The sequence below is a fragment of the Aneurinibacillus uraniidurans genome (genome assembly GCF_028471905.1).
GTDB classification, from domain to species: domain Bacteria; phylum Bacillota; class Bacilli; order Aneurinibacillales; family Aneurinibacillaceae; genus Aneurinibacillus; species Aneurinibacillus uraniidurans.
On sequence record NZ_CP116902.1, the window covers coordinates 3,418,015 to 3,462,500 of the forward strand.

Here is a 44,486-nt window from a genome sequence, read left to right on the forward strand (position 1 = left end):
TTCTGCTGCTACCTTGCCACCGTTTTTGGCGTATGACTCTTTAAACGCTTTTGCTAAACCCTTCGAATAATCGCTTGATGTTTCAGTAAAGACAGCCGCATTTTTCGATTTTAATTCGTTGGATGCAAAGTTTGCTGCTACCGTACCTTGGAACGGGTCAATGAAGCATGTACGGAATACGAAATCATTCACTTTACCAGCTTTGGACGTAATATCCGGGTTTGTTCCAGTTGGTGTTATGAGCGGAATTTTATTTTTCTCTGCGATTTGCACTTGAGATAGTGTACTTGTACTTGTAGCTGCTCCAACAAGTGTTACAACTTTGTTCTGGCTAACCAGCTTGAGTGCGCCAGCTGTTGCTTCTGCCGGGTCAGACTTGTTGTCCACTTTTACAACTTCAATTTTCTTGCCGTTAACGCCTTCTTTATTGATTTCTTCAAGTGCAAGATCAAGCCCTTCGCTCAGTGATTGCCCATATGACGCTACCCCACCAGAAAGTTCAAGGTTTGCCCCAATCTTAATCGTATCGCCACTGCCGCCTGCCGCTTTTTTGTCTCCGCCAGCCGTCTCCTTTGCTCCGCCGCCGCAACCTGCTACTACGCCTGCTGAAAGCATAAGTGACATGGCAATTCCGAGTGCTTTTCGTTTGTCCATCATTATTACCCCCCTAAAAATTTGTAAAAATTATTTTGTGATGAAATAGTTTGTTTTGCTGCTAAAGTATTGTTCTATACATGATTTTATTACCAGCAAAACAATTAGGAACACATATATTATTCTGAAAACATTTTATATTATTATTCTGAATTCGTCTAGAGTACTGCGCTACAGTAGTAAATTATTAATGTAATAATTCAGACGACATGTAATATTTCCCTCTATGTATCAAGCATATTCCGGTTCATTTGCTGCATCATAAAAACGAAGGAGGGAGTCTACATGAAGAAAAATATAGGTACCTTTGATGCACTCGTTCGGATCACAATCGGGATGGCTGGACTCGCATACAGCACTTCTAAAATGATTCGTCATCCACACCGCACAGCTCCCCTGCTTCTGGCAGCCGTATTCGGAATGAAGGTTGCAGAAGGGATTACCCGTTATTGTCCTCTCATGGATATGATGGACAAGAGTACATGCACGGATGAAACAGACTCGTACAATACGCGAAAACATATGCGACGGATGCGCTAAGGAGCGAATTTCATGGATCGATTAACATGGGAAGTATTTAGTGACAATGCATATGTAATCATAACCGTTGTCGCCTCAATTGCGGTTGTTGCCTATGCCTGGGCAAAATTCAACAGCAAAGCAAGAAGCCGCTACAAGTCGTAGCGGCTTCTTTTTGTATCACACGATTATGAACGGCTCTCTGCACGGCGCAGTGCTTTCGCTGCAATATCGGTACGATAATGCGCACCTGCAAATGAGATGCCTTTAATGGTTTCATAGGCTTTACGTTTCGCTTCATGCAAGTCAGATCCGAGCGCAGTGATGCCCAGCACACGGCCACCATTCGTCACGATCTGGCCGTCTTTTTCCGCTGTTCCTGCATGGAATACAATCACGTCTTGTGTCGGTTCCGACAGTCCCGTAATTACACATCCTTTTGGATACGAACCAGGGTAACCTTCTGATGCCATGATGACACATACGGCTGCATCATCTTTCCATTTTACCTCTTCCATCTCTGCGAGACGTCCTTCTGCGACAGCGAGGAAAATCTCCGCCAGATCACTTGCAAGACGAGGCAGAACAACCTGGGTTTCCGGGTCTCCAAAGCGTGCATTGTACTCAATAACCTTCGGACCTTGCTCGGTCATCATCAAGCCAGTGTACAAAATACCACGGAATGAAATACCTTCCTGCACCATTGCTTTAGCGGTTGGAAGAACAATCGTGTCAATCGCCTGCTGCACGATTGCAGCGTCCATATGCGGCACAGGAGAATATGTACCCATTCCGCCTGTGTTCGGCCCTTTATCATCGTCAAACACTGGTTTATGATCTTGTGACGGCACCATCGGAATCACCGTCTCGCCATCTACAAACGACAGAATCGTCATCTCTTCGCCAGTCAAATATTCTTCAACTACAACACGCGCACCCGCACCAGCAAATGTATCTTCAACCATCATCGAGTGAAGTGCCTCTTCTGCTTCTTCCAGTGTCATCGCTACGACAACACCTTTACCTGCTGCAAGTCCGTCCGCTTTAATGACGATCGGCGCTCCCTGCTCCCGTACGTAAGCACGTGCCTGTTCATAGTCCGTAAATGACTGGTAGCCACCTGTCGGAATCCCGTATTTCAACATTAAGTCTTTGGCGAATTTTTTACTGCCTTCCATCATCGCCGCCAGACGGTTCGGACCAAATACTTTTAATCCAGCTTCTTCGAACGCATCCACGATGCCCGCAAGCAGCGGATCTTCTGGACCGATCACAGTCAGCTCAATGTTTTCTTGTTTCGCAAACGCAATCAGTGCCGCAAAATCATTTACATCAATTGGCACACACTCTGCCATCTGTGCAATACCTGCGTTCCCCGGCGCACAGTACACTTTCTCTACGCTCGGGCTTTGTTGAAGCTTCCAGACAAGCGCATGCTCCCGGCCGCCGCTTCCTACAACGAGTACCTTCATATACAGGCTTCCTCCCTGGAATTAGTGTTTAAAATGACGTACTTTCGTGAATACCATTGCAATGCCGTGTTCATTCGCTGCTTTGATTGAGTCTTCATCGCGAATCGAGCCACCTGGCTGGATAATCGCTGTGATGCCAGCTTTTGCTGCTTCTTCGAGTGTATCCGGCATTGGGAAGAATGCATCAGACGCCAGGATACTGCCTTTCGCCTTCTCGCCTGCTTGCTCAATCGCAATACGTGCAGAACCAACACGATTCATCTGGCCTGCGCCAACTCCAACGGTCGAGCTATCTTTTACGAGCACGATTGCATTTGATTTAACATGCTTCACAACATTCCAACCAAACAGCATTTGTTCAACTTCTGCGTCAGTTGGTTTGCGGTCTGTTACAACTTCAAGGTCCGCTGCTGTGATGCGTTTTGTATCTTCAGTTTGAATGAGAACGCCACCTTCGACACTTGCCAGCTTCCAGTCGCCTTTCTCTTTGCGAACCACTTCACCAAGCTCAAGGAGACGTAAGTTTTTCTTTTCTTTCAATATTTCAAGCGCTTCATCCGTAAACGATGGAGCCATAATAATTTCTAAGAAGATTTCTTTCAGTTCCAGAGCTGTTTGTTTATCGATCGGACGATTAGCCGCAATGATACCACCAAAGATCGAAACTGGATCGGATTCATACGCTTTGCGGAATGCAGCATAGATCGTTTCACCGATACCTACGCCGCATGGATTTGTATGTTTCACGGCTACAACCGCTGGCTGATCGAATTCTTTTACGATATTCAGTGCCGCATTGCCGTCGTTGATGTTGTTGTAAGAAAGCTCTTTACCATGCAATTGTTTTGCTGTTGCGATATTGCCTGTACCTGCAAGCGGCTCACGGTAGAATGCAGCTGCTTGATGCGGATTTTCACCGTAGCGGAGATCTTGTACTTTTTCAAATGTAACTGTGTATGTTTCCGCCAGCTCTTCGCCCACTTGAGCTGTAAGATATTGAGAGATCAGTGCATCGTATGCAGCTGTATGACGGAAGACTTTAGCTGCAAGCTTGCGTTTTGTCTCAGCAGACAGCTCGCCGCCTTCTTTCAGCTCAGCTACAACTTTGCCATAATCCGCTGCATCAACAACTACGCCGACAAACTTGTGGTTTTTCGCTGCGGAACGAAGCATTGTTGGGCCACCGATGTCGATGTTTTCGATTGCTTCTGCAAATTCTACATCCGGCTTGCTGATTGTTTCTTTGAACGGATACAGATTTACAACAACGAGATCGATCGGTGTAATGTTGTGCTCACCAATTTGCTGCATGTGCTTTTCATCGTCACGCACTGCAAGCAGACCGCCGTGGATATGCGGATCGAGTGTTTTCAGACGACCATCGAGAATTTCCGGGAATCCTGTTACTTCAGAAATACCGATTACGTCTACGCCTTCTTTTTGCAGCATGGTTGCTGTGCCGCCTGTAGAGATGATTTCTACACCAAGCTTGGACAATTCTTTTGCGAATTCTACAATTCCTGTTTTATCGGATACGCTGATTAATGCGCGTTTTACGCTCACTCTCGTTCACTCCTCATTATCATTAAAAGTTAGGCGATAATTTCAACCCGACGTCCATCTAATTTCACGCGATTGTTGACAAGCAGCTGTACCACTTCTGGTAAAAGTAAATGCTCCTCTGCGTGAATACGTACCGCTAGTGTTTCTTCTGTATCCCCTTGTTGTACCTCTACCGTCCGCTGGGCAATAATCGGTCCTGTGTCCATTCCTTCATCAACGAAATGAACTGTAATTCCGGTCACTTTAACCCCATAACGAAATGCCTGTCCAATTGCATCTTTACCTGAAAAAGACGGCAGAAGGGACGGATGCAGATTAATCATCCGTCCGCCGTATGCCCGAAGCAACGTCTCACCAATCAAGCGCATGTAGCCAGCAAGAATGATATGCTCTACACCTGCTTCTTCAAGACGACGCAAAATTTCTGTTTCAAATGCAACCTTATCGGGATATTCCTTCGCCTGAAAGACGAAGGTTGGAATGCCATACTGTGCTGCACGCTCGAGCACATACGCCCCTGGTTTATCGCAAACAAGCAGGACAATGTCCGCACCTGTGATTGTTCCATTCTCAATCGCTTCCATAATGGCTCCAAAGTTAGAGCCACTACCGGATGCAAATACTGCAAGCTTCATTACCAGTTCACCCCGCCAAATTGAACGTCCTGATTGCCAGAGATAATACGGCCAATTTGGAAAGCTTGCTCACCTGCTTCTGCCAACACACGCATCGCTTCCGCAGCGTCTTCCTCTTTCACAACGGCAATCATACCGATGCCCATGTTAAACGTACGGAACATATCCGGCTTCGATACGCTACCTTTTTGCTCGATCAAATCAAAGATAGGCAGAATCGGCCATGAACCGTAAGCAATCTCTGCAGATGTTCCTTCTGGAAGCACGCGCGGAATGTTGTCATAAAAACCGCCGCCTGTAATGTGGACAAATCCTTTTACGTCTACACGATCCATCAAAGACAAGCAAGACTTCACATACAGTCGTGTCGGAGTCAGCAATGTATCCCCCAGCTTACCGCCGAGTTCTGCGACTTCATCCTGCAAAGAAAGACCTGCTTTTTCAAGCAGTACATTGCGCACAAGTGAGAACCCATTGCTATGCACACCGCTTGATGCCATACCAATGATTACATCACCTGGTGCAATGCGTTTGCCGTCAATAATCCGATCTGCATCGACGACACCTACACTAAAGCCAGCAATGTCATACTCGGATTCTTCATACATGCCTGGCATCTCAGCCGTTTCGCCACCAATGAGCGCACAGCCGGATTGCTCACAACCATCGGCGATGCCTTTTACAATTGCTTCGATTCGCTCTGGCACAACTTTGCCACATGCGAGGTAATCAAGGAAAAACAGCGGCTCCGCTCCTTGTACCACAATGTCATTAACACACATTGCCACTGCATCGATACCGATTGTATCGTGGCGATCCATACCGAACGCAATTTTTAATTTCGTGCCCACACCGTCTGTTCCAGAGACGAGAACCGGCTTCTTATATTTGGCCGTATCGAGGCCAAACAAGGCACCGAATCCGCCCAAGTCTGTTAGAACTTCCGGGCGGAATGTGCGCTTCACGTGTTTTTTCATCCGTTCAACCGCTTCGTTGCCAGCGTCAATATCTACACCAGCCTGTTTGTATGCCTCACTCATGTTCTCTCTCCCTCACTTGTGCACGCAGTTTTTCGTATCTTCATAAATCTCAGTCGGGTACTGACCGGTAAAGCAAGCTAGGCAATGGCCGCGATTCGGTGCGCTATCTTCTTGTCCAATCGCATCAATCATGCCTTCTGGTGACAGGAAGTAAAGAGAATCGGCTCCGATCATCTCGCGGATTTCCTCGAGGGATTTTGTCGCCGCAATTAACTCTTCCCGACTGGATGTATCAATTCCATAGAAGCATGGATTTTTTACCGGCGGAGAACTAATGCGCACATGTACTTCTTTCGCGCCAGCTTCCCTGAGCATAGAGACAATTCGTCCACTTGTCGTCCCGCGTACGATGGAGTCATCAATCATCACTACACGCTTGCCTTCGACAACTTTACGAACCGCACTTAGCTTCATACGCACGCCACGTGCCCGCATTTCTTGCGTTGGCTGAATAAACGTACGACCTACATAACGATTTTTGATCAGACCAAGCTCATACGGCAGACCCGCTGCTTCCGCATAACCAATCGCCGCCGATGTGCTTGAATCCGGTACACCTGTTACGATGTCCGCTTCCACAACCGGGGCTTCGCGGAACAACTGGCGACCCAGTTCTTTTCGTGCCAGATGGACGTTAATTCCGCCAATGTCGCTATCTGGACGAGCAAAATAAATGTATTCAAACGAACAAGTCGCACGCTGTGCCTGTCCAGCAAATCGCTCAGAACGCAGACCGTTCTCATCAATAATAATCATCTCACCCGGCTCTACATCGCGGATGACTTCCGCGCCTACCGTGTCAAATGCGCACGTTTCAGATGAAACAACATAGCCACCATCTCCCATGCGACCCAGTACAAGTGGACGCAAACCATTCGGGTCAAGTGCCACGATCAGTTTCTTCTCCGTCATGACAAGCAGCGCATACGCCCCTTTAATCATGCCGAGAGCATGGCGTACTGCCTCTTCAATTTCATAGCCAGAACGGGCGATCAGATGGGCAATAACCTCTGTATCGCTCGTTGTTTGGAAAATAGAACCCTGACGTTCCAATTGATGACGTACTTGATCCGCATTAACGAGATTCCCGTTATGAGCAAGTGCAAGATTGCCATCTGTATATTTAAATACGAGCGGTTGAGCATTCTCGATTTTGCTTTCGCCTGCCGTTGTATAACGAACATGACCGATTGCCATTTTTCCGTGAATCTCTTCTAACTGACCGCCGTTAAACGCTTCCGTTACAAGCCCCATCCCACGGTGATACGAGAACACCTCGCCATTCGATGCACAGATGCCCGCGCTTTCCTGACCACGGTGCTGCAGGGCATGAATGCCGTAGTACGTAATTTGTGGAGCATCAGGGTGGTTGTACACCCCGAAAACTCCGCACTCTTCGTTTAATTTATCCCACAGGTCGTCGTGTTCGAACTTCATGCCATCAGACATCCGATCGCATCCTTCCAGGCCGCTTTCAATTCAGCGAGCGGCGTATTGATCACTTCTCGACCGTTTACTTTTATATTCACTGCATCAGTTCCAACGGTTCCGATGACGGCAAACGGTGTGCCATTAGCTTCTGCGACTGCTTTCACTGCATCTACATTTTCTTTCTTCACACTAAGCAAAACACGGGATTGCGATTCGCTGAACAGCGCTACGTCTGCACGCAGATCGCTTGTCCAGTCTACCTGTACACCAAGTCCTGGAGCAGCCGATTCCACAAGCGCTACTGCCAGACCGCCTTCAGCAAGGTCATGCGCAGATGATACGAGTCCGTTACGAATTGCATCAAGCACTGTATCTTGCAGCTTTTTCTCAACAGCCAGATCAATCACTGGCGGACGGCCACTAATGTTGCCATTCATTTGTTTCTGGTATTCCGAACCGCCCAGTTCTGCTTTCGTTTCACCCAACAGAACGATTACATCGCCTTCGTTCTTGAATGCTTGAGTTGTAATATGATCAACATCACGGATCAGACCAACCAGACCGACTACCGGAGTCGGATAGACAGCTTCTCCGTTTGTTTCGTTGTACAGACTTACGTTCCCGCCGATAACTGGCGAATTCAGCACGCGGCATGCTTCTGCCATGCCATCCACTGCTTTTTCGAACTGCCAGAAAATATCCGGCTTCTCTGGATTCCCGAAGTTAAGGCAATCCGTTACCCCAAGTGGTTCAGCACCGGAGCATACAACGTTGCGTGCTGCTTCTGCTACCGCAATCGCACCGCCCACTTCTGGGTCGAGGTATACGTAACGTCCGTTACAGTCGATGCTCATTGCCAATGCTTTGCGTGTGCCGCGAATCGCTACGACTGCCGCATCAGAGCCCGGTACGACTGCTGTATTCGTCCGTACCATGTAATCGTACTGATTGTATACCCATTCCTTGCTTGCAACAGTTGGCGCACCAAGCACTTGTTTGAGTGCCGCTGTATAATCAGCTGGTTCAGCCAATGCTGTTGTATCTACATCTGCATTTGCCGCATAGTATGCCGGCTCTGCAGATGGTTTATGATAAACCGGTGCGTCTTCTGCCAGACTATCTACCGGTACTTCTGCTGCTACTTCCCCTTTGTGGAGGAGACGAAGTTTGCCATCATCCGTTACACGACCGATCACAACGGAATGCAGACCCCATTTTTCAAAAATCTTTTCAACTTCTGCTTCGCGTCCTTCATGCACAACGACAAGCATACGTTCTTGCGATTCAGACAGCATCATCTCGTATGGTGTCATGTCTTTCTCGCGCTGTGGTACAAGGTCAAGATTCAGCTCAATGCCGTTGCCTGCTTTACTTGCCATCTCCGCACTTGAAGAAGTAAGACCAGCCGCACCCATATCCTGAATACCTGCTACCGCGCCTGTCTGAATCAGTTCCAGACATGCTTCAAGCAATAGTTTTTCCATGAACGGGTCGCCAACTTGTACTGCCGGACGTTTTGCTTCGGAATCTTCGCTTAACTCCTCGGATGCGAACGTTGCACCGTGAATTCCATCACGTCCAGTTGCAGCTCCCACGTACATAACCGGGTTGCCTACACCTTTCGCGACACCTTTTTGAATCTGGTCGTGGTCGATTAAACCGACACACATTGCATTTACGAGCGGATTGCCATCATAGCACGGATCAAAGACAACTTCCCCGCCCACTGTCGGAATCCCCATACAGTTACCGTAGCCTGCAATACCAGCTACTACGTTTTCAAACAAGTATTTCATGCGCGGTGTTTCCAGTTCACCAAAACGCAGTGAGTTGAGCATCGCGATTGGACGCGCACCCATTGAGAAAACATCACGGATAATACCGCCTACACCTGTTGCCGCACCTTGATATGGCTCAATCGCAGATGGGTGGTTGTGGCTTTCTACTTTAAATACAACCGCCTGATTATCGCCAATGTCGATAATACCTGCACCCTCGCCCGGACCTTGTAGAACGTGCGGGCCAGATGTTGGGAAGCGGCGAAGAACTGGCTTCGAGTTCTTATAGCTGCAGTGCTCCGACCACATAACACTGAACAGACCCGTTTCGGTATAATTCGGCTGTCTTCCAATTATTTTGACAACTTGAGCAAATTCCTCATCTGTCAAACCCATTTCACGGTAGATTTTTTCATCAGCAATCTGTTGCGGATTAGGCTCTTTGTGTGACACCGTTTTTGTCCCTCCAGCTCTGTAAGATCGAAGTAAACATGCGTTTTCCGTCTGCGGAACCGAGCCATTCATGAACAGCACGTTCCGGGTGCGGCATCATGCCAAGCACGTTGCCTTCTTTGTTGATAATACCTGCAATATTGTCGATCGATCCGTTCGGGTTTGTACCCGCATAACGGAATACGATTTGATTGTTTTTCTCCATGTCTGCAAGTGTTGCCTCGTCACAGTAGTAATTACCGTCACCGTGCGCGATTGGAATCTGAATGATCTCGCCTGCTGCATACTCAGATGTAAACACCGTATCATTGTTTTCTACGCGAAGGTCAACCATCTCACAACGGAATTTCAGACTCTGATTGCGGCGCAGTGCACCTGGTAGAAGACCTGCTTCTGTTAACACCTGGAATCCATTGCATACGCCCATAACAAGCTTGCCTTTAGCTGCTGCTTCTTTCACGCTGGTCATCACACGCGCCATACTTGCCATCGCACCTGGACGCAAGTAGTCGCCATACGAGAATCCACCCGGCAGAAGAATGCAGTCAAACTCATCAAGGTTGCTCTCTGCATGCCATACGTATTCGACCGGCTCACCGAGGCAATCTTCTACTGCTTTGTACATATCAATGTCACAGTTCGAACCCGGAAATACAAGGACTGCACATTTCATCGTTTATGCCTCCACCATCTCGAAGCGATAGTCTTCGATCACTGTATTCGCCAAAAGTTTCTCACACATCTCAGTGAGACGCTCTTCTGCTGCCTGACGGCTATCAACGTTTAATTCCACTTCCATGTATTTACCGATGCGAACATCGCGTACTTCATCGAAGCCAAGGGAATGAAGTGAACCTTTTACCGCGCTGCCTTGCGGATCGAGAACTGATTCTTTGAGCGTGACATATACAGTAGCTTTAAACATGCGTTTCTCCCCCAATACGTTTTAAAATTTCCTTGTAAGCATCTTCTACATTGCCGAGGTCACGGCGGAAACGGTCTTTATCAAGCTTCTCGTTTGTATCAGCATCCCAGAAGCGGCATGTGTCTGGGGAAATCTCATCCGCCAGCAGCAATGTTCCATCTTCGAGACGTCCGAATTCCAGCTTGAAATCAACGAGTGTAACTTTGCGTTCTTTCATATAAGAAACGAGCACTTCGTTCACGGCAAGTGCCATCTCACGAAGACGAGCACGTTCTTCTTTGCTTGCAATGCCAAGTACGTCAATGTGTGAATCATTCACAAGTGGATCGCCGAGTGCATCATCTTTGTAATAAAATTCAACAACTGGTTGTGGAAGAACGGTTCCTTCTTCCATACCGAGGCGCTTAGCAAGTGAGCCAGCTGCTACATTGCGTGTTACAACTTCAAGCGGTACGATTTCTACTTTCTTCACTAATTGCTCTGTCGGTGACAGTTCCTTAATGAAGTGATTTTCAATGCCTTTTTCTTTTAGCATGCGGAAAAAAATCGACGTAATTCGGTTATTCAGCTCGCCTTTGCCCATAATGGTCGCACGCTTTTCTCCGTTAAACGCAGTTGCGTCATCTTTGTACGCCACCCAGAACACACCAGGCTCATCTGTAGCATAAATGCGCTTTGCTTTTCCTTCATACAGCATTTCGAGCTTTTCCATCGTATCTCGCTTCCTTTCGAGTAGTAAAACCGAAATAAAGAAGGGAGAGGGAGAAATATCTTTCTTCTCTCCTCTGCTCTCTTACAAACCTAGACGTTCAAAAATCGTATCGACATTTTTCAAATGCCAGTTATAGTCGAAGCAATCTGCAATATCTTCTGCAGTAAGCAGACCCTTTACTTTTTCATCCGATTCGATGATCTCACGGAAGGAACGTTGTTCTTCCCACGATTGCATCGCACGACGCTGTACAGTATCGTATGCTTCTTCACGGCTTAAGCCTTTATCGATCAGTTTAAGCAGTACACGTTGTGAGTAAATCAAACCAAATGTGCGCTCCATGTTGCGTTTCATGTTTTCTGGGAACACAGTCAGGTTTTTCACGATGTTACCGAAACGGTTCAGCATATAGTTAATGAGTTGTGTTGCATCTGGCAGAATGATTCGTTCTGCAGATGAGTGTGAAATATCACGTTCATGCCAGAGCGGCACATTCTCATAGGACGTCAGCATGTGTCCGCGAATGACGCGAGCTAAGCCAGCCATGTTCTCGCTGCCGATCGGATTGCGTTTATGCGGCATAGCGGATGAACCTTTTTGACCTTTAGCGAATGCTTCTTCCACTTCACGTGTTTCACTTTTTTGCAGACCGCGAATCTCAACAGCGAACTTCTCAATTGATGTTGCGATAAGTGCGAGTGTGCCCATGTATTCAGCATGACGATCACGCTGCAATGTTTGTGTGGAGATTGGAGCAGCTTGCAGGCCTAGCTTTTCGCACACATATTTTTCAACGAATGGATCAATATTTGCATACGTACCAACTGCGCCGGAGATTTTACCGAAAGCAATTGTTTGTTTCGCCTTGCGGAAGCGCTCCAGGTTACGTTTCATCTCTTCATACCAGAGCGCCATTTTTAAGCCGAATGTTGTTGGCTCAGCATGTACACCGTGTGTACGGCCCATCATAACGGTATATTTATGTTCTTGCGCTTTTTCTTTCAGGATGTCTACAAATCGAACAAGGTCCTGCTCGATGATTTCATTCGCTTGACGCAGCAAGTATGAAAGTGCAGTATCAACTACGTCTGTTGATGTCAATCCGTAGTGCACCCATTTTTTCTCATCGCCTTCGATTGTCTCAGAGACAGCACGCGTGAATGCAACAACATCGTGGCGTGTCTCCTGCTCGATTTCGTAAATGCGCTCAACATTGAAGCTGGCGTTTTTCCACAGTTTTTCGACATCTTCCTTTGGAATTACACCAAGCTCTGACCATGCTTCACAAGCGAGGATTTCTACCTCAAGCCAGGCTTTAAATTTGTTTTCTTCTGTCCAGATAGCCGCCATTTCCGGGCGGGTATAGCGTTCGATCATGTATACTCCTCCTTTTTTTACTCCCAGATTTTCATATCCTCAATTATGGTAAGTGCTTCCGCTACTGAACCAGCCAGCACATTTATATGTCCCATCTTCCGTTTCGGCTTACTTTCCTGTTTGCCATATAAATGAAGTTTCGCTGTAGCTGGAAACGTATCTATTTTATCAAGAATAGGCGCTAGATGCTCGCCTAGAATGTTCACCATGACAACCGGTGTGAGCAGTTTTGTTTCACCGAGTGGCAGATCGCAAATCGCACGAATGTGCTGCTCGAACTGAGATGTTACACATGCATCCATTGTATAGTGACCGGAGTTGTGTGGACGTGGGGCTAATTCATTGACGATAATGCCCCCGTCTGCTGTTACGAACATCTCAACCGCGATCAACCCTCGCACATCTAGTTTCTCCGCAATCGTGCGAGCTACCCTTTCTGCTTTCTGTGCTGTCTCATCGCTTATACGAGCTGGTACAATGGAGAGGTGAAGAATGTTCTCTCGATGGATATTCTCACTCACCGGAAACGTTGCTACTTCTCCCGATACACTGCGTGCTGCAATAACAGACACTTCTTTCACAAACGGAACGAACTGTTCAATGATAATGTCAGCTCCGCTCTTCTGAAGTTCGTTATAGGCTTGCGCCGCCTCGCCTGCTTTTCGAATGACTGCCTGTCCTTTGCCATCATAACCACCTGTGGCCGTTTTCATCACAGCCGGCAATCCGAGTTGTTCAATCGCACGCTCTGCTTCGTCTGCGCTGGCGATGATGCGGAACGGCGCTACCGGAATATCGAATGATTCGAGTGTCAGCTTCTCATCGATCCGATTCTGCGTAATGCGCAAAAGCTGACTGCCCTGCGGCACATACGACTGTTCTTCTAGAATAGCCGCTACTTGTGCATCAACATTTTCGAATTCGTACGTAATCACGTCACTCGCCTGTGCCAGATCCATCGCACCATCTACATTGTCATATCCGGTAAGAATTTGCCTGTCACACACCTGACCACATGGTGAATCTTCTGTTGGATCAAGCGTGATAAATCGATAACCAGCGGCGCGTCCTGCAAGCGCCAGCATCCGGCCAAGCTGCCCACCGCCCAGCACGCCAATCGTAGCGCCCGGTCGGATTACATTCCGCTCCGCACTCACAGGTCACTCGCCTCCAGTACGGTTTGCTTCACACGTTCCCGACGCTCCATGAATGCCTCGCGAATCGCCGGATATTTATTTCCAAGCATTTGTGCGGCTAACAGTCCCGCATTGATCGCACCAGCTTTGCCGATTGCGACTGTCGCAACTGGAACGCCACCCGGCATCTGTACAATCGACAGAAGCGAGTCCAAACCATTCAACATTGAAGATTTAACCGGAACGCCGATAACCGGCAGTGCAGTTTTCGATGCAACCATCCCTGGCAGATGAGCTGCGCCGCCTGCGCCGGCAATGATGACTTCCAGACCACGTTCTACAGCCTGTTCTGCATACGAAAACATAAGGTCAGGTGTACGATGTGCAGATACAACTTTTTTTTCAAATGGAACGCCAAGTTCCTCTAAAATGTCGCACGCTTCCTTCATCGTCTCCCAATCGGATGTGCTTCCCATAATGACACCCACAAGCGGTTGAGCCATAGCGCTGTTTCCCTCCAAAAAATATAAAATAAAAAAGCCCAGACGGTAGATTTCCCCTATGGTGGCGAGAAACCTACCGCCTGGGCTTTTATCCCTACGGTGTAGCGCACGCCGCGTGCGCCTGAATCGCTCGGACCGTACAGCTTACCGCCACGGAACCCTAGATTCACTTTCTACTGGTCGCTTTTAGTTTAACAAGGCCGCCTGTGGAAGTCAACCTTATTTCCGAACATTATGAGGTTATTATTTTCTAACATTCGATTATAGAGCTCTTTCTTTTATTTTGCTTGATCGTTAAGATAATTATACAGGAAAAAACCAGAGAACCAGCTAATAAGCTGGTTCTCTGGTTTGTGGGGGTACCGTTTACTTAATCGCAAGCGCATGCAATGATTACAAGCAGGATGAAAAGTACGAGAATTACACCCAGTGTATCGTTATTATTGAAGAAGCTCATGCAGTCCCCTCCTTTCTGTGTGAAGCACATAGACTGATGCCAAATCAGTCACATGCGCATGCAATGATTACGAGAAGGATGAACAGCACAAGAATTACGCCGATCTCGCCATTTCCACCAAAAAAGCTCATGGATGTCACTCCTTTCTCCCGGGGGAGTATAAAGTGTTGACACACGCCAGCACTCGTCTATTACGTTATGCAGAGTATATTAGATTGGTTTGGGCTATTTGCGCCTAACACTCGCAAGCGCATGCAATGATTACAAGTAGAATGAACAGCACCAGAATCATACCAATTTCTCCGCTAAAACATCCTCCAGATCCACAACTCATTTGCTTCACCCTTTCTTTGTATTCAGAGCACATTTGCGTACTCTGCAGGGATGTTGTTTCCCTTGACATGGTACATTCTATGTATTGGACGGGCAGGTGGTTTGGACTTTTGCCTATTTTTTAGGAAGAAAAAAAGAGCTGCTTTTAGTGAGTGGTTTGACGGTGGCAGGAGAGGGGAGGAGCAACTTTTCAGCCGCTCGTTCAAACAATACCAACACAGCTTTTTACTATTGAATGCAAAAAGGGACTGATCCGACATGCGGACCAGTCCTTTTGTTTTGATATACGCTTCCTTGAGAAGCTAGAATTTATCTTGTATCAGGATAATAAAAGGTATGTTTGGGAGCGGGGAAGGAAGCGACGTGCTTCTTCCTTCCCCGCTCCCACCACCACACCCTTTATTCAGTCTTGATACCTCTGCTGAATACACAAAATTTCCGAGATATTAGCAAAAAACAACCGGACAATCTCCGGATCAAAATGCTTGCCACTGCCCTCCCGAATGATCTGGTACGCCTTTTCATTCGGAAACGCTTCTTTATAAGGACGGCGGCTTGTAAGTGCGTCAAACACATCAATCACTGCCACAATTCGTCCACTTAATGGAATACGATCACCAGACAAACCGTTTGGATATCCGGTACCGTCATACTTCTCGTGGTGAGAGATTGCAATCTCACTAGCCAGCTTGAGAAGTGGTGATTCCGAGCCATGCAGAATTTTATGACCGATGACGGTATGCTGCTTCATCTTCTCGAATTCTTCATCCGTCAGTTTGCCTGGCTTGAGCAGAATGTGGTCAGGCACACCGATCTTTCCGATATCATGCATCGGGCTTGCCTGTACCATCATCTCCACTTCCTCAGGGCTCATCCCAAGCGCACGCGCCAATACACCACAGTAATGACTAATGCGCTGAATATGTGCAGCCGTTTCTGGATCTTTGAATTCAGCTGCCGCAGACAAATGCTCTACAATCTGACGGTTACTATGCTCAAGCTTAACGAGCGTCTCTTCCAGCTCTTTTGTACGGTAAGCCACTTCTTCTTCCAACCGCTGATTGGCATGCGCAATCTGACGATAATAATGACGAGTTCGTAGTAATGTACGCACTCGTGCATATAACTCATATCGGTCAATCGGCTTATTCAAAAAATCGTCGCTTCCCTCTTCTAACGCCCGAAGTTTGTCTTCCTTCCGATCCAGGGCGGTTACCATAATAACCGGAAGATAACGACCAGCTACACTTTTAATCACTTTCAAAACATCGTATCCATCCATACCAGGCATCATCACATCAAGCAATACAAGGTCAATCTCTTCCTGCTCAATTCTCCTAAGCGCTTCCTGCCCTGAGTTCGCGCATAGAACCCGGTACCCTTTTATCATCAACATTTGCTCCAGCACATCAAGGTTGTACTCTTCATCATCCACAATCAAAATTGTAGATTTTGTCATATCCACCTTTTCATAGTCCAATTCAGAAGCTACCGAACGCATGCTCATATCGCCGCATCCCCCCCTCTTTTTTCATCGGCAATCAAACCTTCATGTTTACTTGGAAGCTGCACCGTAAAACACGTTCCCTCTCCCTGCTTGCTTTCTACCTGTATACTCCCTTCAAGCAGACGGACCAACCGTTCTACAATAGACAATCCAAGTCCGGTTCCTTTGTATTTACGGCCAAGCGATCCGTCAATCTGTTTAAAAGGCTGAAAAATCAAACCTACATTCTCGGGGGCAATACCAATCCCTGTATCCTCTACCATCAACACAATATGGTTGTCTTCTTTCATTATACGAAGGATAACAGAACCTTGCTCCGTAAATTTAACAGCATTGGATAAAAGATTCATCACAATTTGCTTCAACTTCTGCTCGTCTGTATGCAACCATACATCTTTATCACCTTCAATTGAAAAAGCAATTGACTTTTGTCCACGCAACACAGAAGCATTCTGCATACAAAATTGAACGAGCGCGCGTACATTAACAAGTTGAACACTCACGTTCATCTCACCTGCTTCCATCTTGGACAAATCAAGAATATCCGTAATAAGTCCAAGCAGATGAATTCCACTGTCTTTAATACGCTGAATATTTGTCAATTGGCGCTCTGGAATCGTTCCATTGCATACATCTAGCAAAACATCTGAATACCCAATAATTGCATTCAGCGGCGTACGAAGTTCATGACTCATCGTAGATAAAATCTGAGTTTTTAATGCAGCTGCCTCTTCCGCGACTTTCCGCTCTTTTTTTAATTCCTCAATATATTGTACATTTTGCAGTGCCACACTGAGTGAACGAGTGAAATTTCGCAAAACATCCAGATCATCTTCTGTAAATTGAAGGGCTTCCCTTTTGTCCCGTACATAAAACCAGCCTATACTTACGGAACCTGCTGTAATCGGAATGGAAAGTAGATGGTCATCCTCATGACTCTCATTGTTATTCAACCAATCTGCCAAGCGATCTGAGCCAGCGGCAACAATGCGTAGTTTTGCTTTGCTGTTATAAGAATACACGCAGAGTACCGCTTCTTTCGCACCGACTATATCCCGAACGTTTGTAACAATGTCTTGCAAGACATCACTATTGACGTGAAGAGAACTGTGCAATTGTTCCGTCAGTCTGTACATGGCCTGAATTTGTCGCTGCCGATGGTTCAACTGTTGCAAATATACCCGCCGAATCATCCACATCAGCATAATAAGCGGAAGACCGATCACAACAATTACCACACCTGCCCTTTCCAGAACATCATATAGCGTAATAACAGAGCCGATCGTTTTAGCAATCAAATACACAAACATCGTTGTAGTCACGAATATACCGGCTAATGCCAGCACAATCGAGATAGCCGCACTCACTCCCCAAAAACGTGTTTCCATCTGCACCGTAAGCCCATGACGATATAAGTATTGATGAACCTGAACTAAAAGCAAAAAATAAAACGGAGAGTATGTGGTCATCATAACACCAGCAAAAATAATACTAAGAAACCACACCTTGTTTGTCGTATCAAATAACGCATTGGAAAGAAAAAATGCACTCATTAGAAATGCGATCATGCTGAATAAAACGTATTCACGCATCATGGAATCAAGCGAGAGACGAATAAGCTGAGGGATTTGTTTGCTATCTATGTCACTACGGGGCTGGTTATACGCAGTAATGTTCGTCATCCATGTAAAAAATCTACGCAAAAAAAGCAGGCAGAGTAAAAAAATCCCTCCTGCCACAATCAAAATCAACAGTGAACCTTGCCACAACCGTTCCACTTCTGAACGATGCAGCAGGTTAGCTGAAACAGCAAAAATAATACTAAGAAGTGCTGGGACCAGAAAACTGGACAAGCACAGCAATAAAATTCTTTTTTTCATACAGCCTCCTGCTCAATTGAGTGATACAGATCGCTCATGCGGTCTCGACTATACGACTGATTTTACGATTTTTTCAATAAAAAAAGAAGCAATTCTTGTAAAATTGCTTCTTTTTTATATATCCAACTTATTTATACATTAAGCTCCGTAAAGATAAACCGTACGAGAATAAGCAAGGATAACAGCCACATCATCCAATGAATTTTGTGTTTGCCTCCTACCATCCGGTTTGCTGACGCTAATACGACATAGAACAAAATCCCAAATGAAATCCCGTTCGCAATCGAATACGTTAGCGGCATCATAATAATCGTGAAGAATGCTGGTATTGCCAGCACCATATCATCCCAATCAATGCTGCGAACTGCACCCATCATGAGTACACCCACAATGATCAGTGCCGGAGCGGTTGCCTGTCCTGGCACAAGCAATGCCAGCGGAGCGAGGAACAATGCCAGCAAGAACATAATCCCTGTTGTAACAGAAGTCAGACCTGTACGGCCACCTTGTCCAACACCTGCCGCACTTTCCACAAAAGCTGTAATTGTACTCGTACCAAGAAGTGCACCCAGACTTACACCACCTGCATCCACAAGCATAGCACGGCCAATTTTCTGTTTCGAATCCGGTTTGTCAAGCAGACCTGCTTTCGAAGCAGTACCTGTCAGTGTTCCAAATGTATCGAAAAGTTCTACAAATGTAAACGTAAAGATGATCGTTAACAGCCCTGCATTCATCGCACCCGCAAAATCAAGTTGACCGAATGCTACGTGGCTAAAATCTGGAATCCAGTGCGCACCATGAAGCGAGGAAAGATTTGTAACCCCGAGCGGAATCCCGATAATCGTTGTCACAATAATTCCAATCAGAATCGCTGCCTGCACACGCATAACCATAAGAATACTTGTGATGAGAAGACCGATTACAGTAAGCAGCACTGCTTTGTCTTCCATGAAGTTCCCAAGCTGCATCAACCAATCATTCGCACCAAGATGGCTAAATGGCTTTGCGCCATCTTTTCCAATGTAGAATGCCGTTAACAAACCACTTGTTTTAAATCCAATAATCGTAATAAATAACCCGATCCCAACGGTAATCGCCGAACGAAGCGCATCGGGTACCGCCTCCAGAAGGAGCTGGCGAACTTTGGTAACCGTGAGAATAATAAAGATAATACCTGAGATAAAAACAGATGCTAAGCCAATCTGCCACGTAATATGTCCACCTGAGCTCATAATAACAGCGGCAAAGTATGCATTTAATCCCATACCCGGTGCAAGCGCAATCGGATAGTTAACAAACAGGCCCATCAAAATCGTAACCAGACCAGCCCCCAATGCGGTCGCAATAAAGACCGCATTGAAGTCCATGCCTGTAGCACCGCCAGCTGTTAACGTCAGCGGATTTACGATCAGAATATAAGCCATGGTGATGAATGTTGTCAGACCAGCAATGATCTCAGTCCGTACATTCGTATTGTTCTCACGTAATTTAAAGAACTTATCCATGTTTTATTCCGTCCTTTTCCTTATCTTATTCCTGCTTATTCCCACTCGATTGTTGCCGGTGGCTTAGAAGTAATATCATACACAACACGGTTAATGTGTTTCACTTCGTTTACGATGCGAACTGAGATTTTCTCTAGTACATCGAACGGAATGCGCGCCCAGTCTGCTGTCATGCCGTCAATGGATGTAACCGCACGAATTCCAATCGTATAATCATACGTACGACCGTCTCCCATAACGCCTACACTGCGCACGTCTGGAAGTACAGTGAAGTACTGCCATATGTCACGATCAAGACCTGCTTTTTTGATTTCATCGCGCAGGACAAAGTCAGACTCACGAACGATTTCGAGTTTCTCTTCCGTTACTTCACCAAGCACACGAATACCAAGACCTGGGCCTGGGAATGGCTGACGCCATACGATTTCATGCGGCATACCAAGCTCTTCGCCCACTTTGCGCACTTCATCTTTGAACAACTTGTTCAGCGGCTCAATCAATTCGAACTTCATATCTTCTGGCAGACCGCCCACGTTATGGTGTGACTTGATTGTTTGTGCTGTCGCCGTACCACTTTCTACAATATCTGTATACAGTGTACCTTGTGCAAGGAAGTCCATGTCAGTCAGCTTACTTGCTTCTTCTTCAAATACATAAATGAATTCGTTACCGATAATTTTGCGCTTTTGTTCAGGATCAGATACCCCTTTTAGTTTACCCAAGAAGCGATCACGCGCATCAATTTTGATCAAGTTCATATGGAACTTCTCACCGAATGTTTCCATAACACTTTCTGCTTCACCTTTGCGCAGCAAACCATGGTCTACGAACATGCAAGTCAGTTGATCCCCAATCGCCTTATGGATAAGAACAGCTACAACAGAAGAATCAACGCCACCGCTCAGTGCACATAGCACTTTTTTGTCTCCAACTTGCTGGCGAATTTCTTCCACCATCATGTCGATGTAATTTTCCATCGTCCAGCTGCCTTCGCACTTACAGATCTCGAACAGGAAGTTCTTAATCATGTCGTTACCGCGTACGGAATGACGCACTTCTGGGTGGAACTGCACTCCATAGAAGTTACGTTCTGGATGACTGATTGCAGCTACCGGACACGCCTCGTTACTTGCATCAATCCGGAATCCTTCCGGTACTTCGATTACTTTATCAGTATGGCTCATCCATACCGTTTCGGTTTTATTAAGATCTTTGAAAAACGGTGTGTCATTATGAATCGCAATGTCAGAACGACCATATTCGCGAACGTTCGCAGATTCTACTTTACCCTTAAGCTGATGCGACATAAGCTGCATACCGTAGCAAATGCCAAGTACCGGCACACCAAGGTCATAAATAGCTGGATCGCTTTGCGGCGCTCCTTCTGCATATACACTAGCCGGGCCACCTGAGAAGATGATTCCTTTCGGGTTAAGCTTTTTCAGCTCTTCTGCCGGCATATTATATGGTACGAGTTCGCTGAAAACACCAAGATCGCGCACTCGACGTGCAATCAACTGGTTGTACTGTCCTCCGAAGTCAAGTACGACTACTAACTCTTTCGGCTTGTCCATTGTGTAAACATCCCCTTCTGTATTTGCGTTGAAAATATGGGAGAAAGACATTGTGTATGAAAATATGGGATTCACAAACTTTGCCTCTCTAGTTTCCCCCGTATAAAACAAAAAAAACCAGGAACCCTCTATACAAGTAAACCGTCTGGATAGAGTGGCAGAAACCTGGCATGGTGTCTGCCTCATAGTCGAACGAGTTTTACGGTCATTCGGTAGAAACTTTCAGGCCATATCCCTGAGATTATATGAGGTCGTGCTATTGATATTTGTTTTAACGAGATAAGTTTACCAGAGGGAGAAGAAAAGTCAATAGATTATATCCGTACGTAATTCATTTTTTCATGGTTAATGTACGGGTTTTACGGTTTGATCCATAAAAAAGAACCCCTGGATGTATTCCAGAGGTTCCGAACATTCGCATTTGCGAATGATCTTACATCATTCCCATGCCGCCCATGCCACCCATGCCGCCCATATCAGGCATGCCTGGTGCATTTTTCTCCGGCTTGTCAGCAACGATTGCTTCTGTAGTCAGGAACATCGCAGCAACAGATGCTGCGTTTTGCAGCGCAGAGCGAGTTACTTTTGCAGGGTCAACGATCCCCGCTTCAATCATGTTCACCCACTGCTCAGTTGCAGCATTGAAGCCTGTGCCTACAGCTTCTTTTTTCAGACGATCTACGATTACAGAACCTTCAAGGCCTGCATTCGCTGCGATCTGACGCACTGGCTCTTCAAGAGCACGCAGTACGATGCGTACGCCTGTTGCTTCATCTGCATCAGCCTGTACTTGTTCTACACTGTTGTAGATAGAAACAAGTGCTGTACCACCACCTGCTACGATACCTTCTTCAACCGCTGCACGAGTTGCGTTGAGAGCATCTTCAATACGGAGTTTCTTTTCTTTCAGTTCCGTTTCAGTTGCTGCACCGACTTTGATAACCGCTACGCCGCCTGCGAGTTTCGCCAGACGCTCTTGCAGTTTCTCTTTGTCGAATTCAGATGTAGTTGTTTCGATTGCAGAACGGATTTGGTTCACGCGAGCATCGATTGCTGCTTTGTCGCCAGCGCCTTCTACGATCGTTGTGTTTTCTTTTGTTACCACAACTTTGCCTGCACGGCCGAGTTGCTCAAGACCAGCAGATTTCAGGTCAAGACCGAGGTCTTCTGTGATAACCTGACCGCCAGTAAGTGCTGCGATATCTTCGAGCATCGCTTTGCGGCGATCGCCGAAGCCTGGAGCTTTAACTGCTACAGCATTGAATGTACCACGCAGTTTGTTTACAACGAGAGTTGCCAATGCTTCGCCTTCTACATCTTCAGCGATGAGGAGAAGCGGCTTGCCTTGTTGTACAACTTTCTCGAGTACTGGCAGCATTTCTTGAATGCTTGTGATTTTCTTATCTGTGATCAGGATGAACGGGTTGTCAAGAACCGCTTCCATCTTGTCAGTGTCTGTAATCATGTATGGAGATGCGTATCCACGGTCGAATTGCATACCTTCTACAACGTCAAGTTCAGTTGTGAAGCCTTTAGATTCTTCCACAGTGATAACGCCGTCTTTGCCGACTTTCTCCATCGCTTCTGCGATCAGTTGACCGATTTCTTGGTCGCCAGCAGAGATCGCTGCAACTTGTGCGATAGACTCTTTGCCTTCGATTGGCTTAGAGATTGCATGCAGTTCTTCAACCGCTTTGCGAACCGCTTTGTCGATACCTTTGCGGATATCCATTGGGTTAGCACCCGCTGTAACGTTTTTCAGACCTTCACGGATCATCGCTTGTGCGAGAACTGTTGCAGTTGTTGTACCGTCACCGGCTACATCGTTTGTTTTTGTCGCTACTTCTTTAACGAGCTGTGCGCCCATGTTCTCGAATGCATCTTCGAGTTCGATTTCTTTCGCGATGCTCACACCGTCATTTGTGATGAGCGGAGAGCCAAATTTTTTCTCGAGTACAACGTTACGGCCTTTCGGTCCGAGTGTTACTTTTACTGCGTCTGCCAGTGCATCAACACCACGGAGCATTGCGCGGCGTGCTTCTTCGCTAAAACGAATATCTTTAGCCATTCTGACTTCGCCTCCTGAATATGTAGATTTATCGTATTTGAACGGTAGAATTTCGTACCTGTGTGTACTTACTTAAAATGACGTTCTCAGTGATTAGTCAACAATTGCGAGAATGTCGCTTTCACGCATGATCAGAAGTTCTTTACCATCGAATTTCACTTCTGTGCCTGCGTATTTCGAGTAGATGACCTTTTGGCCTTCTTGTACTTCGAGAGCTACGCGCTCGCCATTTTCCATTACGCGACCACTGCCTACAGCAACGATTTTACCTTCCTGCGGTTTCTCTTTCGCTGTTTCCGGAAGTACGATTCCGCTAGCAGTCGTTTCTTCTTTTGCGATAGCTTCGATAATCACACGATCACCTAATGGCTTTAACACTGAAAACAACCTCCCTGTAACTTTTGATTGTTAGCACTCATTACTATCGAGTGCTAACACAATTATTATAATAGCCATTTCTCCCCTATTTGGCAAGAGTTCCAGGGGAAAAATTTTTCCTTTCCCATTCTATCCGTGACCGGAAAAGTTTATACCTTACTAGACTTGGCTAAACAACAGACCCCCTTTAATGCCCAGAAGGCTTAAGGGGGTCTGTTATTCTTATAGAATTAGACTTCTAGCTGCCCTTGTTTCGGAGCTGCGTATACGTCTGTATCCAGTTCTTTTGTTAGCTTACTTGTCAGAATACCTGCTGTCATACTGCCGCTTACATTGAGTGCAGTACGCCCCATATCAATCAATGGTTCAACTGAAATGAGAAGCCCCGCAAGACCAACCGGAAGATTCATAGCGGAGAGCACAAGCAGAGCCGCAAATGTCGCACCGCCACCTACACCAGCTACCCCAAATGAACTGATCGCTACTACAGCAATCAACGTAAAAATAAAGGATGGGGAAAGCGGATTAACACCTACTGTCGGCGCAATCATAATCGCCAGCATCGCCGGATAAATACCGGCGCAGCCGTTCTGACCAATCGAAAGACCGAATGAACCTGCAAAGTTTGCGATTCCTTCTGGCACACCAAGCTCTTTTGTCTGTGTCTTCACATTCAAAGGCAGGGTACCTGCACTTGTACGGGACGTAAACGCGAATGTCAAAACCGGAATCACTTTCTTCACATATGTGACCGGATTCAGACCTGCAAATGTCAGCAAGAGTAGATGAATAATGAACATTACAATGAGTGCAGCATACGATGCCACAACGAATTTGCCCAGCTTCCAGATCGAATCATAATCACTTGTCGCGGTCACCTTTGTCATCATCGCTAAGATACCGTATGGCGTCAAACGAAGAATGAGCGTCACAACACGCATGATGACCGCATACACCGCTTCTACTATCTTCACAAAAAACTCAGCCTGTTCTGGCTGCTTTTGCTTCACGCCAAGATACGCAAAGCCGAGAAACGCGGCAAAGATAACAACCGCAATAGTAGATGTAGGACGATCCCCTGTCAGATCCAGAAACGGATTTGCTGGAAGCAGCTCCACGATCTTTTCTGGAAGCGTCATATCTTCTACCTTACCAAGCTTCTCTTCCAATGCGGCAGCGCGTTTCATTTCCGCGTCACCCTGATGGATTTGCACCGCTTCTAGTTTGAAGCCGAGTGCTGAAGCAATCCCGATTGATGCAGCAACTGCCGTTGTTCCAACGAGAATCGCAATAATTAGCGTGCTAATTTTCCCGATATTGTTCGTCAGCTGAACCTTTGTAAAAGCTGAAAGAATCGAGATGAATACAAGCGGCATCACAATCATCTGTAGGAAGGTGACGTACCCATCCCCGACAATGTTAAACCAGTCAATGGATGTTTTAAGAGTTTCGGACTCCTGTCCGTACACCCATTGTAAAACAAGACCAAACACAATCCCTAGTCCAAGCGCTGCAAATACGCGCTTTGAGAAGGAGACATGCTTTCGTTGCATCGTATATAAACCAAAAATAATAGCAAGCAATATCGCTATGTTCACAAGTACCCATAGCACGTTCATGATGTTCCCCTCCTGATCATTTATCAATCAAATTAATTTATATTACAATAATCCCGATTGGTCAAGTTAGTTTTAAGAGTTTCTACACTTTACTATAAAAAAAAGAGCCGACAATTCGACTCTCTACTGTTTCGTTATGTTTTTCTATCGTAAAAACTTTCTCTTCTCTAATCGTCAGCCGTTGTTACTTTGCAATATTTTCACTTTTACCTTGAATGATCGCAAGTGCTGACGAGATCTGATCCGCAATGGCAAGGAAACACCATTCCATAGCTGGCAGGCTTCCTGGCAGATTAATAATGAGTGCATTGCCACGTGTTCCAACCGTTGCACGCGTCAACAAGACTTTACGCGAATGCTCCAACGCACCCCGACGCATTTCTTCTGCCAATCCCGGTACGTGGCGGTCAATGACAAGCTCGGTTGCTTCCGGGGTTACATCTTCCGGGCTTAAGCCTGTCCCACCGATTGTTAACAACAGGTCCACCCGTTCGCGGTCTACCAGTTCAATCATACTCTCTTTCAGCATCTCGATATTGTCCGGTGACAGTCGATGCTCCGCTACTGCCGCATCCAGATTTTTCTTCAACAATCCTTCTAACTTTGGAAAACAATCATTTTCTCTTTCTCCACGATAGACCGAGTTGCTAGATGTAATGACCCCAATTTTCCACATTCAGGCAAACCCCCGTTACATTAAAAAAGTTCAATAGAAGCCGTAGTTTATTATACCGTAAAACCATCCGGTTCAGGTGCATTCAATTCCTGTATACATTGTCAAAATCGTGAACAAATTGTAATACCCTGCTCGGTTATAATTCGATCGACCCGACAATCATGCGGCTCGAACGGTAAAGAATCTACCATCTGCCCTTCAAAACATACGGCAGCCAGCAATGGCTTTTGCGGTAACATGGCTAAAAAGCGATCATAATAGCCTCCGCCATATCCCATACGTAAGCCATTCCGGGTAAATGCAACACCGGGTACAATAATAGCATGAAGTTCTGCTCTCTGCCAACACCACGCTTCCGAGTGTGTCACATCTGGTTCTCGAATGCCGTACGGTCCATGCACCAGGCTATCCCAACCTTGAAACCGATACAATGTCATCTGTTTACTTATGGGATCTGTTTTCGGAATATATACTTGTTTACCGGCTTCTACACATTCATCCACAAATGTGTCAAGATTTACCTCATCCCCAAAAGATAAAAACGTAAAAATACGCTCAGCCTCTTGAATCTCCGGCATCGCAAGCAAGTATCGCACGATTGCGTCAGACTTAACCCGTCTCTCCTCTGATCCTATTGCGGCTCTCCTAGCTAACATATCACGACGTAGCAACTGTTTCTCCTGCTTTTTATCTGTCTCCACTTACGTTCCCCCCCCCTGTTTCTTCTCTCTTAATTTTACGCTAAAATGAATGGTGGATAGAAGGACTGAGGTGGATATTTATGATTTTGTTGCAAACCCAGAACATCGCCAAATCATTCAGCGCGAATCCCGTGCTTTCTACTATTAATATGGTTCTGCAAAGCGGCGAACGTATTGGGCTTGTTGGCGTGAACGGCGCTGGCAAATCGACGTTATTGAAGATCATCACTGGACAAATGCTTCAGGATGAAGGCGACATTATTAAAGCAAAAGATACAACTATCGGCTATCTTGCCCAGGACAGTGGCCTTGATACAGACCGAACCATCTGGGATGAGATGATGCTTGTGTTCTCTCATTTCAAAGAAAAAGAGGCAGAACTGCGACGGCTTGAGAAGCAAATCGCCGATCCGGATAGTATCGCCGATCCAGTTCTACATGAACGTCTTCTGAATACGTACTCTCATCTTGTCGATGATTTTAAAGCGCAAGGCGGTTATCAATATGAAGCGACAACTCGCTCGATCCTGCACGGCATGCGTTTTTTCCCGGAGCAATACACCGTGCCGATTCGACAGTTAAGCGGCGGTCAGAAAACGCGGCTTGCACTGGCTCGCCTGCTTCTCTTGCAGCCGGACGTACTCATTCTCGACGAGCCGACTAACTATCTCGACATCGAAACCTTAGGCTGGCTTGAGAAGTATTTACTTGGCTATCCAGGTGCCCTGCTCGTCGTATCACATGACCGTTTCTTTCTCGACTCGCTTGTTAACATCATTTATGAACTGGAACGGACACATGTCACGCGCTACACCGGTAACTACAGCAGCTATCTCATTCAGAAAGGTGAGCGCTTAGAGCAACAGCTCCGCCAGTTCGAGAAACAGCAGGCCGAGATTTCACGCATCGAGCAGTTCATTCAGCGTAATATTGCGCGCGCTTCCACAACCAAACGAGCACAAAGCCGCCGCAAGCAGCTTGATCGTATGGATGTAATGGACCGACCGGCTGGTGAATTAAAACGGGCACAGTTTAGTTTTGATATCGAAAAGGTAAGCGGAAATCAAGTATTGATGGCACGCGACGTAGCAGTCGGCTATCAAGATAAAGTGCTTGCTCGCCATCTGACATTTGATGTGGCACGCGGCGAACGCATCGCGCTGCTCGGTCCAAACGGCCTCGGCAAATCGACACTGCTGAAAACCATTGTCGGGCGTCTGCAGTCACTTGCAGGTGAGATCTCATACGGCAGCAATGTCATGATCGGCTTCTATGATCAAGAACAGAAAACCCTGAATCCGACCAAACAAGTACTCCATGAATTATGGGACGACTATCCGAACATGCTGGAAAAAGACGTTCGCACTGTGCTTGGCAACTTCCTATTCAGCGGAGACGATGTACTCAAGAAAATTAGCGAGCTAAGCGGCGGCGAGAAAGCTCGCGTTTCACTTGCCAAACTCATGCTGCAAAAAGCAAATTTGCTCATTCTTGATGAACCGACAAACCATCTCGACCTATTCAGCAAAGAAATTCTGGAAGAAGCGCTAGACGAGTATCCCGGCACGATTCTGTTCGTGTCCCATGACCGCTACTTCTTGAATAAAATCGCGACTCGCGTGCTGGAAATGACGCCAGATGGGGTCATCTCATATCTTGGTAACTATGATTACTATGTAGCCAAAAAAGAGGAATTAGCCGAACTAAAAGTAGCTGCCTCCTCTAAGAATGATTCTTCCTCCTCCGACCAGTCATTATCCTCGACTGGAACGAGTAAACAACGCTTCATCCAGGATAAAGAGGTAAAAAAAATGGAGCGTCAGCGTCAACGCCGTATCGAAGAACTAGAAGGAAACATTGAGAAATTCGAAGCGAGAATAGCGGAAATCGAAGCAGAATTGTGTCACCCGGACGTATTTGGTGACCATGAGCAGGCACTCGCTCTTACGACGGAACTCGAACAACTTCGTGGCAAACTCGATGCCTGTCTAGAAGAATGGACGGAACTACAAGAAGAGCTAGAATAATTCGAAACGAGGCTGTCTCAAACGCTGTAACAAAGCGACTGAGGTAGTCTCGTTTTTCTTGGAGGGAGGTTTTCTCCAAAGTATGGTGGAGGAGCGGGATCGGACGGGACCTCGTCACTTCTCCCACTCCCTCCCACTACACGTTGTCGGTATCACGAAAATCCGCTCTTTCATCCAAAAGACCACATATATACGGAACAAGCGCATACAATACCGCAAGCGCAGCTGTAATAATCCCAGAATCATTCAGAAGAACAGCTACAACAGAGCCGAGCCCTATCGTACCAAATGCAGAAGGAAGCCCTGAGTACCGGGTAACCAATCTCTGACTCTCTTCCCGGCATCGAAAGGCAACCAGCCCAGCCAGTACCAAACTAATCAGAAACAGACGACTCCATGCCGATGACAGAATTAATTTCCAGTTCATCGTCAGTTTGCGTTCCACAATCCGCCCAATCTCTGCCCAATTGCCTGCTATAAGCTCACCTACAGCTCGCCCGATATGAGACTGATCCATCGTTGGAAGCTGATAATTAATGATAAGAAATACCCCCGCACCTGCCAGTGCTATTCCACTCGCTACCGTAACTGTACGCAAGGAAAATGGAATGTCAATAAGCCGCATCACCAGGTAGAAACCTGCGGCCAGAAACACAAAAATCCCCCCTGCCTTACTTCCAAGCCCAGGCCAGGCAGCATATACAAGCAAAACGAGTCCAGTGATTGCTGCCACTATCCCACAGCTACGCCGCTTTAGGCCCGTATATTCAGCCAGCAATGCCAAACTGAGTGCCCAGCCACCTAGCAGCACCCCCATGTATTCATTACCAATACCGTAATACCGTGCACCAATCACCGGATCATAGCCTAAATAGGAATGCTTGATTAACGTAGCACCGGACAGGCCATCCATTAGCAGCGGCAGCCAGCCCAGAATACCAATCCAAAAAAAGCAGGTAATAAACGGTAGACGACCTATCGTATACGCTCCAATTGAACAAGCTCCTAGTAGAAACAGCCAAACCAAAAACGGTCCAGGCAAACCTGGAATAAGCGGTAGAAAAAGCAATGCCGGTGGTACGAACAGTAGGGCACGCAGAACAAATGGAAGTACCGAGCGCAGCCACCATCGCAAGCGACGTATCTTAATCCGCGAAGGTAATACCACTACCGCCAGTATAAGCGAAAACACGACAAGTCCAACATACGGATACAGCACCGCCGGTCTCGTCGCGTATATATGGTCCATTTTCTCTATTTCCCGCCACAGCTCTGTCTGTCCCTCTCCCCTTATGACGGATAACGGTAACCCCTTCATCTCTGGTGGAACTGAGATACCAAACCACGTTAAGATCGTCGGGGCCAGATCGATATTGGCAATAAGTCCAGGCCGTCGCGTCGTGCCGGACGTCAATAAACCACCAGACTGCCCCTCCCATAAAAGAACTGGGGCCAGACGTTTTTTCTGCGCAATGGCTTCCGCAGGCAGAGACGCAGATACAACTAGTAAGCGATCCCCCGCTTGGAGCTGTTTGCGCAGCGCTCCAATCCACATAAATGTCTCACGGAGTACACTTGCTCGCAGCTTGGCATACCGTCTCTCATTCATGATCGAATGGTACCGCGTCAGGCGGGCAAGATCTCCATGCTCAATCACAAGAAAATGCACACCGTTTTGCCGCCACATCGCGGTTTTGACAAGCAGTCGTTCTCCATCTATCCGGCTGCCTCCCGGAAAGTCTGGTGCATCTCGCAAAATATCTGCGCCAATCGCTCCGTGTGGGGTAACCCCCTGACGGTTCATCGTAAGAAGAGGTGCGAGACGACTTATGCTATCTGTGTCACTGTTCCCCGCAGCCGCCCGTTGAATTCCATATCGCTCTACCGTCTCTCCGAGCAAGCCGGGAATAGCGCCCGTATTACGCTGTTCATTTTCTTTTTCAAACAATGGGATAGAGGGAAGCAAAATGCTTTCTCCTGTTAGATCAATGGGAAGTGTGCCATACAGCTGTTTGTACTGGCGCAGTACTTTTTCGTTCTGCTCCGTCACACCATAGGAGCGCCTCCCTTGATCCGGATAAACAGCTCGAACACCGGATGCGATGGTAGCCACTGTGTGGATATCTTTTAGAGAGGCAGCGGTCCGCGTATTCATTACACCGAAGGCTGCTTCCTTTAACCATAAAAATTCTGAATCCTGGGACAAGTTGTGGATATCTTCTGACGATAAGGCAGGAATCAGCACCGTATAAACAGCTGAATGTGTATAACCTGCCCTTGCTACTGGGTAAAATCCAAAGAAAAGCACGCTTATTATGAAACATAAGAAGGATATCTTTCTCATTGTATACAAACACGCTGTCTCCTTTTCTACATACCCACATTTTTATCCACAGAATCAGTATAGGTATATCAAGTTATCCACGATTATATCCACATTATTCACAACCTGTGCATAACTTTATTAACGTACTATCCACAATAAAAAAACAACCCTATAAATAGGGTTGCCCTTTTATCGTAGCGGTAAACCGGGGATTGCATTTAGATCCATATCTGCCAGCATTCCTTTTTGATACCCAATATATCCTGCACCTGCGATCATAGCTGCGTTGTCCGTACAAAGTGAAAGCGGTGGAATGATCAATTCAACACCTTCCACAGCGGCCCGGCTGGTAAGCGCCTCACGCAGCCCTTTATTCGCAGCCACTCCACCAGCAAGTAGAAGCTGCTTAACCGAGCGCTCCTTCATTAATCGGAATGCTTTCTCAACGAGCACTTCTACGACAGACGCCTGGAAGCTAGCTGCAAGATCGGCTGGCTCAATCGTTTCTCCACGCTGATTTGCATTGTGCAGTACATTCAGTACGGCCGATTTCAAACCACTAAAGCTGAAATCATACGAGCCTGCTTCCAACCACGCACGAGGGAGTGGAATGGATGCTGTCCCTTCCTGTGCCAGACGATCAATATGCGGACCACCCGGATACGGCAGCCCGAGCGAGCGAGCAACTTTATCGTAAGCCTCTCCGACAGCATCATCACGTGTCTGCCCAATAATCTCATACGAGCCGTGTTCTTTCATATACACAAGCTCTGTATGTCCTCCAGATACGACAAGTGCCAGAAGTGGGAATTCAAGTTCCTTAACAAAGCGATTCGCATAAATATGACCTGCAATATGATGTACGCCAACAAGCGGAATCCCGCGGGCGAATGCGATCGATTTAGCTGCCGCTACTCCTACTAGAAGTGCTCCGACCAGACCAGGACCGCACGTAACCGCAATCGCGTGAATATCGTCCCATGTACACGCTGCTTCCTGAAGTGCTTGCTCAATGATGAGTGTAATATTCTCCACATGATGGCGCGATGCTACTTCCGGCACAACGCCACCAAATCGTTTATGACTCTCAATCTGCGACGAAATCACATTCGACAGAATGGTCCGTCCATCTTCAATTACAGCAGCTGATGTCTCGTCACAGCTTGTCTCAATGCCCAGAATCCGAATCGGTCCACCTGCTTCCAAGTCAGCCTTCCGCCGCATCTCAACCATTTGTCTCCATTTTGTATAACTCATATGTACCCACCTGTACTTTTTCTATCCTAATTTTTATTGACCAGAGAGTTCCGCCCACATAATAATCGCATCCTCTCCGTTATCGGTATAATAACCGGGGCGAATGCCTTCCGCTTTGAAGGTTAGTTTCTCATATAGCCGCTGAGCTGGTATATTGCTGCGTCGCACTTCTAACGTCATATGCGCAGCCCCTGACTCAAACGCTACTAACATAAGCGCCCGCATCAGCTTCTCACCCAATCCATGCCCGCGAAAATCCGGATGAACCGCGATATTTGTAATATGCGCTTCGTCCACAACAAGCCACATGCCACCATATCCAATCACCCTGCCTTCAGATTCGACAACAAGATAGCGGGCAAATACATTCGTTTGGATTTCATTAATAAATGAATCTCTAGACCACGGTGTCGTAAAGGAATGTTTCTCCACGATTTCAATGTCATCGAGATCTCGCATTTCCATGCGTCGAATTACAACCAATCGCTCTGTTTTCATACGCCCCACCTACTTCTTCTGGGCAGCAAGCCATTTAGCTTCCGCTTCCGCTAGCTGCAAATAGACTGGGGTAAAAGCCGCTACATCTTCCGTACGACCTGCTGCCCACGCTTTCCTTCCAGCCTCTGCTAGATGAGCCGCACGGGGAAGTGAATATGAAACAGGAGCAAAGATGGCACGACTGCCGAGCTGCTCTACAATCCGCTCTTGATGCAGTGCCACATCGTCCCCGAGAAACAACATCGGCGGCTCTCCCGGAAGTTCCCTCCACGCTTGTAGCGCATTCTCTAGCAGTACAATGCGCTCTTCCTCTACCACTTCGATGCCGTCTTCTCCCGAATGGTAGACGGCTGTATACACTTGACCTCGTCGCGCGTCAAACAGCGGCACGATCAGGCCGGGAAAGTGCATCCCGTTCCAAGCGATCACCTCTAGACTTGATATCCCGATCAATGGAATGCCAAGCGACCAGGCCATACTTTTCGCCGTTGCCACACCAATACGAACACCTGTATACGAACCAGGTCCCTGCGCTACGACGATAGCAGACAGATCAGTAGGTGCCAGCTCTACTTCAGTGAGCAATTCACTAATCAGCGGCATAAGCCGAATACTGTGATTTTTTTTAAGATTCGTGGCGAACTCCCCGAGCACCTTCTGCTCTGTGGAAACTGCCACGCTCAGACTGAACGTAGATGTATCAATTGCTAGGATGTTCATTTGCTATCGCCTCACATACTTTTTGATAACGAGAACCATGCGGTGTAAACACAAATGTGCGTGTATTTTCATTATCACGTGTGATCACGATGTCACACCGCTCTGGCGGAAGCTGTTCCGCAATCATCTGCGGCCATTCTACTACCGTCATGCCATCCCCGTAGAAATATTCATCAAAGCCAAGGTCTTCTCCCATATCTTCCATCCGGTACACATCCATATGATAAAGCGGGAGATGCCCGGAATATTCTTTAATGATTGTAAACGTTGGACTATTCACTACTCCCGGCACACCTAATCCGCGTGCTAGTCCCTGCGTGAAGCTCGTCTTCCCTGCACCCAGATCGCCCGACAGTGTCAGCACATCTCCCGGCTCTGCCATCTTGCCAATCGCTTCTGCAAGCCGCTGCGTCTCCCCGACTGAACGAGTTATGAACGTATACGTTGTTTGCTCTGCCATGTACGCATCCCTTTCCATCAGCTTGATTCTTTTACTGAAAATGATTATACCCTTTTTTCGCAAGTGGCGCTTCTTCTCCACTTATCCGGCGTATACGTACATCTGCCGGTCCCTCTGCCACGTATCCAATCCAGTGCAAGGAAATCCCAGCATCTTGAAACGCCCTGTTTAGCCGTTCCTGCTCATCTGGGGGGGCACAGCCGATTAACTGATAATCTTCCCCACCGTACAACGCCCAATCCTGTGCATGCAGCTCAGTTATAGTTGCGTATGCTACTACGTCATCTGTTACAGGGATGGACCCTTCCATTAGAACAAGCGCCGCCTCGCTTGCTTCTGCAATCTCCCAGGCTTCACTGGCTAGTCCATCGCTCACATCATTCAGTGCGACTCGTACTCCGCTCGCCCCAAGTACACGCCCTGCTGTCACTTGTGGCATTGGGAGACGATGCGCTTCAGCGATCGTTTGCCACCGTTCCGGCAGTTCATCAATTCCCCAAGCGAGTAGTGCGTGTAATCCTGCTCCCGAGCTTCCAACCGGCCCGGTAACAAATATACGGTCTCCCGGCTTTGCTGCTGCCCTCGTAAGCGCACGTCCTGCTTCCACTTCCCCAAGTACCGTAACCGTAACCGTAAGCGGACCATCACCCGGAATGGCAACCGTATCACCGCCTACAAGTGCCATATGGTAGGTGTCAGCTAGGCGAGACATGCCTTCATACATCTCTACGATCTCCGCTTCTTCGAAAGAAGCCGGCAGGCCGAGTGATACTAAATAAAACATAGGGGTCCCGCCCATTGCAGCAATATCGCTTATGTTCGCTGCCAGCGCTTTATGTCCGATATCAGATGGCCGCATCGTTCGTCTGGCAAAATGCACATGCTCTACCATGGTATCGCAGCAAGCAATCCAATCATATCCGGTGCGCCCACTCATCACTGCTGCATCATCGCCATTGCCGACTACAAGCCTATCCGCCAGTGCATCCGGTGTGTGCTGTCCGCCTGTCAACAGACGAATTAAGCCAAATTCATCACGCCGCTTCATCCTTTACACCCCCCCACTTCTTCTAAGATCAACTTGCCTTTGCACTTGCCGCACACATATTTACGCACATCCATCTTCCGCTGCCGTAAATACCGCATGCCGCACGTTTTGCAGGTGAGTGCATACCGTGGTTCCCTCCGTTTTCTCACAGACGGTTCCAGTGACTTACAGTAGCGGCTTCCTCCTACTTGACGGAGCAGTTGCTTAAAATCCGCATCTTTATGCTTGTACCCTCTTCCAGTCAGATGAAGATGATAATGGCACAACTCATGCTTAATAATACCAATTAACTCCTCCATCCCAAACCTTTCATAGTGCTTCGGATTAAATTCGAGATTATGTGTCCGCAGCACATACCGCCCACCCGTTGTTCGCAAGCGTGGATTAAAAGACGCACGATGCCGAAATGGAACAGTAAAGTAGGTACGGGAAATCTCTTCAACAAGCCGCTGCAATTCAGTATCTCCCATCGTCACTTTCCTCTCCTCTGTTTCACCATTTGTCAATAACCCCAACATGCGCTACACTGTGAACATATAGATCACACAAGGGGGATCCGTTTGTATGCATTATTGTATCCTATCTAATGAAAATCGGATTGAATTCATTGCGATGCCATCCGATTATATGTATCAGCTTATCGCCCTGCTGCGCCGCCTGCACAAGGAAATCGATAAGCTTACGACAGAAAATCGTCCGACTCTACCTATCGTGGTCGGAGAATGTACAGAACTTGAACTCCATAATAATGAGTATGCGATTCTATCAGGACTCGATTATCTCGCGGCTCTTGAAAGTCGCTTTGCTGCGCTCAATGAAGAGAACTATCCACTTATCTCGCTTCTAACAGAGATTCGTGCTCTTCACGCACAGCTTGAATACCTCGTTGAAGAGGGCGAATACGCATAGAAAGGTGACAGCACCCTTACTTCCCGCATACAGTAGGTAGAAACGACACCTACCGTCAAGGAGGGAGAGGAGCATGCCTCAGTGGCTCCAACGCCAACTGATGAAAGCCTTTCAGACAAAGAACCGGCGACAAATTCTCCTGCTGAATGACTGCTGGTTTCTGTATCAAGATAAACAGGGGGGCCGAAACTAAACCGTTTCGCCCCCTGTTATTTTTTATTCTGGCACAAGCATTGTCAGGCCAACACGCCCTCTGTTTCGATCCACATCCTGCACCCAGACCGTTACAATATCCCCAACCGATACGACATCAAGCGGATGCTTAATGAAACGGCGGCTTATGCGTGAGATGTGTACCAAGCCATCGTTTTTCAACCCGATATCTACAAATGCTCCGAAATCTACAATATTACGCACCGTTCCCTGTAGTTCCATACCTGGCTGCAAGTCTTTAATATCTAATACATCTTTTTTAAGAAGCGGTTTATGCAGCTCTTCACGCGGGTCACGGCCCGGACGCAGCAAGCTTGCGAGAATATCCTGCAGCGTCGGCACACCGATGCCAAGCTCTTCTGCCATCGATTTGACCTCTACACCCCGCAGCTTTTCTTTCGCCGCCTCACTGCCCATTTCATCTGCGGTCAGCTTAAGTTTACTGAGCAAACTCCGTACCGCTTCATATGACTCGGGGTGGATAGGCGTGTTATCGAGCGAATTATCTCCGTCAGCGATACGCAAAAAGCCAATACACTGTTCATATGTTTTCGCACCAAGGCGCGGCACGTCTCTAAGCTGGCTGCGCGACTTGTATTTTCCACTCTCTTCGCGACGAGCAACAATGTTTTTAGCTACCTGCTTAGATACACCTGATACATACTGGAGAAGCGACGGTGAGGCGGTGTTCACGTCTACGCCAACATAGTTGACGGCCGATTCGACAACGAACTGTAAGCTATCTGTCAGTTTTCCCTGTGATACATCATGCTGATACTGACCGACACCAATTGATTTCGGGTCAATTTTGACAAGCTCCGCAAGCGGATCTTGCAGACGACGACCGATGGATACTGCACTGCGTTCGGCTACATCGAGCTTCGGAAACTCTTCCCCCGCCAGCTTGGATGCCGAATACACACTCGCCCCTGCTTCATTCACAATAATATAGGAAACATCCTGTTTGATCTCTTTGAGCATATCCGCTGTGAACTGCTCTGTCTCGCGTGACGCTGTGCCGTTACCAATCGCGATAATGGAAACATTGTGCCGCTCGATCAGTGCAGTTAGCGTCTTTTTCGCCTCCGCAACTTTACTTTGCGGCGGAGTCGGATACACTACCGTTACATCAAGCAACTTACCTGTCTCATCAATGACGGCTACCTTACAGCCTGTCCGATAGGCTGGATCCAGTGCAAGTACGGTCCGGCCACGCAATGGAGCCTGAAGAAGCAACTGGCGCAAGTTCTCAGCAAAAATTCGAATCGCCTGCTCTTCCGCTTTTTCAGTCAGCGCATTTCGTACTTCTCGTTCTACCGCTGGTGCAATCAGGCGCTTATAGCTATCTTCTAACGCTTCTTTAAGCATATCAGCAGCAATGCTCCCACGGTGAATTTGCTTGCGTTCAAGTCTCTCAAGTACCGGGGCCATATCTACGTCTATCTTAATGCGAAGGATTCCTTCCCGCTCTGCCCGATTCACAGCCAGTATACGATGCGGTGCCATCCGATTGACTGGCTCCTGGTATTCATAATACATCTCATACACGTTCTTGCCGTCCGGTTCGTCTTCTTTCTTCGCCGTAACAAGAATACCGCGCTTCATTGTATAGTCACGCACCCAGCTGCGCACATCTGGTTCATCCGCTACTTGCTCGGCAATAATATCTTTCGCACCTGCGAGCGCTTCTTCCGTGCTGTTCACACCTTTTTCACTGTTTATGTAGCGCATCGATTCTTTCTGTATATCTCCTGAGCGTGCGGTAAGTAGAAAAGTCGCTAGCGGTTCCAACCCTTTTTCTTTGGCCATCGTCGCACGTGTCCGTCGCTTCTGACGGTACGGACGATATAAATCTTCAACCTGCTGAAGCTTAGATGCAGAACGAATGCTAGCGGCAAGGTCATCTGTTAATTTATCCTGCTCCGCAATTAGTCGGATTACTTCTTCTTTACGTTCTTCAAGCTGCCGAAGATACTGCACTCGCTCCTGAATGTCTCGAATTTGATTCTCATCGAGTGTTCCGGTCATTTCTTTGCGATAGCGCGCAATAAACGGCACGGTAGCCCCTTCATCCAGCAACTCTACCGTTCTCTCTACCTGCCCGGTCTGCAGTTGTAGCTCTGATGCGATTACTTTACTCATTTCTTTGCGTTCCATCGGCACCCATCCTTTCGCAAACAAGAAAAAAAGCTACCGTTATGCACAGCAGCTATGTTGCGTTCTATTTACGAGATAACGTTTAAAAATCAATAAGTCCTAAACTAATCTGGAGAGCGTCATTCACCCGATCCATCATCTCTTCATCAAGATGTGTAATTTTGTCTGTTAGTCGCTGTTTGTCGATCGTGCGAATCTGTTCGAGAAGAATGACGGAATCACGGTCAAATGCATACGACTTCGCATCGATCTCCACATGAGTAGGTAATTTGGCTTTCTGTATCTGTGCGGTAATGGCTGCGACGATAACTGTTGGACTAAAACGGTTTCCAATATCATTCTGAATCACCAAAACCGGTCTTACACCACCCTGCTCAGAACCCACGACAGGGGATAAGTCCGCAAAATATACGTCGCCACGCTTCACGATCACAAACTACACCCCGCTCACTAAACGTCCCAAGGTTAAATCCGCTTCTTCCTCGGCTTCAAATGCTTCACTCGCCATATGCAGATTAATATTCGCCATCTCCATGTATCCGCGCTGCATCATCTCGCGAATATGGCGCTTCTTGCGCTCTTTCAGATACAGTCTCATCGCCTGACGGATAAATTCACTACGATTCGATTTCTCTTTTTCCACTAAACCATCTACTTCCTGTAAAAGATGATCAGGTAAGCTAATCATGATACGCTTTGTGTCCATTTTCGACAAGACCATCGCACCTCCAACAACACTATACAACCGCTTAGCAGCACTTAAAATACCGCGTCTTGTTTTATTACCATTATGTCGTATGGCAGACAAAAATATACTGCAAACGGTGGAAATGCGGGAGATTTCGACTCCCTTAGTTACCATTCGAGCAATCACGGCAAATTCCTGCCATATCCCACTACTTTTTTGATAGTTAGATAGGAGTTTTCATTCTTACTGATTGTACCATGATTCCCTTGTGGTCACAACCGCACACTTCAGTGGATTAGCTGGCTATTGTTTACAAAAATCCGACAGTAACGGGTTCGACATCGCGATCCGTACCCCATTTTCGACATACACCCGTGGCACACGCCGACTCACCATGCATGTGACCTCGTAATTAATCGTAGTAAGCCAGTCAGCCATCTCATCGACTGTAATCTCTTCACTTCCCTGTCTTCCAATCAGTACGGCTTCATCGCCAACTGCTACACCTTCTATCCCCGTTACATCAACCATGAACTGGTCCATACATACTCTGCCAACAATCGGAGCCCGCTGTCCGTGAATTAGCACTTCCCCACGATTCGACAGCAGTCGGTTGTACCCGTCCGCATACCCAACCGGAACGGTCGCAATAACGGCCTCGTTCGTTGTAATATGAGTGGCACCATAGCTAATCTTCGTCCCCGCAGGCACATGCTTAACGTGGCTGAGACGTGCTTTCCACTGAAATACTGGATGCAGCTTCATGCCCGTTTTTTTCATATAAGAAGACGGGTACTGTCCGTATAAACTAATGCCCAGACGGATTATATGACGGCTTTTATCTGGATAGAACATCGTAGCTGCAGTATTGTTCGTATACAGAAGAGCCGGATGGATTCCTCCTGCTTCCAGACAGGCTACCAATTCCTCATAACGTCTCATCTGTTCCATTGTATAAGCCTGATTTTCTTCATCGGCTGTGGCGAAGTGTGTAAATACACCTTCTACTTCAATCCATTCACTCTGACAACGTGCGGCAAACGCAGAAAGCTCTCTTCCCTCACGAATTCCGATACGTCCCATGCCAGTATCAAGTTTAATATGAACACGTGCTTTTTTCCGTGCGGCTTCCGCTTGACGTATGATCTCCTCTAACAGCTCTATCTGGTATACAGTCATAGCAATATCATGCTGGAGCGCTAACGCAATACCCCGAGCCGGAAATGAACTAAGCACCAAAATCGGCGCGGTAATTCCCTTTATGCGCAGCTCAAGCGCTTCATCAAGGAGCGCAACCGCAAGCCATTCCGCTCCTTCACGTAGCGCTTTATTAGCTATCTGAAAAGCACCATGTCCATATCCATCCGCTTTTACAACAGCCATGATCTTCGTCTCGGCTGGGAGATGCTTCCGAAATGTTCGCATATTCTCCCCTACTGCATCAAGATCAATTTCTGCCCATACATCACGGTAAAAATACTGTTCATCCATTTTTATGATCCTTCTTTCTTTGTCTACAAGTAATTACATCACCTACTTTAAGTATATAAAAAACGAAACTGAGTGCATAGCCTATACCGCCTGTACCCGCCTTTACATATGATGAGATAGGTGAATTTCACGTCACGTATAAAAGGAGGTGCAAAAATGGCAGAGAGAAAAATCAGGACACATAAACACCACCCTTCTTCGGGTAGCCAGCGCTTAACTGACCTCGAGCAAAGTATAAGCCAGATGGAAAATCGCATGAATGAAACAAAGCAAAGCGTTGATAAAATCGAAGGCATGTTGAAAGAATTAAGTCATCCTAAAAAAAGAGCCGCCATTCATAAGCAGGCGGTTTCACGAACAGAACGTCAAAATCGTCCACGCCGATCATTATTTAGCCTATTTACTGGCAAACGTCAAGAAGAACCCCGCAAAAGTTCCTTACTTGCCAACCTTACCAGTGGTGGATTCAAAGCATCCGATCTGGCTACTATAGCTGAACTGCTACAAAATCCAGCCGTTCAATCATTCCTAAAAAGTAACAGTCCCACAAAAAGCAATACCCGTAAAAAAGGAACAAAGAAAAGAAGAAAAACAAAAGGAGATAATCTGATAACAAGTGCACTCGGAAACGTAGATATGGGCCAAATTATGAATCTACTCCAAAACCCAACAGTACAGGCAATGCTAAAAAACATGATGTAACAGAAAAAGCACGTATCCTTTTTTAAGGATACGTGCTTTTTGTATGAGTACCGATGGTCGGGGTCGAACCGACACTCCCGAAGGAACACGATTTTGAGTCGTGCGCGTCTGCCAATTCCGCCACATCGGCAAGTGGCGTGCCCGGAGAGACTCGAACTCCCAACCTTCTGATTCGTAGTCAGACACTCTATCCGATTGAGCTACGGGCACATTATTAAGATTAAATGGAGCGGACAACGAGACTCGAACTCGCGACCCCGACCTTGGCAAGGTCGTGCTCTACCAACTGAGCTATGTCCGCATGTATGGTGCGGGTGGAGGGACTTGAACCCCCACGCCGAAGCGCTAGATCCTAAGTCTAGTGCGTCTGCCAATTCCGCCACACCCGCATATTGTGTTCACCATGTTAAAAATGGTGAGCCATACTGGACTCGAACCAGTGACACCCTGATTAAAAGTCAGGTGCTCTACCAACTGAGCTAATGGCTCTCTATAAAGTGGCTGGGGTACCTGGATTCGAACCAGGGAGTGACGGAGTCAAAGTCCGTTGCCTTACCGCTTGGCTATACCCCAATAAAACTGGTGGAGGGGGACGGATTCGAACCGCCGAACCCACAGGGAGCGGATTTACAGTCCGCCGCGTTTAGCCACTTCGCTACCCCTCCATATTTAGATAAATGCCGGCGAAAGGACTTGAACCCTCAACCCCCTGATTACAAGTCAGGTGCTCTACCAGTTGAGCTACACCGGCATATGGTGGCTCGGGACGGAATCGAACCGCCGACACGAGGATTTTCAGTCCTCTGCTCTACCAACTGAGCTACCGAGCCATAAAACGATGTTTAAATAAATGGCGGAGCCGACGGGACTCGAACCCGCGACCTCCGGAGTGACAGTCCAGCGTGAACTCCAACTTCACCACGGCTCCGCATTACATAAATCGCTATTTTAAAAATGGTGCCGGCGAAAGGACTTGAACCCTCAACCCCCTGATTACAAGTCAGGTGCTCTACCAGTTGAGCTACACCGGCGACGTACAGGATGTACCGTTCTGCATTAGACACAGGGCGTGCCTGCTCTTAGCAGAACTTCCTTTAGAATAAGGATGGAGGATGACGGGATCGAACCGCCGACCCTCTGCTTGTAAGGCAGATGCTCTCCCAGCTGAGCTAATCCTCCGACGTACAAGGATGTACTAGGTTCTGCGTCGCGACAGGACGTCGCGACTTTAGCAGAACTTCCTTGAAATGACCCGTAGGGGATTCGAACCCCTGAATGCATGCGTGAAAGGCATGTGAGTTAAGCCGCTTCTCCAACGGGCCATGGCTCCGCAGGCCGGACTCGAACCAGCGACCGATCGGTTAACAGCCGATTGCTCTACCGACTGAGCTACTGCGGACCAATAGGATGTTGGTCGTTCTGCGTTGCGCACAGGACGTGCGCTGCCTTTAGCAGAACCTCCATCATCATTGAAAGTGTGTAACACCTTCAAAACTGAATCGAAACGAAACGCAAGTTTATATTGGTTAAGCCCTCGACCGATTAGTATTCGTCAGCTCCGTACATTGCTGCACTTCCACCTCGAACCTATCTACCTCATCATCTATAAGGGGTCTTACCAGCTTATGCTGTGGGAAATCTCATCTTGAGGGGGGCTTCACGCTTAGATGCTTTCAGCGCTTATCCCGTCCGCACATAGCTACCCAGCTGTGCTCCTGGCGGAACAACTGGTGCACCAGCGGTGCGTCCATCCCGGTCCTCTCGTACTAAGGACAGCTCCTCTCAAATTTCCTGCGCCCACGACAGATAGGGACCGAACTGTCTCACGACGTTCTGAACCCAGCTCGCGTACCGCTTTAATGGGCGAACAGCCCAACCCTTGGAACCTACTTCAGCTCCAGGATGCGATGAGCCGACATCGAGGTGCCAAACCTCCCCGTCGATGTGGACTCTTGGGGGAGATAAGCCTGTTATCCCCAGGGTAGCTTTTATCCGTTGAGCGATGGCCCTTCCATGCGGAACCACCGGATCACTAAGCCCGACTTTCGTCCCTGCTCGACTTGTAGGTCTCGCAGTCAAGCTCCCTTGTGCCTTTACACTCTGCGAATGATTTCCAACCATTCTGAGGGAACCTTTGGGCGCCTCCGTTACCTTTTAGGAGGCGACCGCCCCAGTCAAACTGCCCGCCTGACACGGTCCTTCATCCCGGTAAGGGATGCAAGTGAGAAGGCCAGCATTGTCAGGGTGGTATCCCAAGGACGCCTCCCCCGAACCTGACGGTCCGGATTCAACGGCTCCCACCTATCCTGTACAAACAATACCAGCATTCAATATCAGGCTGCAGTAAAGCTCCATGGGGTCTTTCCGTCTTGTCGCGGGTAACCTGCATCTTCACAGGTAGTATGATTTCACCGAGTCTCTTGCCGAGACAGTGCCCAAGTCGTTACGCCTTTCGTGCGGGTCGGAACTTACCCGACAAGGAATTTCGCTACCTTAGGACCGTTATAGTTACGGCCGCCGTTTACTGGGGCTTCGGTTCAAAGCTTCGCCTTGCGGCTAACCTTTCCCCTTAACCTTCCAGCACCGGGCAGGCGTCAGCCCCTATACTTCGCCTTGCGGCTTCGCAGAGACCTGTGTTTTTGCTAAACAGTCGCTTGGGCCTTTTCACTGCGGCCCCCTCGCGCTTTGACACGCTACCGGGGCACCCCTTCTCCCGAAGTTACGGGGTCATTTTGCCGAGTTCCTTAGCAAGAGTTTTCTCGCGCGCCTTAGGATTCTCTCCTCGCCTACCTGTGTCGGTTTGCGGTACGGGTACCTCACTCCTCGCTAGAGGCTTTTCTTGGCAGTGTGAGATCAGGGACTTCGCTACTTTAATTCGCTCGCCATCACAGCCTGGCGTTACAGTGTACGGATTTGCCTATACACACGCCTCACTGCTTGGACAGACATAACCAGCAGTCTGCTCACCCTACCCTCCTGCGTCCCCCCGTTGCTCAAACGGAGTGGAGGTAGTACAGGAATTTCAACCTGTTGTCCATCGCCTACGCTTTTCAGCCTCGGCTTAGGTCCCGACTAACCCTGAGAGGACGAG

Annotated in this window: 39 protein-coding genes, 14 tRNA genes, 1 rRNA gene and 1 riboswitch (2 of these 55 only partly in view); of the genes, 6 read left to right on the forward strand and 48 right to left on the reverse strand. The window is 47.5% G+C overall.

Features of this window, described 5'->3' with window-relative positions:
- A protein-coding gene (locus PO771_RS17050) for an ABC transporter substrate-binding protein (RefSeq protein ID WP_272563202.1) crosses the window boundary here: on the reverse strand, positions 1-654 show its 5' portion. Its footprint begins 543 nt before the window's first position; the window shows 654 of its 1,197 coding nt (coding positions 1-654); the start codon lies at positions 652-654; its stop codon lies off the left edge, out of view.
- Positions 655-939: 285 nt separating this feature from the next.
- Here PO771_RS17050 and PO771_RS17055 point away from each other — a divergent pair, with 285 nt between their 5' ends.
- Positions 940-1,194 carry a YgaP family membrane protein gene (locus tag PO771_RS17055; protein WP_272560844.1) on the forward strand — a complete coding sequence of 85 codons (255 nt, stop codon included), beginning with the start codon at positions 940-942 and terminating at the stop codon, positions 1,192-1,194.
- Positions 1,195-1,206: 12 nt separating this feature from the next.
- Positions 1,207-1,338, forward strand: a complete 132-nt coding sequence (locus tag PO771_RS17060) for an EYxxD motif small membrane protein (protein WP_272560845.1) — start codon at positions 1,207-1,209, stop codon at positions 1,336-1,338.
- Between the two features lie 23 nt (positions 1,339-1,361).
- Here the strand turns inward: PO771_RS17060 and purD are convergent, their stop codons facing one another.
- From purD to PO771_RS17165, 21 genes are all read right to left on the reverse strand, one after another.
- Positions 1,362-2,645, reverse strand: a complete 1,284-nt coding sequence (gene purD / locus PO771_RS17065; protein WP_272560846.1) for a phosphoribosylamine--glycine ligase — start codon at positions 2,643-2,645, stop codon at positions 1,362-1,364.
- A 21-nt stretch (positions 2,646-2,666) separates the two neighbouring features.
- Positions 2,667-4,208, reverse strand: coding sequence for a bifunctional phosphoribosylaminoimidazolecarboxamide formyltransferase/IMP cyclohydrolase (gene purH, locus PO771_RS17070; RefSeq protein ID WP_272560847.1), 1,542 nt, complete (start codon positions 4,206-4,208; stop codon positions 2,667-2,669).
- A gap of 29 nt (positions 4,209-4,237) precedes the next feature.
- Positions 4,238-4,843 carry a phosphoribosylglycinamide formyltransferase gene (purN, locus tag PO771_RS17075; protein WP_272560848.1) on the reverse strand — a complete coding sequence of 202 codons (606 nt, stop codon included), beginning with the start codon at positions 4,841-4,843 and terminating at the stop codon, positions 4,238-4,240.
- Entirely contained in the window at positions 4,843-5,883 is a 1,041-nt protein-coding gene (gene purM / locus PO771_RS17080) for a phosphoribosylformylglycinamidine cyclo-ligase (RefSeq protein ID WP_272560850.1), read from the reverse strand. Before purM ends, purN begins: the two co-directional genes overlap by 1 nt.
- Positions 5,884-5,895: 12 nt before the next feature.
- The gene (purF, locus tag PO771_RS17085) at positions 5,896-7,332 is read right to left on the reverse strand and encodes an amidophosphoribosyltransferase (RefSeq protein WP_272560851.1); all 1,437 of its coding nucleotides are present in this window, start codon (positions 7,330-7,332) and stop codon (positions 5,896-5,898) included.
- Positions 7,317-9,488: a phosphoribosylformylglycinamidine synthase subunit PurL gene (gene purL / locus PO771_RS17090; protein WP_422665016.1), complete on the reverse strand. Its 2,172-nt coding sequence runs from the start codon at positions 9,486-9,488 to the stop codon at positions 7,317-7,319. Before purL ends, purF begins: the two co-directional genes overlap by 16 nt.
- A gap of 37 nt (positions 9,489-9,525) precedes the next feature.
- Positions 9,526-10,218: a phosphoribosylformylglycinamidine synthase subunit PurQ gene (gene purQ / locus PO771_RS17095; RefSeq protein ID WP_272560853.1), complete on the reverse strand. Its 693-nt coding sequence runs from the start codon at positions 10,216-10,218 to the stop codon at positions 9,526-9,528.
- 3 nt (positions 10,219-10,221) lie between these two features.
- Positions 10,222-10,470, reverse strand: a complete 249-nt coding sequence (gene purS, locus PO771_RS17100; RefSeq protein WP_096467508.1) for a phosphoribosylformylglycinamidine synthase subunit PurS — start codon at positions 10,468-10,470, stop codon at positions 10,222-10,224.
- The gene (gene purC / locus PO771_RS17105) at positions 10,463-11,182 is read right to left on the reverse strand and encodes a phosphoribosylaminoimidazolesuccinocarboxamide synthase (RefSeq protein WP_272560856.1); all 720 of its coding nucleotides are present in this window, start codon (positions 11,180-11,182) and stop codon (positions 10,463-10,465) included. Before purC ends, purS begins: the two co-directional genes overlap by 8 nt.
- An 81-nt stretch (positions 11,183-11,263) precedes the next feature.
- Complete coding sequence (purB, locus tag PO771_RS17110) at positions 11,264-12,559, reverse strand: adenylosuccinate lyase (RefSeq protein ID WP_272560857.1); 1,296 nt, start codon at positions 12,557-12,559, stop codon at positions 11,264-11,266.
- Positions 12,560-12,576: 17 nt separating this feature from the next.
- The gene (gene purK / locus PO771_RS17115; protein WP_272560858.1) at positions 12,577-13,716 is read right to left on the reverse strand and encodes a 5-(carboxyamino)imidazole ribonucleotide synthase; all 1,140 of its coding nucleotides are present in this window, start codon (positions 13,714-13,716) and stop codon (positions 12,577-12,579) included.
- A complete protein-coding gene (purE, locus tag PO771_RS17120; RefSeq protein WP_272560859.1) occupies positions 13,713-14,198 on the reverse strand; it encodes a 5-(carboxyamino)imidazole ribonucleotide mutase in 486 nt (161 codons plus the stop codon). Before purE ends, purK begins: the two co-directional genes overlap by 4 nt.
- Positions 14,199-15,391: 1,193 nt before the next feature.
- Positions 15,392-16,495: a response regulator gene (locus tag PO771_RS17125; protein WP_272560860.1), complete on the reverse strand. Its 1,104-nt coding sequence runs from the start codon at positions 16,493-16,495 to the stop codon at positions 15,392-15,394.
- Complete coding sequence (locus PO771_RS17130; protein WP_272560861.1) at positions 16,492-18,375, reverse strand: sensor histidine kinase; 1,884 nt, start codon at positions 18,373-18,375, stop codon at positions 16,492-16,494. Before PO771_RS17130 ends, PO771_RS17125 begins: the two co-directional genes overlap by 4 nt.
- Positions 18,376-18,506: 131 nt before the next feature.
- On the reverse strand, positions 18,507-19,883 hold the full coding sequence (locus PO771_RS17135) for an NCS2 family permease (RefSeq protein WP_272560862.1): 1,377 nt from the start codon (positions 19,881-19,883) through the stop codon (positions 18,507-18,509).
- Positions 19,884-19,918: 35 nt separating this feature from the next.
- Positions 19,919-21,457 (reverse strand): glutamine-hydrolyzing GMP synthase, encoded by a 1,539-nt coding sequence (gene guaA, locus PO771_RS17140; protein WP_272560863.1) that lies wholly within the window; start codon positions 21,455-21,457, stop codon positions 19,919-19,921.
- A gap of 165 nt (positions 21,458-21,622) precedes the next feature.
- A riboswitch (purine riboswitch) is annotated at positions 21,623-21,726 on the reverse strand.
- A 164-nt stretch (positions 21,727-21,890) separates the two neighbouring features.
- Complete coding sequence (gene groL / locus PO771_RS17145; protein WP_272560864.1) at positions 21,891-23,525, reverse strand: chaperonin GroEL; 1,635 nt, start codon at positions 23,523-23,525, stop codon at positions 21,891-21,893.
- Positions 23,526-23,618: 93 nt separating this feature from the next.
- Positions 23,619-23,903: a co-chaperone GroES gene (gene groES / locus PO771_RS17150; RefSeq protein ID WP_272560865.1), complete on the reverse strand. Its 285-nt coding sequence runs from the start codon at positions 23,901-23,903 to the stop codon at positions 23,619-23,621.
- A gap of 230 nt (positions 23,904-24,133) precedes the next feature.
- The gene (locus PO771_RS17155; protein ID WP_272560866.1) at positions 24,134-25,522 is read right to left on the reverse strand and encodes an L-cystine transporter; all 1,389 of its coding nucleotides are present in this window, start codon (positions 25,520-25,522) and stop codon (positions 24,134-24,136) included.
- Between the two features lie 184 nt (positions 25,523-25,706).
- On the reverse strand, positions 25,707-26,198 hold the full coding sequence (locus PO771_RS17160) for a MogA/MoaB family molybdenum cofactor biosynthesis protein (protein ID WP_272560867.1): 492 nt from the start codon (positions 26,196-26,198) through the stop codon (positions 25,707-25,709).
- A gap of 101 nt (positions 26,199-26,299) precedes the next feature.
- Entirely contained in the window at positions 26,300-26,899 is a 600-nt protein-coding gene (locus tag PO771_RS17165; protein WP_272560868.1) for a 5-formyltetrahydrofolate cyclo-ligase, read from the reverse strand.
- An 80-nt stretch (positions 26,900-26,979) separates the two neighbouring features.
- Here PO771_RS17165 and abc-f point away from each other — a divergent pair, with 80 nt between their 5' ends.
- Positions 26,980-28,926, forward strand: coding sequence for a ribosomal protection-like ABC-F family protein (abc-f, locus tag PO771_RS17170; protein ID WP_272560869.1), 1,947 nt, complete (start codon positions 26,980-26,982; stop codon positions 28,924-28,926).
- 136 nt (positions 28,927-29,062) lie between these two features.
- Here abc-f and PO771_RS17175 read toward each other — a convergent pair whose 3' ends face one another.
- The 7 genes from PO771_RS17175 to PO771_RS17205 form a co-directional block, all read right to left on the reverse strand.
- Complete coding sequence (locus PO771_RS17175; RefSeq protein WP_272560870.1) at positions 29,063-31,132, reverse strand: hypothetical protein; 2,070 nt, start codon at positions 31,130-31,132, stop codon at positions 29,063-29,065.
- Between the two features lie 309 nt (positions 31,133-31,441).
- Positions 31,442-32,485, reverse strand: a complete 1,044-nt coding sequence (gene tsaD / locus PO771_RS17180; protein WP_422665017.1) for a tRNA (adenosine(37)-N6)-threonylcarbamoyltransferase complex transferase subunit TsaD — start codon at positions 32,483-32,485, stop codon at positions 31,442-31,444.
- A gap of 57 nt (positions 32,486-32,542) precedes the next feature.
- Positions 32,543-33,007, reverse strand: coding sequence for a ribosomal protein S18-alanine N-acetyltransferase (rimI, locus tag PO771_RS17185; protein WP_272560872.1), 465 nt, complete (start codon positions 33,005-33,007; stop codon positions 32,543-32,545).
- Between the two features lie 9 nt (positions 33,008-33,016).
- Positions 33,017-33,727: a tRNA (adenosine(37)-N6)-threonylcarbamoyltransferase complex dimerization subunit type 1 TsaB gene (tsaB, locus tag PO771_RS17190; protein ID WP_272560873.1), complete on the reverse strand. Its 711-nt coding sequence runs from the start codon at positions 33,725-33,727 to the stop codon at positions 33,017-33,019.
- Positions 33,708-34,187 carry a tRNA (adenosine(37)-N6)-threonylcarbamoyltransferase complex ATPase subunit type 1 TsaE gene (gene tsaE, locus PO771_RS17195; protein ID WP_272560874.1) on the reverse strand — a complete coding sequence of 160 codons (480 nt, stop codon included), beginning with the start codon at positions 34,185-34,187 and terminating at the stop codon, positions 33,708-33,710. The genes tsaB and tsaE overlap by 20 nt, the downstream gene beginning before the upstream one ends.
- Positions 34,188-34,218: 31 nt before the next feature.
- The gene (gene thiL / locus PO771_RS17200; RefSeq protein WP_272560875.1) at positions 34,219-35,235 is read right to left on the reverse strand and encodes a thiamine-phosphate kinase; all 1,017 of its coding nucleotides are present in this window, start codon (positions 35,233-35,235) and stop codon (positions 34,219-34,221) included.
- On the reverse strand, positions 35,232-35,705 hold the full coding sequence (locus PO771_RS17205; RefSeq protein ID WP_272560876.1) for a SprT family protein: 474 nt from the start codon (positions 35,703-35,705) through the stop codon (positions 35,232-35,234). The genes thiL and PO771_RS17205 overlap by 4 nt, the downstream gene beginning before the upstream one ends.
- 94 nt (positions 35,706-35,799) lie before the next feature.
- On the opposite strand from PO771_RS17205, the gene PO771_RS17210 reads away from it, so the two are divergent.
- Both PO771_RS17210 and cmpA read left to right on the forward strand, forming a co-directional pair.
- A complete protein-coding gene (locus tag PO771_RS17210) occupies positions 35,800-36,144 on the forward strand; it encodes a hydrolase/acyltransferase (RefSeq protein WP_272560877.1) in 345 nt (114 codons plus the stop codon).
- Between the two features lie 73 nt (positions 36,145-36,217).
- Positions 36,218-36,337 carry a cortex morphogenetic protein CmpA gene (gene cmpA / locus PO771_RS17215; protein WP_272560878.1) on the forward strand — a complete coding sequence of 40 codons (120 nt, stop codon included), beginning with the start codon at positions 36,218-36,220 and terminating at the stop codon, positions 36,335-36,337.
- A gap of 23 nt (positions 36,338-36,360) precedes the next feature.
- Here cmpA and PO771_RS17220 read toward each other — a convergent pair whose 3' ends face one another.
- The 4 genes from PO771_RS17220 to alr form a co-directional block, all read right to left on the reverse strand.
- Entirely contained in the window at positions 36,361-38,514 is a 2,154-nt protein-coding gene (locus PO771_RS17220; protein WP_272560879.1) for a Tex family protein, read from the reverse strand.
- 82 nt (positions 38,515-38,596) lie between these two features.
- Positions 38,597-38,947: a type II toxin-antitoxin system PemK/MazF family toxin gene (locus tag PO771_RS17225; protein ID WP_096467534.1), complete on the reverse strand. Its 351-nt coding sequence runs from the start codon at positions 38,945-38,947 to the stop codon at positions 38,597-38,599.
- 3 nt (positions 38,948-38,950) lie between these two features.
- Complete coding sequence (locus tag PO771_RS17230) at positions 38,951-39,235, reverse strand: CopG family ribbon-helix-helix protein (protein ID WP_272560880.1); 285 nt, start codon at positions 39,233-39,235, stop codon at positions 38,951-38,953.
- 270 nt (positions 39,236-39,505) lie between these two features.
- Positions 39,506-40,693, reverse strand: a complete 1,188-nt coding sequence (gene alr, locus PO771_RS17235; RefSeq protein WP_272560881.1) for an alanine racemase — start codon at positions 40,691-40,693, stop codon at positions 39,506-39,508.
- A gap of 156 nt (positions 40,694-40,849) precedes the next feature.
- On the opposite strand from alr, the gene PO771_RS17240 reads away from it, so the two are divergent.
- Complete coding sequence (locus PO771_RS17240; RefSeq protein ID WP_272560882.1) at positions 40,850-41,395, forward strand: hypothetical protein; 546 nt, start codon at positions 40,850-40,852, stop codon at positions 41,393-41,395.
- A gap of 48 nt (positions 41,396-41,443) precedes the next feature.
- Here the strand turns inward: PO771_RS17240 and PO771_RS17245 are convergent.
- The 15 genes from PO771_RS17245 to PO771_RS17315 all read right to left on the reverse strand — a co-directional run.
- Positions 41,444-41,525, reverse strand: a tRNA-Leu gene (locus PO771_RS17245).
- A gap of 3 nt (positions 41,526-41,528) precedes the next feature.
- Positions 41,529-41,605: transfer RNA gene (locus tag PO771_RS17250), tRNA-Arg, on the reverse strand.
- Between the two features lie 15 nt (positions 41,606-41,620).
- Positions 41,621-41,696 (reverse strand) — tRNA-Gly (locus tag PO771_RS17255).
- Between the two features lie 5 nt (positions 41,697-41,701).
- Positions 41,702-41,784, reverse strand: a tRNA-Leu gene (locus PO771_RS17260).
- 24 nt (positions 41,785-41,808) lie between these two features.
- A tRNA-Lys gene (locus PO771_RS17265) sits at positions 41,809-41,884 on the reverse strand.
- Between the two features lie 9 nt (positions 41,885-41,893).
- Positions 41,894-41,968, reverse strand: a tRNA-Gln gene (locus PO771_RS17270).
- A gap of 7 nt (positions 41,969-41,975) precedes the next feature.
- Positions 41,976-42,060, reverse strand: a tRNA-Tyr gene (locus PO771_RS17275).
- 13 nt (positions 42,061-42,073) lie between these two features.
- Positions 42,074-42,146 (reverse strand) — tRNA-Thr (locus PO771_RS17280).
- 3 nt (positions 42,147-42,149) lie between these two features.
- A tRNA-Phe gene (locus tag PO771_RS17285) sits at positions 42,150-42,225 on the reverse strand.
- A gap of 21 nt (positions 42,226-42,246) precedes the next feature.
- Positions 42,247-42,323 (reverse strand) — tRNA-Asp (locus PO771_RS17290).
- A 27-nt stretch (positions 42,324-42,350) separates the two neighbouring features.
- Positions 42,351-42,426, reverse strand: a tRNA-Thr gene (locus tag PO771_RS17295).
- A gap of 75 nt (positions 42,427-42,501) precedes the next feature.
- A tRNA-Val gene (locus PO771_RS17300) sits at positions 42,502-42,574 on the reverse strand.
- Positions 42,575-42,643: 69 nt separating this feature from the next.
- Positions 42,644-42,717 (reverse strand) — tRNA-Glu (locus tag PO771_RS17305).
- A gap of 1 nt (position 42,718) precedes the next feature.
- A tRNA-Asn gene (locus tag PO771_RS17310) sits at positions 42,719-42,794 on the reverse strand.
- Positions 42,795-42,917: 123 nt separating this feature from the next.
- Positions 42,918-44,486 (reverse strand): 23S ribosomal RNA (locus tag PO771_RS17315) (it continues 1,368 nt past the right edge of the window).

Coding starts and splice junctions, on each gene's coding strand:
- purL (WP_422665016.1), bottom strand. CDS start 9,488: ATGGGTTTGACAGATGAGGAATTTGCTCAAGTTGTCAAAATAATTGGA.
- alr (WP_272560881.1), bottom strand. CDS start 40,693: ATGGATGAACAGTATTTTTACCGTGATGTATGGGCAGAAATTGATCTT.
- PO771_RS17160 (WP_272560867.1), bottom strand. CDS start 26,198: ATGTGGAAAATTGGGGTCATTACATCTAGCAACTCGGTCTATCGTGGA.
- PO771_RS17220 (WP_272560879.1), bottom strand. CDS start 38,514: ATGGAACGCAAAGAAATGAGTAAAGTAATCGCATCAGAGCTACAACTG.
- tsaE (WP_272560874.1), bottom strand. CDS start 34,187: ATGGCAGAGCAAACAACGTATACGTTCATAACTCGTTCAGTCGGGGAG.
- purB (WP_272560857.1), bottom strand. CDS start 12,559: ATGATCGAACGCTATACCCGCCCGGAAATGGCGGCTATCTGGACAGAA.
- PO771_RS17055 (WP_272560844.1), top strand. CDS start 940: ATGAAGAAAAATATAGGTACCTTTGATGCACTCGTTCGGATCACAATC.
- rimI (WP_272560872.1), bottom strand. CDS start 33,007: ATGAAAACAGAGCGATTGGTTGTAATTCGACGCATGGAAATGCGAGAT.
- purM (WP_272560850.1), bottom strand. CDS start 5,883: ATGAGTGAGGCATACAAACAGGCTGGTGTAGATATTGACGCTGGCAAC.
- purF (WP_272560851.1), bottom strand. CDS start 7,332: ATGTCTGATGGCATGAAGTTCGAACACGACGACCTGTGGGATAAATTA.
- purN (WP_272560848.1), bottom strand. CDS start 4,843: ATGAAGCTTGCAGTATTTGCATCCGGTAGTGGCTCTAACTTTGGAGCC.
- purD (WP_272560846.1), bottom strand. CDS start 2,645: ATGAAGGTACTCGTTGTAGGAAGCGGCGGCCGGGAGCATGCGCTTGTC.
- PO771_RS17240 (WP_272560882.1), top strand. CDS start 40,850: ATGGCAGAGAGAAAAATCAGGACACATAAACACCACCCTTCTTCGGGT.
- guaA (WP_272560863.1), bottom strand. CDS start 21,457: ATGGACAAGCCGAAAGAGTTAGTAGTCGTACTTGACTTCGGAGGACAG.
- groL (WP_272560864.1), bottom strand. CDS start 23,525: ATGGCTAAAGATATTCGTTTTAGCGAAGAAGCACGCCGCGCAATGCTC.
- PO771_RS17130 (WP_272560861.1), bottom strand. CDS start 18,375: ATGAAAAAAAGAATTTTATTGCTGTGCTTGTCCAGTTTTCTGGTCCCA.
- tsaB (WP_272560873.1), bottom strand. CDS start 33,727: ATGAACATCCTAGCAATTGATACATCTACGTTCAGTCTGAGCGTGGCA.
- PO771_RS17205 (WP_272560876.1), bottom strand. CDS start 35,705: ATGGGAGATACTGAATTGCAGCGGCTTGTTGAAGAGATTTCCCGTACC.
- PO771_RS17060 (WP_272560845.1), top strand. CDS start 1,207: ATGGATCGATTAACATGGGAAGTATTTAGTGACAATGCATATGTAATC.
- PO771_RS17135 (WP_272560862.1), bottom strand. CDS start 19,883: ATGGATAAGTTCTTTAAATTACGTGAGAACAATACGAATGTACGGACT.
- purS (WP_096467508.1), bottom strand. CDS start 10,470: ATGTTTAAAGCTACTGTATATGTCACGCTCAAAGAATCAGTTCTCGAT.
- purC (WP_272560856.1), bottom strand. CDS start 11,182: ATGGAAAAGCTCGAAATGCTGTATGAAGGAAAAGCAAAGCGCATTTAT.
- PO771_RS17155 (WP_272560866.1), bottom strand. CDS start 25,522: ATGAACGTGCTATGGGTACTTGTGAACATAGCGATATTGCTTGCTATT.
- abc-f (WP_272560869.1), top strand. CDS start 26,980: ATGATTTTGTTGCAAACCCAGAACATCGCCAAATCATTCAGCGCGAAT.
- tsaD (WP_422665017.1), bottom strand. CDS start 32,485: ATGGTTGAGATGCGGCGGAAGGCTGACTTGGAAGCAGGTGGACCGATT.
- PO771_RS17125 (WP_272560860.1), bottom strand. CDS start 16,495: ATGAGCATGCGTTCGGTAGCTTCTGAATTGGACTATGAAAAGGTGGAT.
- cmpA (WP_272560878.1), top strand. CDS start 36,218: ATGCCTCAGTGGCTCCAACGCCAACTGATGAAAGCCTTTCAGACAAAG.
- purQ (WP_272560853.1), bottom strand. CDS start 10,218: ATGAAATGTGCAGTCCTTGTATTTCCGGGTTCGAACTGTGACATTGAT.
- purE (WP_272560859.1), bottom strand. CDS start 14,198: ATGGCTCAACCGCTTGTGGGTGTCATTATGGGAAGCACATCCGATTGG.
- thiL (WP_272560875.1), bottom strand. CDS start 35,235: ATGAAGCGGCGTGATGAATTTGGCTTAATTCGTCTGTTGACAGGCGGA.
- PO771_RS17230 (WP_272560880.1), bottom strand. CDS start 39,235: ATGGTCTTGTCGAAAATGGACACAAAGCGTATCATGATTAGCTTACCT.
- PO771_RS17210 (WP_272560877.1), top strand. CDS start 35,800: ATGCATTATTGTATCCTATCTAATGAAAATCGGATTGAATTCATTGCG.